This is a genomic window from Roseburia hominis A2-183 (assembly GCF_000225345.1).
Lineage (GTDB): Bacteria > Bacillota > Clostridia > Lachnospirales > Lachnospiraceae > Roseburia > Roseburia hominis.
Window position 1 is genome coordinate 687672 of record NC_015977.1, and the last position, 57671, is coordinate 745342.

A 57671-nucleotide genomic window follows, 5' to 3' on the forward strand; every position below is an offset into this window, starting at 1 on the left:
GAGGCAGCGGGAACCTGGGAAGCTGTTGACGGAACGTACTATATGCACATTACGATTGACGGAGAGGACTACAGCGGCGTGTTCTGCCAGATGAAAGACGAGGCAGGCACCGATGTGATGACATTTTCTGCCGTGGGCGGAAACCAGAGTGTCTGGGGCGTAAAATATATCGCGGAATAAAACAGAATAAAAAGCAAAGCGTCCGGCAAGGGCTCAGCCGGATCTTTATAAGGAGAAAAAGATGGAGAAACAGTTGAAATATAATGAGCCGTGGATTCTGCAGAGAGCAGATCCTTATGTGTACTGTCACACGGACGGAACCTACTATTTTACCGCATCGGTGCCGGAATACGACAGGATTGTTCTGCGCCGTGCCGCGCATCTTGCGGATCTGGCGGATGCCGAAGAGCATGAGGTATGGCACAAGCACGAGAGCGGACCGCAGAGCATCCATATCTGGGCGCCGGAATTGCATTATCTCTTTGGAAAATGGTATCTCTACTATGCCGGCGGCGATAAGGACGACATCTGGGCGATCCGCCCGTATGTGCTGGAATGCCAGGGTGATGATCCGGTACATGATCCGTGGGTGGAAAAAGGCAAGATGACCCGTGCAGATGGAGACGAATTCTCGTTTGAGGCATTTTCCCTGGATGCGACCGTCTTCGAGGTAAAAGGAAGCTGGTATTACATCTGGGCGGAAAAAGTGGGAGTCGGCAGGCAGATATCCAATCTTTACATCGCCAGAATGAAGAACGGCTACACGCTGGATTCCGTGCAGGTTCTTCTGACAACGCCGGATTACGACTGGGAGCGCCACGGCTTCTGGGTAAATGAGGGACCGGCGGTCATTCAGAAGGACGGCAAAGTATTTATGACGTATTCCGCCAGCGATACCGGCGTGCATTACTGCATGGGTATGATGACGGCGGATGCAGACGCAGATCTGTTAGATCCGCTCTCCTGGAAAAAAGAGCGCTATCCGGTACTTACATCCAGTGAAAAAGCGGGAATCTACGGCCCGGGACATAATTCCTTCACGAAGGATGAGGCAGGAGATGACATTATGGTCTACCATGCGAGAACGGAGACGGAGATTGTGGGCAACCCGCTGTACAATCCGAACCGTCACGCAATGCTTATGAAGATCAGATGGCAGGACGGCCGACCGGTGTTCGGGTTCGACGAGTAGGATTGCCGGTAAAAATTCAGAAATGTGGGCATGAGATGATGGAGAAGAGAGTGTGTACGCGCTGTCTGCTTCGGGATATGATCGAGGCGGGGGACAGTATGGAAATGATTGAAAAATACCGCGCTGCGATCAAAGAGGCGGACCGGGTCACAGAGGAAGTCTATGAGAGCAGACTCTCGGTCTGCCGGGAATGCGGGAAGCTGAATGCCGGAACCTGCATGGCGTGCGGCTGCTATGTGGAGCTGCGCGCAGTGGCAGCCGTGTCACGGTGCCCGAAGAAGAAGTGGTAGTGCCGCAGCTGTATCCGCAGCCCGAAGAAGCGGTAGTCGACGCACAGCCGTAGTGGGAGAGACATGATCCCGGACAGTTGTATGGAGAACAAAAGAACGAAAGAGGCTGCGGATGCAGCTGCGTGAGGTATTCTTTAAAGCAAAATGCGAGTATTTCTTCCGTGCCGCGTCCGGCATCAAATTCCGTGTCTTTGCCACGCTTTGACAATCCACAGGTGTGTCCGGCAACCCGCAGACAATGAGCGGACTTTTTAGTGGCGCTAATGCCACTTCTTCACAAACAATATAAAACCGCGCGAACCGAAACTCGTTGGCATCTGCTATTGAAAATAAGGCAGATGCCAATTCAAACATCGGCTTCGCGCGGTTATGTTTTGTTCATCAGTGGCAATAAGCGCCACACAAAAGTCCTAAAATTGTCTGCCGGCTTGCGGACACATCCTGCGGAGTGTTCAAAGCTTGGAAAGACACAGATCATCAAGGATGCCGGACGCGGTATGGTTAGAAATACCGGATTTTGCGATCAGAATACCTCCCGCAGCTGCACCCACAACCGTTTCAGAGCTAATGTCTATCTATACAACTGCCCGGAAGAAATCCCCCGCTACGGCTGCGCAGCGACAAGCGGCGCATAATTGATGGCGACACGGATGTCCTGATCGTAGTTTCCGAAAGATTTCCCATAGAGCGTGATGCCGCCGACATGCTCGGAGTCATTCTCGACCGCGAGACGCAGGCGGATGTCGCTGTTGTAGTCCAGGTGAAGCGAGAGCGTGCTGACATCGGAGATCTTAAGACCGTCGATGTAGGTGCCGTAATCATTGATGACTAACAGCTTTAACAGACCGTACTGATTCCAGTTCTGCGGCCACCACTGCGGGGTGAACATACCGTGCACATCGCCGAAGTCACCAGGGGACGTCCACATGCCGATTTTGGTGTCGTTGATGTAAAAACTGATATCCGACGGCCAGTTGTTGTCGATGCCGGGAGCCTCCGAACTCAGCTCTGCCGAGATGGAAAGCTGCGTGATCCGCTGGTTGGAGGGGATCAGGTTCGGTATGGTATACTCGACATAGCCCTTAGTGAACCAGAGAATGTTGGCGGTAAAACGATCCGGATGATTAAAGTACCGGATATCGTCGAACTCGCCGATCACGGATTCGCTGGTGGCGATGCCGCAGGTCGGCCACACCTGATGTCTGGAAAACTGTCCGACCTTGATCTCAGTCTCGAATACATTCTTATAATCAATCGGTTTCTTGATGTCCACAATGATGCGGTCCTGCGTCACGGAACACATTTTCTGATTGCCGTGTCCGGCAGATTCATTGGAGATATTGATCAGACCGCACTCTTCGAGCTTCTTGACGTGACCTGTGAGAGCTCCGTTGCTGATGTTTAGCTCTGTCGCAAGCTGGTTCATGCTCATCTGCTCGTTTTCAAGTAAAATATTAAGAATCTGGATACGTGTGTCAGACCCGAGAGCCTTAAATGTCTCCAGACCATCGTCTAAGGAAGTAATATGAATCATTTCCTGAGTATCCTCCTGTAAAAACGGAACTAGTTAAGGTGTTCTTTATTAGTTTCCTATTATAGAATTGTTATAGAAAAGTGTCAACTATTAAGGATGAAATTAAAAATATTTAAATAAAAACAAAACAATATGTCAAGTTGCACAAAACAAGAACGCTATCACATGACATGTCGGTCATAATTTTGTATAATTTAGCGAAAAGCAAAAATACTTTGGAAAAATATAAAATAAATATTGACACCACAGGAAATGCATTGTATATTATCTACATAAGATAAATGAAATCGAACAAAGAAATTGTCGAAATAGCTAATGAGCCCAGCTTATGACAAGATCTTATGTGAATTTCAGATCATCTTAGCAACTTATTTTATTATCCTATAATTCAAGGAGGAGGGCAAGAATTATATGAGAAGGAAAGTATTCAGTGCACTGATGTGCGCAGCAATGGTCACATCCCTGTTTGCAGGATGTGGAAGCTCTGATGCTTCTACCACTGCTTCAAATTCAGGAAGCACAACAGGGGATGGCACAGAGGCAGCAGCAGAGGACGCTGTAGAGGATGCAACAGAATCCGCAGAGTCAGAGGTTGTTACCAACACATTCGGTGATCCGAACGGAACACATCTTGAGATGTGGACATTCGTAGAGCTTCACGGACAGCATTACGGCAAGATGGCTGAGGTTTGGAACGAGGAGCATCCGGATCAGACGATCGAGATCACATGTACGACATATCCGTACAGCGATATGCACACAAAGCTTCTTACCGCACTTCAGGCAGGAACCGGTGCACCGGACATCTGTGATGTAGAGGTTGGACAGTTCCCGAACGTGGTTGCAGGTCTTGACCAGTGGCTGGTTCCGCTGGATGACTACGCAGCTCCGTACATGGAGACTATGGTTAAAGCACGTATGGATACCTACGCAGGGGAGGACGGACATTATTATGGAGCTCCGTACCATGTAGGTGCAACCGTAATGTACTATAACGTGGCAGCTATGGCAGAGGCTATGGGAATTTCTGAGGATGAGGTAACTGCTAAGATTGATTCCGTTGTTACATGGGATGATTATCAGGCACTCGGTGATGAGTATGTGGCAGCAATCGGTGAGGAAGGCAAATACTTCACATCCGTAGATACAGGCGGTACAGACTGGTTATGGCTGGCAATGGCTGAGTACGGCGATGACTGGACCGGCGGATTCGATGATCCGGCAAACGTTCAGCTTGATTCCGTTCAGAAAATGTTAGAGATGCAGCAGTCCTGGTTAGACAGCGGCTTCGCAGAGGTTTCTCCGGATGGACATGTAGACCTTGAGGCTGGTTTCCAGAACATTCTGGATCACAACATCGTATCTTTCCCGAAGGCATTATGGTACATGAGCCGTTTCACAAACTATATGCCTGAGGAGAGCGGTAACTGGTACATTGCTAAGTGCCCGGTATTTGAGGCAGGTCAGAAGTGCTCCGTTGGTATCGGTGGTACAGGTACCGTTGTGACACAGCAGTCTGCGAGCGCAGATCTTGCAGCTGAGTTCCTTTGCTGGGCAAAGATGTCTGACGAGGGTGAGAAGAACATCTGGGATACATTAGGATTCGACGTATGCAACACCGCATGCTGGACAGATGATGCTTTCGCACATGACGACAGCAACCAGTACAACGCATACTTCAGAAACTATCCGTACGATGTATTGAATTCCATCGGTATGGACAACATCGGTAAGATCTCTGTTGTAGCGATCAGCCCGACAATCAACGAGTATGTATGCAACACAACATTAAATGAGGTACTTGAGGACGGCATGGATGTATCTGATGCTCTCCAGGAGTTACAGGATGCAGTCGATCTTGAGCAGTAGGACATAAGTTTTGGGAATGGGGATGTCTGGAGGGTTCTCCTCTGGCATCCCTGTTTTCATAAGAAGGAGAGGGTGTTGAGTTGAAGTTAAAAAAGTTCTTGTATTCGGAAAAAGTAGCGCCATATATTTTTGTCATACCTTTTATTTTAAGCTTTGCGTTTTTCTGGATCTATCCGTTGATCACATCCGTGACAATGAGTTTTCAGGACATCGGAGCAATCAAATCAGAGTGGGTGGGTCTTGCCAATTACCAGAAGTTGTTGAAGGATAATGTATTCCACACGGCAATCTGGAACAGTACAAAATACATGCTGTTTACGTTGGTGCTTTTGATTCCTTTCCCGATGCTTTTTGCAGTGCTGATGGACAGCCGTCTGGTAAAAGCAAAAGGTGTGTGGAAGGCAATTCTCTATATGCCGGCATTGACCTCCGTGGTTATTTCCGGTACATTATTTCGACTGATGTTCACGGAATATTCGACAGGACAGATGAATATTATTACCGCAGCACTGGGCCTTGGCACCTATAAATGGCTGAAAATGGGATGGTCAGGTATGACGGCTCTTCTGGTAGTCGCATGTTGGAGATGGACGGGTGTTAATATGCTCTACTTCCTTTCAGGACTGAAGGCGATCGACTCCTCCCTCTATGAGGCATCTGAGATTGACGGTGCATCTGCATGGCAGAAGTTCCGCTATGTGACGCTTCCTCTTTTGAAGCCGACGACGGTCTACGTGCTCACGATTTCCATCTATGCCGGACTGGCAATGTTCCTGGAATCCTACATGTTATGGGCGGGCAACAACTCACCGAACAACATCGGACTCACCATCGTTGGATACCTGTATAAGCGTGGAATCGAGAAAAATGATATGGGTTATGCATGCGCGGTCGGCGTGGTGCTGTTAGTGATCGCACTTGCTATCAATATCGTTCAGTTGATTGCAAATGGAACATTTAAGAATGAGGAGAAATAACATGGCAGATGAGAAGAACAGAAAGGGCGATAAGGGCCCGAAGAGCGGCAAGACAAAACGGACAGTGGGAACAGTTCTCGGCACAGGATTTTTCGCAGTCTTAAGCCTGATTATTATCTTCCCGGTATTCGCAGGTCTGCTTGCCTCTTTCAGACCAGGAACAGAGCTGATCCGCCGTGGATTGTCGATCGATCTCGATATCCGTACGATGAATCTGGATAACTATAAGTACCTGTTTTCCGGAAATGCGGACAGTCAGAAATATTTTATGTGGTATAAGAACTCTCTGGTTATTACGATCGTGTCGGTCGTTCTGACATTGTTCATCTGCTACTTTGTGGCATATGGACTGACAATGTACAATTTCAAGCTGAAGAATTTCCTCTTCTTCCTTGTAATTGCGACAATGATGGTACCGTTTGAGATTCTGATGCTTCCTTTATATAAGGAAATTATTGCACTGCATCTGATCGATACCTACACCGGAGTAATTATCATCGGACTATGTAACGCATCGACGATTTTCTTCTTCCGGCAGTATCTGTCGGGACTTCCGAGAGAACTTCTGGATGCGGCGCGTATTGACGGTGCGACAGAGTACGGTATTGCGACAAAAATCATTCTTCCGCTGACGAAGCCGGCATTCGCCTCCATGGGAATTCTGCAGGCAATGGGAAGCTGGAATGCGATCCTGTGGCCGCTTCTGGTACTGAAGGGAGCAGAAAAGTTCACCCTTCCGATCGGATTAAATACATTGCTGACGCCGTACGGAAACAACTATGATGTGCTGATCGCCGGTTCCATGTTCGGAATCCTGCCGATCCTGGTGATTTTCCTGATCTTCCAGAAGTACATCATCGAAGGAATGACAGCCGGAGCTGTAAAGGGCTGATGTGAATCAATGACAGCAAAAACTCGAAAGGGACTGATACATAACGGGAGGTTACTATGGCAAAATTAGTCATCAATAACGACAAGAAAATGAGCACGATTGCTCCGGAAATCTATGGACATTTCTCGGAGCATCTGGGAAGATGTATTTATGAGGGACTTTATGTCGGAGAGGATTCCGATATCCCGAATGTCAACGGAATGCGCACCGATGTGGTGGAAGCATTAAAAGAAATGAAGATTCCGGTGCTGCGCTGGCCGGGCGGATGCTTTGCAGACGAATATCACTGGATGGACGGTATCGGACCGAAAGCATCCAGAAAGAAAATGATCAATACACACTGGGGCGGCGTTGTCGAGGACAACAGCTTCGGAACACACGAGTTCTTTGAACTGTGCCGTCAGCTTGGTTGCAAGACCTATGTCAACGGCAACCTCGGAAGCGGTACGGTTCGTGAGATGAGCGAGTGGGTAGAGTACATTACGTTCAACGGCGTATCCCCGATGGCAGACCTGCGCAAGCAGAACGGTCATGAGGAGCCGTGGAAGATCGATTACTTCGGTGTCGGCAATGAGAACTGGGGATGCGGCGGAAATATGCGCCCGCAGCATTATGCAGATGAGTACCGCAGATACCAGACATATGTGAGAAACTATGCTGGAAATGACCCGATCGCAAAGATCTGCTGCGGACCGAACGTGGATGATTACGAGTGGACGAAAAAGGTGATGGAGACCTGCTTTGATCACTGCGAGCCGCGTTTCCATGGAATGATGGATGGTCTTTCCCTTCATTATTATACACTTCCTGAGGTGGAGGATGACTGGAATAAGAAGGGAAGCGCAACAGACTTCACGGAGGAGATTTTCTACCAGACCTTAAAGAGAGGTTATTTCATGGACGAACTCATCAACCGCCACGGTGCGATTATGGATGAGTACGATCCGGACAAGAAGATCGGTCTGATCGTTGACGAGTGGGGAATCTGGACGGACGTAGAGCCGGGAACCAACCCGGGATTTTTGTATCAGCAGAACACCATGCGTGATGCACTTGTGGCAGGTATGACACTCAACATCTTCAACAAACATTCCGACCGTGTGAAGATGGCATGCATCGCACAGCTCATCAATGTACTCCAGTCTGTCATGCTGACCGACGGCGAGAAGATGATCAAGACACCGACCTATCATGTATTCCATATGTATCGTCATCATCAGGGAGCAACTCTTCTCAGAAGCGATCTGATCGGTGCTGGAACCGTAGGAGCAGGCAAGAACGAACTGCCGAAGGTGATTGAGTCTGTATCGGAGAACGCGGACGGCGTGATCACGGTGACACTGACCAACAATTCACTGGAAGCTGCGGAGAATGTGACCATCCAGCTGACGGACGACGGCGCTGCATACGGCGTATGCGAGGCGAGTGTTGTGGCAGGAACGATGAATGCACACAACACGTTTGAGGCACCGGAAGTGGTGACGGAGCAGGCATTTGCAGATTACGAGAAGACGGCGGACGGCATACGGGTACAGATTCCGGCATGCAGCGTGGTAAGCATCCGTCTGAAAAAATAACCGAATGGCTTAGACCGGAATGGAGGGCATATGAATCAGTTTTTTGATTACAACAACAACGTTTTCCGCATACTGGGAGGACTGGCGGACTGCCTGATTCTCGGCGCGCTGTGGATTGTATGCAGCATTCCGGTCGTTACCATGGGAGCCGCCACAGCGGCGGTGTACCATGCGGTCAATAAAAGCATTGTACATGGACAGGGCTATGCATTCCGGGAATATTGCACGGCTCTGAAAACGGATTTGAAACAGACCACAGGAGCATGGCTGCTGTGGGGAATACTGGCAGCGTTTCTTGCGGCGGACCTTGTGGTGACCAGACAGTTTCTGGCACAGGGCTCGGCGCTTGGTGCGCTGTATTATTTTTTTATTGTACTTTCTGCCATGGCGCTGGCGTGGGAGTTTTACCTGACGGCGTATATGGCGAGGTTTGAGGGAACCATACGGGAGTCCATGAAGAAGACGCTTGTGATGGTGGTGGCAAATCTGGGATGGTCGGCGCTTTTAGTAGCTGTGTTTGTGCTGTTTGTTCTGATGTGCAACGATACACAGTGCCTGATTGTACTGTTTCCGGGAGTGTTTGCACTGGTGAAAAACTATGTGCTCGAGAAGGTATTCCGCAAGTACAGGACGCCGGAGGATCTCGCCAGAGAATTGGAAATGACCCGTGAATATCGGAACTGATGGGGGAAAAGAGATGAGCAAAGAGATTGCATTACAGCAAATTCGGATCAAAGACCCGTTCTGGAGCGGTATGCAGGAAAAGATCACAGATACTGTGATACCGTTTCAGGAGAGGGTATTAAACGATAAAGAAGAAGGCGTGGAGAAGAGCCATGCGCTGGATAATTTCCGCATTGCGGCAGGACTGATGGAAGGTGAGTTCTACGGGATGGTATTCCAGGACAGCGATGTGGCAAAATGGCTGGAAGGTGTGGCGTACTCGCTCGTGATCAAGCCGGATGCGGCGTTGGAACAGCGCGCGGACGACATCATTGACATTATCGCAAAGGCACAGCAGCCGGACGGTTATCTGAATACATTTTTCACGATCAAGGAGCCGGAGCACCGCTGGCAGAATCTGTTAGAGTGCCATGAACTCTACTGCGCAGGCCATATGATGGAGGCGGCAGTGGCGTATTACGAGGCGACCGGAAAAGACAAGCTGCTCGGCGTGATGGAGCGGATGGCGCAGCATATCATGAACCGGTTCGGAGAGGATAAGATTCCGGGCATTCCGGGACACCAGGAGGTGGAGATCGGTCTGATGCGCATGTACCATGCGACCGGAAAGGAAGCCTACAAGGACATGGCGCGCTATTTCCTCGAGGAGCGTGGAAAGAATCCGAACTTCTTTAAGGAGGAGACCGAGCGCAGGGGCTGGACGCATTTTGGCAATATGATCCCGGACGACACAAAGTACAACCAGAGCCATGCGACAATCTACGAGCAGGATGAGGCTGTGGGACACAGTGTGCGCGCCGTATATATGTACACGGCGATGGCAGATCTTGCGGCGGAGGATCACGATGAGAAGTTGTTTGCAGCGTGCAGACGGCTCTGGGAGAATATGACGCAGAAAAAGATGTTCATCACCGGAGGCATCGGCTCGACCGTGGAGGGCGAGGCATTCACAAAAGAGTATGAACTGCCGAACGATATGAACTATGCGGAGACCTGTGCGTCGATCGGTCTGGTCTTTTTTGCGAGAAATATGTTAAAGACGGAGAAGAACGGAAGATATGCCGATGTGATGGAGCGGGCGCTCTACAATGGCATCATCAGCGGTATGCAGCTCGACGGAAAGCGGTTTTTCTACGTCAATCCGCTGGAGGTCAATCCGGGTGTGTCCGGCGAGATTTTCGGTTACAAACATGTGATTCCGGAGCGTCCGGGCTGGTATGCGTGCGCATGCTGCCCGCCGAACCTGGTCCGCATGGTGACCTCCCTTGGAAAATATGCGTGGGATGAGGACGAGACGGCGGTGTATTCCCATCTGTTTCTGGGACAGGAGGCGGCGCTCGGCAAGGCGGACATCCGCGTGGAGAGCGCATACCCGTGGGAGGGAAGCGTGACTTACCATGTGTCCGCGAAGATCGACGAACTCTTTACACTTGCCATTCATATCCCGGCTTATGTGAAAGACCTGCGCGTGACGGTCAACGGGGAGGCGTTTGATACTGCCGGAGAAATCCGTGATGGCTATTTGTACATCAGCAGAAAATGGGGAAGCGACGATCAGGTGGAACTTCATTTTCCACTGCCGGTGCGCAAAATTTATGCGAGTACGCATGTACGCGAGGACGTCGGATGCGTGGCGCTGATGCGCGGACCTGTGGTCTACTGCTTTGAGGGCGCTGACAACGGAGCCAATCTGCAGGCGCTTGCGGTAAAAAAAGAACTGGATGCAAAGGCTCTCGTATGCACGGAAGGCAGGCTTTCCGGTCTCACACTGCTCGATGTGGCGGGGATCCGGCTTGTGCCGTCGGAGGAACTCTACACCGAGGAACCGCCGAAGGAAGAAACGGTTACGCTTCGCGCAATCCCTTATTTTGCATGGGGAAACCGCGGTTTAAACCAGATGCGCGTCTGGATGCACGAAAAATAAAAGAGCACAAAAAAGGGGCTGCCGCGTGAAACGGGCAGTCCCCTTTTGGCGTGACACGTAATGGAATGATAAGTAATAGGACAAGAAGATCATGCCTCACGATTTCAGATGGAAATGCAGATGGAAATTCTGTTCAAAAATGCGGCATTTCTAACCAGCCGGATATTTGCATCCGCGATGATCCGTGTCTTTCCAAGTTTGGAACACTCCACGGGTCATGTCCGCACCCCGAAGACAATTTGTAGGACTTTTGTGCCGCCCTTACCAGTACCAAACACCGGATGGCATAAATCAGCCATCCTTATGTCGCAATAAAACATAACCGCGCGAAGCCGATGTCTGAATTGTCATCTGCCTTGTTTTTAATAGCAGATGGCAACGAGTTTCGGTTCGCGCGGTTTTATATTGTCTATGAGGGAGTACAGTTAGGGCGGCTAGAAAGTCCGCCCATTGTCTTTGGTGTGCCGGACATGTCCCCGTCGGATTGTCCAAACGTGGAAGAGACACGGAATCCGATGCAAATATCCGGCAGAAAGAAATGCTCTCATTTTTTCACAAAAAATATTCCATCTGCATTCCATCTGAAATCGAAGGGCATGATTCTCTTGTCCTATTTCTTCTCATGCCAAACGGGACTGCCTGCTTAAAGCGACAGCCCCGTTTTTGGTGCAATGGGCAGAAGAAGCCGGTTTATTTGCCGGACATCTGCTCTTCCTGCTTCATGATCATTTTCTTGACCATCTCGCCGCCGATGCTTCCGGCCTGTGCGGAAGTCAAGTCGCCGTTGTAGCCGTCCTTTAACGGTACACCGATCTCACTTGCAACTTCCTGCTTAAAACGGTTCATTGCCTCTTTTGCCTGCGGCACTGCCATCTGGTTTGTGCCGGAATTAGAATTGCTAGATCCACTCATGGTTTTTCCCTCCATATTGTCGTCTGTTTTCCCGGAACATCTTCCGGTGTGATTTAGGAGTACAATAATGAATTACTGTAATTCCTAATCCTATTATTTGCACGAAATCAAATATTATAATGGTAAATTATGAGAATTTTCTTGACATTTAAAAAGAGGTATGCGTATACTGGTTTTTGTAAGACAACATGTAATCTAAATTTTAAGGAAAGAGAGGTAAGCATTATGAGTAGAATTACAAGTAACGTCGTGGAAGTGAAAAAGCAGAATCATATGATTGCCTCGGTGGGGAGTAACGGTCAGAAGTAATGCACATGCCGTATGAGAAGATGCGGATGGCGTGAAAATGTGACAATACCATTCCTGATGATAGACCGTGGTGATCGAAAGATGCCACGGATTTTTTTACGCAAAAAGCGAGGAGAATCCGTAACGGGATGCCCCCTCGCTTTTTTGTTTTGCAGGAAGGTGACACCGGGGAACTGACAAGAAGGAGGAGATTAGGGAATGAAAAAGTTATACACCTATATCGGACGCTATTGGTATGGGTATCTGTTTGCGGTATTTTCGATGGTGACGGCGATCGTTCTGGATATGCTGTATCCGAAGATCACACAGCAGATTGTGGATGATGTCATCATAGGCGGAAAACTGGAGCTTTTGACGAAACTTCTGGTTGGAATCGTGATCGTGGGAATCGGCAGGAGTATTTTCGGCTACTGCAAGGAGTTCACGTTCGACGTGCTGGCATCCAAGATCGGATCGGCAATGCGCAAGGATCTGTTCGACCATATCCAGTCGCTGTCCATGGGATATTTTGAGGACACGAACACGGGAGAACTGATGGCGCGTGTCAAGGATGACGTGGATAAAATCTGGAATGCGATGGGCTATGTGGGCATGCTTGTCATCGAGGTTATCATTCATGTGTCCATGGTACTGTACTGCATGTTTTCGCTCAACTGGAAGCTGGCGTTCGTGCCGCTTGCCACAATGATCCTGTGCGGTACGGTCGCGATCATCATGGAGCGCAAGCTCGACAAGATTTACGAGGACATCAGTGAGGAAAATGCCGTGCTGACAACTGTGGCGGAGGAGAATCTTGCAGGCGTGCGCACAGTCAAGGCGTTTGCAAGGGAAAAGCATGAGATTGAAAAATTTTTATCCCACAACAACCGGTATTACGAACTGAATGTTTCACAGGCAAAGGTACTGACAAAGTATTACCCGCTGTTTTCGTTTGTGGGAAAGGTGCTTCCGGTTTGTTCGACGATCCTGGGCGGTATTTTTGTCATGAACGGTGAGATGACACTGGGTGCGCTGGTGGCGTTTGTGGAGTACAGCAGGAACTGTACCTGGCCGATGGAGATGCTGGGCTGGCTGACGAACGATGTGTCGTCCGCGGTGGCATCTTATAAGAAGATCCGCAAGATTTATGCGGAGCAGCCGAAGATCAAAAACGACGAGCATCCAAAGGTGCTTGACGAAATCCGGGGAGAGATCTGTTTTGACCACGCGGGCTTTGTCATGGACGGGCAGAAGATTCTGCAGGACATCAATGTTACCGTTCCGGCAGGAAAGACGCTCGGTATCATGGGGGCGACCGGTTCCGGCAAATCCTCCATCGTCAATCTGCTCCAGCGGTTTTACGATGTGACGGACGGCGCGGTGAAGATTGACGGTGTGGATGTGCGAAATATGGATGTGCATCAGCTCCGCAGCAACATCGCGGTTGTTTTGCAGGATGTGTTCCTTTTCTCGGATACGATCGAGGAGAACATCAAGATGGGACAGCGCAAGGAACTTCAGATGGAGGCGGTGCGCCTCGCGGCAGAGGATGCCAAAGCACGCGGGTTCATTGAGAAGATGGATGAACAGTACGAGACTGTCATCGGGGAGCGCGGTGTCGGACTTTCGGGCGGACAGAAGCAGCGGATCAGCATTGCGCGCGCGCTGGCAAAGCACGGCCCGATTCTGGTGCTTGACGACTCGACCTCGGCGCTTGATATGGAGACGGAGCATGAGATCCAGCAGACGTTAAACGCTCTGCGCGATACGACAAAGATTATCATTGCACACCGCATCTCGGCGGTGCGTCATGCGGATGAGATTATTTATCTTGCAGACGGAAAGATTGCGGAGCGCGGGACACACGAGGAGCTTCTCGCAAAGAAAGGCTTGTACTACGACACCTACATGGCACAGTATGGTGCGTTAGCAATGAGCAGCGCCTCTGCAGGAGAGCCGGCACCAGCAGCGTGCTGCTGAGAGCAGGCGAACGGCAGGGATGCGGCGAATGCCGTACAGCGAGGGAGGCGAAGCCGCCCGAGCGGGCGCAGCGAATGAAAATGTTTATTATAGAGGAAAAGGGGATGAGAGTTCATGGCAGTTAATTCCTATCGTGAAGATGAATTTATGGAGAACACTGACAAAAAGAAGATTTTCCGAAGGTTGTTCTCCTACTTACTGGAATATAAAGCAATCCTGATCGGCGTGCTGCTCTGCATGGCTGTGACGGTTGCCATTTCACTGGTCAATCCGCTTCTGATTGAGGAGGCGATCGACCATTATATTGCAAATAAAGATATGAAAGGTCTGATGGGACTCGGTCTGTTTGCGCTGGGACTGAATATTATTTTTATCATTATGGTGAAGATCCGTATGTACGTGATGGCGGTGGTATCGAACAAGATTCTGCTGCGCATCCGTCAGGATCTGTACGAACACATTCAGACGCTGTCGTTTTCTTTTTTTGACAGCAGACCGACCGGAAAGATTCTGGCGAGAATCATCGGCGATGTGAATTCGCTGCGGGATGTTCTGGTAAATGTAGTGACAACATTGATTCCGGAACTGATCACGGTCATCGGTGTTGTGGTGATCATGCTGATAAAGGACTGGCGTCTGGCACTTGCATCACTCAGCACGATTCCGCTGATGATCGGCGGCATTTGGTTTGTGCAGACTGCCTCGCATAAGCGCTGGCAGATTTTCCGCAAAAAATCATCCAACCTCAATGCCTATGTGCATGAGGACATTGCGGGAATGAATGTGGTGCAGAGTTTTGGCGCCGAGGAGGAGACAAGAGAGATTTTCGGAAATCTGACAGATGAGCATCAGCAGTCGTTCGTGGACGCGGTGCGCTATGCGGATATGTTCGGACCGGTGATTGATTTCTGTTGGGGAATCGGCGCGATGATGCTCTATCTGGTCGGCGTCCGCTTTCTCGGTTTTGAAAAGGTTTCAGTCGGACTTCTGGTTGCATTCGGCACGTACATCAATATGTTCTGGAACCCAATTATGAATCTGAGTAATTTTTATAATAATCTGGTGACAAACTTAACGGCGGCGGAGCGAATTTTTGATATTCTGGATACAAAGGCAGATATCGTGGATGCGGCGGACGTGACGGAACTGCCGGAAGTACAGGGAAGAGTGGAATTTTCCCATGTCAGCTTCACATACGATAAGGGAACGCCGGCGGAGACAAAGGTGCTTTCCGATGTGAGTTTTGTGGTGGAGCCGGGAGAGACGATTGCGCTTGTCGGACCGACAGGCGCGGGCAAGACGACGATCGTGAATCTGATCAGTCGATTCTATGACATTGAGGATGGTGTCATTTCGGTGGATGGCTACGATCTCACGAAGATTTCCATCGAAAGCCTGCGGCGGCAGATGGGTGTCATGACACAGGACAATTTTATTTTCCACGGCACTGTGCGTGAAAATATTTTATATGGAAAGCTTGACGCTACGGATGAGGAGATGATCGCTGCGGCGAAGGCCGTCAATGCGCACGAGTTCATTATGAAAATGGAAAAAGGGTATGACACGGAGTTGAAGGAACATGGAGCAGGACTTTCGATCGGACAGCGCCAGCTGATTGCGTTTGCGCGGACGATGATCTCGATGCCGAAGATTCTGATTCTGGATGAGGCAACGTCCAGTATTGATACACACACCGAGATTCTTGTGCAAAAGGGAATTGAGGCACTGCTGTCCGGCAGAACCAGTTTCGTGATTGCACACCGCCTTTCGACCATCCAGAATGCAGACCGCATTTTTGTCATCGACCAGGGCTGCATCTTAGAGCAGGGAAGTCCGGCAGAGCTGATGAAGAAAAAAGGTGCTTATTACGATCTTTACATGGCGCAGTTCGCGGGGCTGGAATAAAAAATTGGAAGATGAGGCGTTGCGGCTGCGGTTGGGCTGGAACGGTAGACTTGGTCTGCAACTGAGTTGGAAGGGTGGACCTGGTCTGCAGCCGAGTTAGAAAGGTTCACCCTGCGGGTCTGAGAGAGGAAAAAGAGCCCGTGAGACCCGCGAAGAGCGAAAAAACAGAGGAAATTTGTGAAAAAGAGGTGCCCTGCGGGTCTGAGAGGGGAAAAAGAGACCGTGAGACCCGAAAAAAGAGAAAAAACGGGTCTAGGAAAGAAAAAAGAGCTCGTGAGACCCGCGGAGAGCGAAAAACAGAAGAAATTCGTGAAAAAGAGGTGCCCTGCGGGTCTGAGAGAGGAAAAAGAGACCGTGAGACCCGCGAAGTTTCAGAAGGAGGAGAAAAGATGCAGAAAATATTGATTGTGGTGGACATGCAGAATGATTTTATCAATGGAGCGCTTGGAACACCGGAGGCGGTCGCCATTGTCCCACGGGTGGAGCAGAAAATCCGCGAGTTTCCGGGAAAAGTGATTTTCACGCGGGATACACATGGAGAGCGGTATTTAGAGACACAGGAGGGAAAACATCTTCCGGTGCCGCACTGCATCAAGGGCACGAAAGGCTGGGAGATCTGTCCGCAGCTAGAGGCGCTCCGGGAGGCGGAGGCGATTGATAAGGTGACATTCGGTTCGGAGAAGCTTGGCGAGTTGCTGCAGGAGGAGAATAGAAAAGAGCAGATCGAGGACATTACGCTGGTTGGACTCTGCACGGACATTTGTGTGATCTCAAATGCATTGTTATTGAAAGCATTTTTGCCGGAGACACCGATTATCGTGGATGCATCCTGCTGTGCAGGGGTAACGCCGAAAAGCCACGAGATAGCGCTTGATGCAATGCGCATGTGCCAGATCAATATAGAAAGATAAGAGTGCGCGCATGCGCCGGATCGACATAGAAAGATAAGAGTACGCGCATGCGCCGGAACAATGTGACGCAGCAGGTCAACGGAATATGGAGATAAAATGAAAAATATCGTATTTGATATGGGAAATGTTCTGACAAAATATAAGCTGAGCGATTACATCGGGACATATACAGAGGATGAAGCGCAGGCAGCATTGTTGAAAAATCAGGTTTGTGCATCGGTGGAGTGGATTTGCATGGACAGAGGAACAATGACCGATGAGGAAGCGGTACGTTCCATTTGCAAGAGAATTCTGCAGAGTGAGTGGGAGCTTGTGGAGCGTTTCGTGAGGGAGTTTCGGATGAAGCAGGAGCCGAATCCGCCGATGGAGGCGCTTCTGGGAGAGTTGAAGGAACAGGGGTACCATTTGTTTTTGATGTCAAATACATCACACCGTTTCCGGGCATTTTCAAAAAATATTCCGTCTGTAGGGTATATGGACGGCATCTGGATTTCGTGTGAGTGTGGATATCTGAAGCCGGAACGCGAAGCGTATGTGGATTTCTTCCGGAAAATGAAGATTGAGCCGCAGGAAAGCTATTTTGTGGACGACTCGCCGGCAAACATTGAAGCGGGGATACGCCTGGGAATGCGGGGATGCGTTTATCATCAGGATATGCCGGAACTGCGAAGAAATCTGCGGGAAGCAGGAATCGATCTAAAGGATGCGTAATACATGCAAACGCATCCAGGTAAGGTCTGACACCGGAAAAGCATGTTCCGGTGGATGCATAAAAGAGGAAAAGCATGTTCCGGTGGATGCACAAAAAGAGGAAAAGCATGTTCCGGTGGATGCATAAAAGAGGAAAAACCGATTCCGGTGGATGCACAAAAAGCGGAAAAGCCGGGACTATCATGACGCATCGTGTCAGAGAAACCTGTTTTTGCCGGGATTTGCGGCGGCAGCGATACCGTGCAGATCGACTTTTTGACGATCACGGAAGAAAATGTGGAAAAAATAAAGTGCCGGAGTGATACAGATCACAGGGAGGAGACCCAATTATGATTTATGAACCAAGAGAAATTACCTGTCGGGACGGGCGAAGCTGTATTCTGCGCAGTGCAGCAGTGACGGATGCAAATGATCTGATCCGGTATCTGAAAGTGACTGCCGGGGAGACGCCATTTCTGATACGTGAGCCGGATGAGATCAGTCTTACACCGGAGCAGGAGGAACATTTTATAGAAGGAATCGTAAAAGAACCGCGGGAACTGATGTTGATCGGAACCGTTGCTGGAGAACATGTCGGAAACTGTTCCCTGATGTCTCTGGGAAATTATGAGCGCTATGCGCATCGCTGCAGTGTTGCGATTGCCCTCTATCAGAAATACTGCGGGCTCGGAATCGGCAGGGAAATGCTAAAGACGGTGCTTACGGTGGCGAAGCAGTGCGGATATGAGCAGGCAGAACTTGAAGTGGTGAGCACAAACACACCTGCCATCCGACTGTACGAGAGCCTCGGGTTTGAGATCTGGGGAACGCAGCCGCACAGTGTCCGGTATCGGGACGGCAGCTATGCGGACGATCACTTTATGGTGAAGCGCCTGGTATAAATCTGCGATTATGTTGGAAAACCCGGAGACTGGAAGCCGGCAATGCTTGTTGAAAAATGGATGTTGCAAGCCGGCAATGCTTATTGAAAAATGGGTGTTGCAAGCCGTCGATTGCTTTTTACAATCTGGAAACGGCAATCCGGCACAAAAAACAGAATGAATGAAGGCAGAAGCATTGCGGTGCAGGAATGTGGCAGGAATGCTTTTTAATTTCATAGGAAATACCGTGATACATTCATGTGTGAAAGTGGAACTTTCCTATGAAATAAAAAACGCTCCGCGAGGATGCGCAGCTCGCGGTAAGGAAAATATCGCTTTGCGAACCGCTCGCGTGCGGAGAATCTCGCAAGCGAGATTCTTTTTAATAAAGGAGGAATGTAAAAATGGAGAAAAACAGAATGGAGATTGTAGGAATGGAAAGAAACAGTGAATGGAAAATTGAGAGGAAAGAGGAAAACGGATGGAACATACAGGAAATAAAACAGAAAATACGAAAGCGACGGCACTGATCACAGCGGTACACAGAGAACGTTATGAGATTCTTGTGGAACAGGAAACGTCAGATACAAAGCTTAATGCCAGGTTAAAGACCGGTGTGTATTATCAGGACAAGGGCGGGGAGGCATTTCCGACAGTGGGTGACCGGGTGCGTATTCAGACAAACCGGTGCGGGGATGCACTGATCCTTGAGACGCTTCCCAGAACGAGCGTGTTTTACCGGGAAAATCCGACGCCCGGCATGGAGCGCCAGGCGGTGGCGGCAAACTTTGACTATGTGTTTCTGGTCATGTCGATGAATCATGATTTTAACCAGAACCGGCTGGACCGTTATCTGACAGCCGCGTGGGAGAGCGGGGCGACGCCGGTTGTCATACTGACGAAAAAAGATCTCTGCGAGGAACCGGAATATTATGTAAATCTTGTGGAGAGGCAGGCGCCGGGAGTTGCAGTGTGTGCGGTAAGTGCGGTAACGGGCGAAGGGATGGAACACGTGCAACGCTATCTGGGTGCGGGAAAAACGGTAGTGCTGCTGGGATCATCCGGTGTCGGCAAATCCACGTTTGTGAATGCGCTGTGTGGGGAGACGGTTATGGATACCGGCGCGATCCGGGAGGATGATTCCAAAGGACGCCATACGACGACTTACCGGCAGATGATCCTTCTGCCGGATGGCTCCCGTGTCATAGATACACCGGGAATGCGCGTACTTGGCGTAGGGGATGCAAAATGCGGGATGGATACGACATTTTCGGATATTGAGGAATTGGCGCAGCATTGCAGATTCAGAGACTGCAGACATGAAAAAGAGACGGGGTGTGCGGTGCAGGAGGCAGTGCGGGACGGAAGACTGCCGGAACGCCGGCTGCTTAACTATAAGAAGCTTCTGGCGGAGGCGGCGCATGCGAAGCGACGGGAAGAGACCGCGCGGAAGAAGCAGCTGCGGAGCGTGGAGCGGAAAAAGAACCCCGTGAGAAAAAAGCAGTACGAAGCCGAATGAGAGAGGCGGAAGGGTGTACCGTGAAAAAAACCCGTGAGAAAAAAGCAGTACGAAGCCGGGTGAGAGAGTAAGAAAGCCGCGCAGCGAAAAGCGGATGCGGCTTGACAGAACCTCCATCATTCGCTATATAAAAAAGTGCAAAAACGTGATTGAGTGTAACTGTGTGACCGGCGACTATTCCATGCTGTTAGAGGTTTTGTTTGAAAATACGATGGAACTCGACCGTTTTATCGGGGAATTACAGTATTTTGGACGGACAAAGACGCTGATTGTGTTCTCTACCTCTGTAGAACATCGCGGTGTGGAGCTCTAGGGCGTGTTTTTGGCGGAAAAACCGCAAAGAAATCAAAAAAAAGCTAGTATTTTCCGGTCTTGTATGTTATAATCCTTAAATGACTGTGATAGTCGTAGTACGCCCTTTTTTCCGAAAGACAGGCAGGAACCCTTAAAAAAGGGCTGCAGGCGACTGGCGTGACGAATGTCATGCGATGGACGGAAGATGTACATGATATTTCATATATATTAAGGAGGAAGATAGTTACAATGAGTGTACAGGTAGAAAACTTAGAAAAGAATATGGCAAAGCTTACCATTGAAGTGGCTGCCGAAGAAGTAGAGAAAGCAATCCAGGCTGCTTACCTGAAAGAAAAAGGCAAGATCAGCATGCCTGGTTTCCGTAAAGGTAAAGTTCCGAGAAAGATGATCGAGAAGATGTACGGCGAGGCAGTGTTCTATGAGGACGCAGCAAACACCCTGATCCAGGAGAACTATCCTGCAGCAGTAGAGGAGAGCGGTATTGACATCGTATCCAGACCGACCATCGACGTGGTACAGATCGAGTCCGGCAAGCCTTTCATCTTCACAGCAGAGGTTGCTGTAAGACCGGAAGTAAAGCTTGGCAAGTATCTTGGTGTTCAGGTAACCAAGATCGATACCTCCGTATCTGACGAAGAGGTAGAGGCAGCAGTAGAGAAAGAGAGAAATAACAACGCAAGAACTGTTACCGTTACAGACAGACCGATCGCAAACGGCGATACCGCAGTGATCGACTTCGAGGGATTTGTTGATGGCGTTGCATTTGAGGGCGGCAAGGGTGAGAATCATCCGCTTGAGATCGGTTCCCATTCCTTCATCGATACGTTCGAGGATCAGCTCGTAGGCAAGAATGCCGGCGACGAAGTAGAAGTAAACGTAACCTTCCCTGAGAAGTATCAGGCAGCAGATCTTGCCGGAAAGCCTGCAATGTTCAAGGTTAAGATCCACGAAGTAAAGTGCAAGGAGCTTCCGGAACTGAACGATGAGTTCGCACAGGATGTATCCGAGTTCGATACCTTAGAGGAGTACAAGGCTGACGTTAAGAAGCACCTTGAGGTAGAGAAGGAGAACGAGGCTAAGAAGACCAAGGAGGACGAGGCAATCCAGAAGATCATTGACAAGTCCACCATGGAGATCCCGGAGGCAATGATCGAGACACAGTGTGAGAACATGGTCAATGAATTTGCTCAGAGACTGGCACAGAGCGGTCTTTCCATGGAGCAGTACATGCAGTTCTCCGGTCTGACACTCGACAAGTTAAAAGAGCAGGTTCGCCCGGAAGCTGAGACACGCATCAAGAGCAGCCTGGTATTAGAGCAGATTGCAAAGGATGAGAAGATCGAGATCACCGATGAAGAGCTTGATGCTGAGATTGAGAAGATGGCAGCACAGTACGGTATGGAAGCTGACAAGCTCAAAGAGTACATCGGCGACAACGAGAAGGAATCCATGAAGAGAGACCTTGCAGTGACCAAGGCAGTAGACCTGATCATGGAGAACGTGAAGGAGAGAGCGAAAGCAAAATCCAAGAAAGAAAAAGAAGCAGAAGAGAAAGAGGGAACAGAGGAGTAATTCCCCTGTCAGTTCTTATTGCAAAACAGACAGACTGGCTCTATTGGGCCGGTCTGTTTAAGCTTATAAGTAATTATTAAAAAAGTATAAAATGGAGGATCGAATATGAGTTTAGTACCTTACGTCGTAGAGCAGACCAGCCGCGGAGAACGCAATTATGATATTTATTCCCGCCTGTTAAAAGATCGTATTATTTTCCTTGGAGAGGAAGTCAATGAGACAACGGCAAGCCTTGTTGTGGCACAGCTGCTGTTTTTGGAGTCCGAAGATCCGAACAAGGACATCCAGCTTTACATCAACTCCCCGGGCGGTATGGTGACAGCGGGTATGGCGATTTACGATACAATGCAGTACATCAAGTGTGATGTGTCCACCATCTGCATCGGACTTGCAGCAAGCATGGGTGCATTCCTGCTCGCGGGAGGAACAAAGGGCAAGCGCTATGCGCTTCCGAATGCGGAGGTCATGATCCATCAGCCGTCCGGCGGAGCCAAAGGACAGGCGACAGAGATCCAGATCGCAGCGGAGAACATTTTAAAGACCAAGAAAAAGTTAAATGAGATTCTCGCTGCCAACACCGGCAAGCCGTACGATGTGGTTGCTGCCGATACCGAGCGCGATTACTACATGTCTGCCGAGGAGGCAAAGGCGTACGGACTGATCGACGATGTCATCATCCGCAAGGACACCAAGAAGGAAGAAAGCAAATAAGACCTGATTTTGGCAGGAAGTAAGATAGAACATGGAGAATAGTTAAAAATGGCAGGAAGAAGTGATGATGAGATCCGCTGCTCCTTTTGCGGAAAATCTCAGGGACAGGTGCGCAAGCTGATCGCAGGACCGAAAGGGGCATATATCTGTGATGAGTGTGTGGACATCTGTGCAGAGATTATTGAGGAAGAGTTTGAGAACGAGGAAGAGACCGGCACCGCAGAAGAGACGGAGCAGATCAACCTTTTAAAACCGGAAGAATTAAAAGCCTTTCTGGACGATTATGTGATCGGACAGGATCAGGCGAAAAAGGTTCTTTCCGTTGCAGTATATAACCATTACAAGAGAATTATGGCAGGGGACGATCTGGGCGTGGAACTGCAGAAGAGCAACATCCTGATGCTTGGCCCGACCGGTTCCGGTAAGACGCTGCTGGCGCAGACGCTGGCGCGTGTCTTAAATGTGCCGTTTGCGATTGCAGATGCCACGACGTTGACAGAGGCAGGTTATGTCGGTGAGGATGTAGAGAATATCCTCTTGAAGATTATTCAGGCGGCAGATTACAACATTGAGCGTGCCCAGCACGGTATCATCTATATCGATGAGATCGATAAGATCTCCAAGAAGTCCGAGAACGTGTCTATCACGAGAGATGTATCCGGCGAGGGTGTACAGCAGGCGCTGCTTAAGATCCTTGAGGGAACGATTGCATCGGTACCGCCGCAGGGAGGCAGAAAGCATCCGCAACAGGAACTGATCCAGATCGATACGACGAACATTCTGTTCATCTGCGGAGGAGCATTTGACGGACTTGAGAAGATCATTGAGACGCGTATGGATCAGAAGGCAATCGGTTTCAACGCGGACATCAAGTCAAAGAATGAGTACAATATCGGCGATGTGTTGAAGCATGCGCTGCCGCAGGATTTTGTGAAGTTCGGTCTGATCCCGGAGTTCATAGGCCGTGTGCCGGTGACGGTATCTTTGGATATGTTAGACCGCGACGCCCTGATCCGCATCTTAAAAGAGCCGAAGAATGCGCTGACCAGACAGTACGAGAAGCTGTTTGAGCTGGATGGCGTGAAGCTTGCATTTGACGCGGACGCACTGGAGGCGATCGCTGACAAGGCGCTCGAGCGCAAGACGGGAGCGAGAGGACTGCGCGCGATTATGGAGGCTGTGACGCTGGATCTGATGTACCATATTCCGTCGGATGAGAGCATCACCGAGTGTGAGATCACCAAGGATCTGGTGGAGGAGAAGCTTTCCATTGAGGAGCAGAAATTAAAGACCATAGAAGAAAAATAGAGGATATGTTGGATACAGAAATCTTAAAAATACCTGCGGTTGCGCTTCGCGGGATGGTCATTCTTCCGGGAATGATTGCGCATTTTGACATCAGCCGTGACCGGTCCATCCGTGCGATCGAACAGTGCATGATGGATTCCCAGAAGATTTTCCTGTCGGCGCAGAAGAATGTCGAACAGGAAGAACCGGGAGCGGACGATGTATACCATATCGGTGTGATCGCTGAAGTAAAGCAGGTAATCAAATTACAAAACAATATCGTAAGAATTCTGGTTGAGGGTATCGAGCGAGCCGAACTTTCGGCTTTTGCACAGACGGATCCGTATCTTCTGGCAGAGGTGGTGCCGTGCGTGCTGCCGGAGGAGGGGCTTTCGGAAGAGACCAAAGCTGCGATGGTGCGCAGTGTACAGGAGACATACAGCCGGTATCAGACAGTAAATCCGCGTGCCGGAAAAGAATTGCTGCGCCAGATCGGTACCATACAGGATCTGCCGAAGCTGATGGATCAGGTTGCGAACAATCTGCCGGTTTCTTACGAAGAAAAGCAGAAGATTCTGGAGGCAATGACACTTACGGAGCGCTATGAGGTATTGATGGCGCTCCTTTTAAAAGAGATTGAAATCACTGCCATCCAGAATGAATTCCAGAGCAAAGTCAAAGAGCGCGTGGATAAGAACCAGAAGGAATACATACTGCGCGAGCAGATGAAGCTCATCCGGGAGGAACTCGGCGAGGACAATACGGAATCGGATGCGGACGAGTACCAGAAAGCACTGGATGCGCTGGATGCCGACCAGGAAGTGAAAAACCGCATCAAGAAGGAGATTGACCGCTTCAAGAGCATCAGCGCGAATTCATCGGAGAGCGCGGTGACCCGCGGTTATATCGAGACGCTGCTGGAGCTTCCGTGGAATAAAGCGTCCGAGGACAACAAAGACCTTGCAAACGCAGAGCGGATTCTGGAGGAAGATCACTACGGTCTGGAGAAAGTCAAGGAGCGTATGTTGGAGTTTCTCGCGGTACGCAATCTGACGAGCAAGGGAGAAAGCCCGATCATCTGTCTGGTGGGACCTCCGGGAACCGGCAAGACAAGCATTGCGCGCTCTGTGGCACGTGCGCTGGATAAGAAATACGTGCGGATCTGCCTCGGCGGTGTGCGCGATGAGGCGGAGATCCGGGGACACCGGAAGACTTACGTCGGAGCCATGCCAGGACGCCTTGTGAACGGTCTGCGCAGCGCCGGTGTGAAGAATCCGCTGATGCTTCTGGACGAGATCGACAAGATGAGCAGTGACTATAAGGGAGACACTGCCTCGGCGCTGCTTGAGGTGCTGGATTCGGAACAGAATCATAAGTTCCGGGATCACTATGTGGAGCTCCCGATCGACCTTTCGGAGGTGCTTTTTATTGCGACGGCGAACTCCATGCAGGGGATTCCGAGACCGCTATTGGATCGTATGGAGCTCATTGAGGTAACTAGCTACACGGAGAACGAAAAGCTTCACATTGCGAGAGAACATCTGCTGGCAAAGCAGACGGAGCGCAACGGCTTAAAGGAAGATCAGTTCAAAGTCAGCGACGGAGCCCTCGCGAAGATCATAAGCGGTTATACCAGAGAGGCGGGAGTCCGCGGGTTAGAGCGCAGGATCGGGGAGATTGCGCGCAAGGCGGCGCGCGAGATCTACGAAGGAAAAAGCAGCACGGTCGATGTGACGGTGCGCAATCTTGAGAAGTATCTCGGCAAGGAAAAATACAGCCAGGATATGCGCGGTGAGACCGATGAGGTCGGGATCGTGCGCGGACTTGCATGGACGAGCGTGGGCGGAGATACGCTGGAGATCGAGGTCAACGTGATGCCGGGCAAGGGGGAATTCCAGCTGACCGGTCAGCTGGGCGATGTCATGAAAGAGTCGGCACAGACAGGAATCAGCTATATCCGGTCGGTCGGCGGACAGTATGACATTCCGGCGGAATTTTTCCAGAAAAATGATATTCACATCCACATCCCGGAAGGTGCGGTTCCGAAGGATGGACCGTCTGCCGGCATTACGATGGCGACGGCGATGCTCTCGGCAATTACCGGGACACCGGTGCGGGCGGATGTTGCGATGACGGGAGAGATTACGCTCCGCGGCAGGGTGCTGCCGATCGGCGGCTTGAAGGAAAAGCTGCTCGCAGCCAAAAACGCCGGCGTCCGTACGGTCTGTGTGCCGAAGAAGAACGAGAAGGATGTCGAGGAAATATCAGGTGAGATCAAAAAGGGACTGGAGATCGTCTATGTAGAGACGATGGAGCAGGTGCTTCGCGTCGCTTTTTGCGAAAAGAAGGAGTAGAACATGGTCATCAAAAATGTAAATCTTGAAATTGTCTGCGGAATTACGAGCAAGATACCGGATACGGCCTACAACGAAGTGGCATTTGCGGGAAAGTCAAACGTCGGGAAATCATCATTGATCAATGCGCTGATGAACCGGAAGGCGCTGGCGCGTACCTCCGCACAGCCGGGCAAGACGCAGACGATCAATTTCTACAACATCAATGACGCCATGTATCTGGTGGATCTTCCGGGTTATGGCTATGCCAAGGCGTCCGAGGAAGTGAAGGCAAAGTGGGGGAAAATGATCGAGAACTATCTTCACACCTCCAAGCGTCTGAAGGCGGTCTTTCTCCTGATCGATATCCGGCATGATCCGTCTGCCAACGACCGGATGATGTACGAGTGGATGGTGTATCAGGGATTTGCCCCGATCATCATTGCAACGAAGCTGGACAAGATCAAGCGAAGCCAGATTCAGAAAAATGTCAAGGCAATCCGGGAGGGACTCGGCGTGCAGCCGGGAACGATGATCATACCGTTTTCGGCGGAGACCAAGCAGGGTAGAGAGGAGATCTGGGAACTGATCGATTCGCTTGTCCTGCCGCAGGACGAATAGGAGCCGGGCAGAAGTTTGGGCAAGACGAAGCCGGTAAATTCCGGCCGGAAAAACGGGAGATTAGAAAACACAGGGCGGGAATCGCACATACGAAAAACGTGTGTGCGGTTCCCGCTTTTTGCGTTCTGGTGCGGCAAACTTTAACGCTTCCGTGACAAGTTGCCCATTGCGCATGACAGAGGGTTCGTGATAAAATAAAACTGGTAAAATTTTTTGGTGTATACAGGGAAAAGGGATTACAAATGCGCGCATAAAAGCGTTGGAGGATGATAAAAATGAAGAAAAAGAAGATCGTTATCGCACTGGGACATGACGCACTGGGAACGACACTGCCGGAGCAGAAGGAAGCTACGAAGCGCACGGCAAAAGCGGTCGCTGATTTTATCCGCGAGGACTATCAGGTGGTCATCACGCACAGCAACGGCCCGCAGGTCGGCATGATTCACACGGCGATGAATGAGTTCTGCCGTCTGTATCCGGAATATACGGCGACGCCGATGTCTGTCTGCTCGGCGATGAGCCAGGGATATATCGGATATGATCTGCAGAATGCGATTCGTGCAGAGCTTCTGAACAGAGGTATCTACAAGACGGTATCCACGATCCTGACACAGGTGGTGGTTGACCCGTACGATGAGGCATTTTACAAGCCGAGCAAGATCATCGGCCGTGTGATGACGGAGGAAGAGGCAGAGGCAGAGGAGAAAAAAGGCAACCATGTGACGAAGGTGGCAGACGGCTACCGCCGTATCGTGGCAGCGCCGAAGCCGGTCGATATTGTGGAGATGGATGCGATCCGCGCACTGACAGATGCGGATCAGATCGTTGTTGCCTGCGGAGGAGGCGGTATACCGGTTCTTTCCCAGGACAATAACTTAAAGGGAGCAAGTGCAGTGATCGAGAAGGACCTGGCAGCCGGAAAGCTCGCAGAGCTTCTGGAGGCAGATATGCTCGTGATCTTGACAAGCGTAGACAATGTGTGCCTAGATTACGGCACAGAGAATGAACGCCCGCTGAATTCCATGACAGTGGCGGAAGCAAAGAAATATATGGAGCAGGGACAGTTCGGCGAAGGGGATATGCAGCCGAAGATTCAGGCTGCGATCGACTTTATCGGTGATTCGGCGATCCGCTCCGTATTGATTACAAAGCTTCATGTGGATGGAAGCCAGGTAACTCCGGGCATGGGCACCATGATTACAAAATAAAGTGACAGAATAAAGAGAGGAATATTATGTTAAGAAAGACAAAAATTGTATGTACGTTAGGACCGTCGACGGATGATGAGAATGTGATGCGCAGCCTGATCGAGGAAGGCATGAATGTGGCGCGCTTTAACTTTTCACATGGAGGACACGAGGAGCAGTTTGGAAGACTTACGATGCTTCGCAAGCTGCGAGAGGAAATGAAGCGTCCGGTGGCGGCTCTACTGGATACAAAGGGGCCGGAGATCCGTCTGAAAGAGTTCGCAAGCGGCAAGGTGGAGCTGAAGAACGGACAGACATTTACTCTGACGACGGAGGATATCGTGGGCGATGAGAGCCGTGTGGCGATCACGTACAAGGATCTGCCGGACGATGTGAAGCCGGGAGATACCATTCTGATCGATGACGGACTGATCGGTCTGGAAGTCAAGAAGATCCAGAAAGTATCGGGCACAAAGGCGGATGCAGAGGGCAAAATGCCGATGGATATTGTCTGTACCGTTATGAACGGCGGTATGGTTTCCAATAAAAAGGGCGTGAATGTTCCGAACGTGGAGCTTTCCATGCCGTACATCAGCGAGAAAGACTACGGCGATATTGTATTTGCGGTGGAGAACGACTATGATTTCATTGCGGCATCCTTCGTGCGCTGCGCGGATGACGTGCTTGCAATCCGCAAGATTCTTGAGGAAAAAGGCGGCGAGGACATTCATATCATCGCGAAGATCGAGAACATGCAGGGTGTGCAGAACATCGATGAGATCATCCGCGTCTCCGACGGTATCATGGTTGCCCGTGGCGACATGGGTGTAGAGATTCCGCTTGAGGACGTTCCTGTCATTCAGAAGATGATTATCAAGAAAGTCAGCGGTGCCGGAAAAGTGGTTATCACGGCGACCCAGATGTTGGATTCCATGATGAAACATCCGCGTCCGACCCGCGCGGAGGCGACAGACGTTGCCAACGCAATCTATGACGGAACAAGTGCGATCATGCTTTCCGGTGAGACGGCTGCCGGCCAGTATCCGATCGAGGCATTGAAGACGATGGTCCGCATTGCGGTTCGCACCGAGTGCGATATCAACTATCTGCAGCGTTTCAAGGACCGTAAGAATATGAGCAGCCCGGATGTGACGAACGCGATTTCCCATGCAACCTGTACGATGGCGGGAGACCTCAATGCGGCGGCGATTCTGGCAGTATCCAAGTCCGGACGCACAGCGCGCATGATCTCCAAGTACCGCCCGTACTCTCCGATCATCGGCGCGTGCCTGACGGAGAAAGTATACCGTCAGCTCGGACTTTCCTGGGGCGTTGCACCGCTGCTTCTTGAGCAGAAGAATAAGGCGGAAGAACTGTTTGACTATGCGGTTGACACTGCAGAGACGGCAGGTCTGATCAGCAAGGGCGATGTGGTTGTTCTGACTGCCGGCGTACCGCTTGGCGTATCCGGAACGACCAACCTCATCAAGGTGCAGGTGGCAGGACATATCCTGGTAAAAGGAAAAGGAATTGCAGGTAAGAAGATTGCAGCAAACCTGTGCGTCTGCCACAGCGAGGAAGATCTTGCGAACTTCAAAGAGGGAGACATCATCGTTGCTGCAGATACCAACAACTGCATGATGAAGCAGATGCGTCAGGCATCCGGTCTCATCGTGGAGGCGGACAGCGACAGCTGCCATGCAGCGATTGCAGGACTCAGCCTGGATATTCCGGTACTGATCGGCGCGAAGAACGCACTGGAGGTATTAAAGTCCAGCGCTTATGTAGAGCTTGACAGCGAAAACGGAGTTGTGACAGCGATCTAAGCGATAGCGAATATGTGAAAAAGCCTCACGCGGTTCTTCCATGGGAAGACCGCATGAGGCTTTTTTTAAAGGAACTGTCACAATAAGCATAGTCACTTTTGTGTGATAAGTAATATTATAAGATCACACCGTGGGATTTCAGATGGAAATGCAGGTGGAAATTCGGATCAAAAAATGTGGCATTTCTAACCAGCCGGATGTTTGCATCTTCGATGATCCGTGTCTTTCCAAGTTTGGAGCACTCCGCGGGTCATGTCCGCATCCCGGAAGACAATTTGTAGGACTTTTGTGTGTGTCCCTTATGGGCACCTCTGAACAAAACATAACCGCGCGAAGCCGCTGTCTGAGTCGGCATCTGCCCTATTTTCAATAGCAGATGCCGGCGAGTTCGGTTCGCGCGGTTTTATATTGTCTGTGAAGAGGTGCCATTAGGGACACCAGAAAGTCCGCCCATTGTCTCCGGTGTGTCGGACATGCACCCGTCGGATTGTCCAAACGTGGAAGAGACACGGAATCTGATGCAAACATTCGACCGGAAGAAATACTCACATTTTTCTCTAACGAATATTCCATCTGCATTTCCACACGAAATCCGCAAGTGTGTTTCTTATAATATTACTTATCACTCCCAAAGCGGTCTATGTTTATTGCGACAATTCTTTGTGACAAAAGCCTCAGCGGGTTATCCCATTACAACCTCGACATTCACGTCTTTCTTTCCGTCCGCGAGTGCGATCGGAATCATGCCGCCGGAGATGCCGGATACATCGACATCCTTGCCGTCGACGGTCATGGAAATGACGCCCTTCTCCACATGGTTCGGGTTCTTGACAGTCACATGGTAAGTCGTACCGCGGAAATCTCTTCTGGCGGTAAAGTCGTCGAGAGAGGACGGAATACACGGATCGATCACCAGTCCGTCATAATCCGGGCGGATACCCAGAATATACTGGGAGACGTCAAGGAATGTCCATGCAGCTGTTCCGGTCAGCCAGCTGTTCTTGGCCTCCCCGAAATTCCTGGCATCCTTGCCCGCGATCATCTGTGAGTAGACATACGGCTCGGTGCGGTGGATTTCGCTGATGTCCTCGATGTAGGCGGGACAGGTTCTGGTGTATACCTGCCATGCACGGCTGCCGCGTCCGACGACCGTCTCAGCGATTGAGATCCACGGATTGTTGTGGCAGAAGATACCTGCATTTTCCTTGTATCCCGGCGGATAGGAAGAAATCTCGCCAAGTTCTACGTGATATCTGTGGTAAGCCGGCTGCAGCAGGACAATGCCATACTTGGTGTCGAGATACTTCTCGACAGACTGCATTGCCTTTAAGCAGTTGCCCTCCTTGAGACCGATCTCCGCCATGACGCAGAAGCCCTGTGGCTCGATGAAAATCTTGCCTTCTTCACACTCCTTGGAACCGACTTTGTTCTTGTAGTGGTCATAGGCGCGCAGGAACCATTCACCGTCCCAGCCGGCGTCAAGAACCGTTTTCTCCATATCGGCGATCGCTTTCTCTGCAACCGCTGCCTCGTCATCCATGCCTCTGTGACGGCAGATTGCCGCATAGTCTTTTCCGTAGCGCACGAACATGCCGGCGATAAAGACGGACTCGGCATTCGGACCTTCGGACGGACCGAACGTCTGGAACGATTCTCCCGGTTCGGTGGAGAAGCAGTTCAGATTCAGACAGTCATTCCAGTCAGCGCGGCCGATTAACGGCAGACCGTGCGGACCGAGGTGCTCCATCGTGTAGTGGAAGGAGCGGCGCAGGTGCTCCATGAAGTCTGTTGCCTTGGAAGGATCACTGTCGTATGGCGTCATCTCATCTAAGATCGTGTAGTCGCCGGTCTCCTTGATGTAGGCGGCAGCACCCGCAATCAGCCACAGCGGATCATCGTTGAAACCGCTTCCGATGTCGGAGTTGCCCTTCTTGGTGAGCGGCTGGTACTGATGGTATGCGCTTCCGTCCTCAAACTGTGTTGCGGCGATGTCGAGGATGCGCTCCCTGGCACGATCCGGGATCAGATGAACGAAACCGAGCAGATCCTGACAGGAATCACGAAATCCCATGCCGCGTCCGATGCCGGACTCAAAATAGGAAGCGGAACGGCTCATGTTGAAGGTAACCATACACTGATACTGGTGCCATACGTTCACCATGCGGTCGAGCTTCTCCTCGGAGGAAGAGATGGTGAAGTGGGAGAGCAGTTTGTCCCAGTATTCCTTTAATGCGGCAAGTGCGGCATCCGCCTTCTCGGTGGTGTCGTAGCGCGCCATCAGGGCTTCTGCCGGTGCGCGGTTGATCACGCCGTCCTCCGGGCGTCCGACCCATTTTTGGTCGATGGGGTTCTCAATGTAGGCGAGAACGAACACGAAAGTTTTAGATTCGCCCGGTGCCAGCGACACGGAAAGGTGATGCGAGCCGACCGGAGCCCAGCCGCTTGCCATGGAATCCTTGGAAGCACCGGTGACAACCACCTCGGGAGCGGAATTCTCTCCGTATGCGCCGAGGAAGGAATCACGGTCGGTGTCAAAACCTGCGATCGGAGCGTTGACCGCATAGAGCGCGTAGTGATTGCGGCGCTCGCGGTATTCCGTCTTGTGGTAAATTGCGGAACCGTGAACCTCTACCTCACCGGTGGAAAAATTACGCTGGAAGTTCGTCATGTCATCCATGGCGTTCCAGAGGCAGAATTCCACGTAGGAGAAAACGGAGAACGTCTTTGGCGCGCTGCCGTTGTTGGTGAGTGTGAGCTTGTTGATCTCGCAGCTGTCGTCGACCGGAACAAAAGCGGTCAGCTCTGCGGAGAGATCATTCTTGGAACTGCGGAAGGTGGAATATCCCATGCCGTGATGGCACTCATAGGAATCCAGCTCGGTCTTTGTGGGCATCCATCCAGGATTCCAGATTGTATCGCCTTCCTTAATATAGTAGTAATGACCGTTGCTGTCGAACGGGACGTTGTTATAGCGGTATCTGGTCAGACGCAGGAGCTTTGCGTCTTTATAAAAACTGTATCCGCCGCAGGTGTTGGAGATCAGGGAAAAGAAATCCTTTGATCCCAGATAGTTGATCCACGGAAGCGGTGTCCGCGGAGACGTGATGACGTATTCTTTCTTCGCATCATCAAAATAGCCGAATTTCATGGGCTTACCTCCATTCATATCATGTAAGCATACGCATTTCCGAAACGTCCGTTACGAAAATAGGTAAGTGAATTGTTCAGATTGAAATAATTGCGAAAACGATTAAGTAAACAATTTCTACCTAAAAGTATAAACTGTAAAAATAAAAAAATCAATTAAAATACTCTTAAATGCAAGGAAAATGGCAGATTGAACAAAAAAGCGGGCAAAATATGGAAGAAAGATACAAAGCCGTTAAAACTGGAAATATAGACATAAAAAGCGAAAACGTGTAAGAATGATAGGGAAAATACAACTTATAATAGAAGCAAAAGAAACAGAACAAGCAAATATGCACAAAAAATCAGCAAAAAAAGTGTTAAACTCGCCGAAATGACAAATATGTATTGCATTTTTGCAAAAGATAGCATATAGTAAAAGTACGAAAACGATTAAGTGATGTTTCGAAAGTGTGGAGGACGCAATGGTATCATTAAAAACGATAGCTGAGAAATGCGGTGTCTCCACTGCAACGGTAAGCAAGGCACTCAACGACCAGAAGGATGTCAGCGAAGAGACGAAGCATCGGATCAAGAAGACAGCAGAAGCACTCGGGTATTTTCCCAATGCGGCAGCGAGAGCACTCAAGACCAACCGTTCCTATAATATAGGAGTCCTCTTTGAGGAAGAGGCGGGCAGCGGTCTTACCCATGAATATTTCTCGGGCGTGCTCAACGGTCTTAAAGTTCAGGCAGAGAAGCAGGGGTACGATATCACATTTATCAATACCTGTTTTGAGAACCGCAAGATGTCCTATTATGAACACTGCAGATACCGGAACTTTGAAGGAGTCGCAATCGTCTGTGCCGATTACAATGATCCGGACGTCCTGGAACTGATGAACAGTGATCTGCCGGTAGTAACGATCGACTATGTACATCATAACTGTACGGCGGTAAGCTCCAACAACATTCAGGGCATAGAAGACCTTGTGAAGTATATTTACCAGCAGGGGCACCGGAAAATTGCATATATCCACGGTCAGGAGAATTCCTATGTTACCAAGGACCGGCTGGCAAGCTTTTACCGGACGATGGATGAACTGGGACTGGAGGTGCCGGATGAATATATCCGGACTGCCGATTATCTTGAGACGAAGGAAGCAGCAAGGCAGACCAGAGAGCTTTTAAATCTCGCTGATGTGCCGACCTGCATCATCTACCCGGATGACACCGCCCTGATCGGCGGAAGGAATGTCATCATTGAGATGGGACTTCGGATTCCGAGAGATATCTCCGTGGCAGGTTACGATGGAACGCGCATCTCACAGCTGCTACATCCCAAACTTACCACAATCCGTCAGAACACAGAGCTGATTGGAAGCGAAGCAGCCAAGCGATTGATTGGCACAATTGAAAAACCGCGAACAACTCTCGTTGAGAGAGTCGTTATAGAAGGAAGCTTAGTACCAGGGCAATCCGTAGGAAAATTTTTGCAGAAATAACAGCGGGGCGCAGGAAAAGGTTTCCCAAACCAATGGCGAAAGCCAGACATCTTAAGGAGGAGGGTTTTCTATGAAGAAGAAAATCATTAGCGCACTCTTATGTGCATCCATGGTAGCATCCATGGCAGCAGGATGTGGATCATCCGACACAGCAGACACGACGACAACAGACAACACAGCATCAACTCCTGCAACAGAGGCAGCACCTGCAGCAGATGCAGGCACAGAGGCAGCTACAGATGCAACAGCATCCGATGAAGGCAAAGTCCTCAACATCTACTGCTGGAATGAGGAGTTTAAGTCCAGACTGGAAGATCATTATCCGGGCTACACCATCGTAGACGGAACCACAGGAACCATCGGTGATGTAACCGTAAAATGGAACATCACACCGAACGATGACAACGCATACCAGAATAACCTGGATGCTACCTTATTAAAGCAGGCAGATGCAGCAGCTGATGACAAGATCGATCTGTTCCTTGTAGAGGCTGATTACGCATTGAAATATGTAGATACCGATTACACGATGGCTGTGAAGGATCTCGGCATCACAGATGCAGATCTGGCAGATCAGTATCAGTACACCAAGGATATCGTTACCGATTCCAACGGCGTATTAAAGGGTGTATCGTGGCAGGGCTGCCCGGGCGTATTATTCTACAACCGCGAAGCAGCAAAGGAAGTTCTCGGATCTGATGATCCTGCAGATGTACAGGAATATGTAAAAGACTGGGATACTTTCAATGACACAGCAGCAAAATTAAAAGATGCCGGTTACAAGATCACATCTTCCGCAAACGATTCTTACCGTGTATACTCTAACAACGTATCTTCCAAGTGGGTTACAGACGGCAAGATCACGATCGATGACAACATCATGAAATGGGTTGACGATTCCAAGGAGCTTGTAGATGCAGGCGAGACCAGCACAGCAGAGCTTTGGAGCGATGACTGGAAGAAAGGCTTCTATCCGGAAGGAAAGGTATTCTGCTACTTTGGACCGGCCTGGTTAGTAAACTTCTCCATGGCAGCTGAGGACGAAGGCAGTATCGCAAACCTCGGCGGATGGGGCGCAACACAGGGACCGCAGGGATTCTTCTGGGGTGGTACATGGATCTGTGCAGCAAACGGAACAGATAACCCAAGCCTTGTAAAAGATATCATGCTTCAGATGACAACCAACGCTGATATCATGAAGGATATCGTTGTTGCAGATGATGACTTTGTAAACAACAAGACCACAATGGAAGCTATGGCAGAAGACACCAGCTACTCCAGCAAGGTATTAGGCGGACAGAATCCGTTAGCTATGTACTGCGCAGGTGTTGACGGTCTTGACTTAAGCAACCTTTCCGCATATGACCAGGGCTGCAACGAGGAGTTCCAGAACGCAATGAAGAACTACTTCGAGGGCAACGCAACGAAGGATGAGGCACTGGATCTGTTCTACAAGGCAGTAGAGGAGAAATATCCGGAACTGACACACTAATCGTGGAACTGTAATCTCAGCAACTGAGAGAATGAGCATCACTAGCTGACGCATCGATGGATGCCAGAAAAAGATGCGAAGGATAGAATGACAGGAGCCACGCCTGCCGGCCATCAGGAAGGCGGGTGTGGCTCATTCTATGTCAAAATACAGGTAATCTGTGTAGAAATGCAGAGCTGACAGCAGGTCTGCAAAAAAAAGGAAGGGCTGCTGTGAGCTCTGTATACAAAGGATAGGGGTTCCGATGGATCTCCGGGAGCGGAAGACCAGCCGGAACGCGTATCCGGCAATTATAAAAGAAGGGGGCAAATGCTATGAAAAAGAAGTCAAAAGCCGTTCGGTATAATAAATGGGGCTATATCTTTTTACTTCCATTTATTATCGTGTATGTGATTTTTCAGTTGATTCCGATGGTAACAACCATTTACAACAGTTTCTTTGAGAATTATCTGTCGGGCCTGACACAGATCGGACCGAATTTTGTCGGACTTGCAAACTATAAAAAGCTGTTTTCAGACGGTGACATCTGGGTTTATGCCAAGAATACCATGGTGATGTGGATTATGTGTTTTATTCCGCAGATCTTCCTGTCACTGCTTTTGGGCGCATGGTTCTCGGATGTGAGCCTGAAATTAAAAGGACAGCGGTTCTTTAAGACAGTGATGTATCTGCCGAACCTGATTATGGCATCTGCATTTGCCATGTTGTTCTTCACATTGTTTTCTGACAGCGGTCCTATCAACTCACTGCTCATGCAGATTGGCTTTATCGATACACCTTACAAATTCCTTTCCAATGTTGGAAGCACAAGAGGACTGGTTGCATTCATGAATTGCCTGATGTGGTTCGGCAATACGACAATCCTTCTCATGGCAGGAATGATGGGAATTGATACCTCCCTCTTTGAGGCTGCCGAGGTAGACGGGGCGACTTCCATGCAGGTATTTTTCAAGATTACACTGCCGCTGCTGCGCCCGATCCTTGTATATGTACTTGTAACTTCCTTGATCGGTGGTCTCCAGCTGTTCGATGTGCCGCAGATTTTGACAAACGGAACCGGAGATCCGATGCGTTCCTCCATGACGCTGATTATGTTCTTGAATAAGCATCTGTACAGTAAGAACTATGGTATGGCGGGTGCGTTGTCAGTTGTATTGTTCTTCATCACCGGTGTATTAAGTCTTGTAGTATTTAAGATTACCGGCAATGACAAGAGAAAGGGGTGAGCTGTATGGAAACAAGAGAAGTACATAAAGGAATGAATATTCATACAAGAAGAGCCATTGCATATGTGGTATTGACGATTATTTCGTTTTTCTGTCTGTTCTGGTTCTACATCCTGTTTGTGAATGCAACGAGATCAAACGGACAGCTGCAGTCCGGATTCACACTGGCACCGAGCTCGCATCTTCTGGAGAACTGGAAGAATCTGCTCGCGGGAACACTTCCGGTATGGAACGGTATGTTAAACAGTATTATCGTAGCAGGCTTAAGCGCACTGGTTTCGGTCTACTTTTCAACCATGACGGCTTACGCGATTCATGCATATGATTTCGGACTGAAAAAGTTCATCTATCCGTTCATCCTGATGATCATGATGATCCCGACACAGGTAACGGCACTTGGATTCGTACAGCTGGTTGGAAAGATGCATCTGGAGGATTCCTTTATTCCTCTGATTGTGCCGACGATCGCAGCACCGGTTACATTTTTCTACATGAAACAGTACATGGAAAGCGCTCTGCCGCTGTCCCTCATCGAGGCGGCGCGTATCGACGGCTCCGGCGAGTTCCATACCTTTAATCAGATCGTACTTCCGCTGATGAAACCGGCGATTGCGGTTCAGGCGATCTTCACATTCGTAAGCAGCTGGAACAATTACTTTACACCGGCATTGATTTTACACGATGACAAGAAGAAAACCCTCCCAATCCTGATCGCGCAGCTTCGTGCGGCAGACTGGCTGAAGTTCGATATGGGGCAGGTGTACGTCATGATCGCGTTCTCCATATTCCCGGTTATCGTTGTATATCTGATCCTCTCCAAACACATTGTGCAGGGTGTTGCCCTCGGAAGTGTGAAGGGTTAAAAAATGTGGCTGTCACACGGAACGATGGCATTGTGATAAGCTGCAACTGTTAAAAGACGGGAAGGCTCAAGTTCCGGATGAACCCGGGCGTGAACATTCGTTGGAGCAAAATACGTGAAATTCTTTTCTGCCGTGTTTTTCATCTCATTCTGTGTCTTTGCCACGTTTTGACAATCCACAGGAGGTGTCCGACAAGCTGCAGACAATGAGCGAACTTCCTAGCGTGCCACAAGGCACACACGAAAGTTCTAAAATTGTCTGCGGCTTGCGAACATCTCCTCGTGGAGTGTTCAAAACTTGGAAAGACACGGATCATCGCAGATGGCAAACACGGCAGAATTAGAAATTCCGTATTTTGCGCTCCGAATGTCCACGCTCCGGGTTTGATCTGGAACGTTGTCCTTTCCGATTTTTTCAGTGTAATATATGACATAGCCGTCCGTTCGCGTGACAGCCTTATTTTGTGGAGACATCGTCAACATCCCGGTATCTGTTGTGCAGATATTCTGCCCTGTGATTGACTTTTTTCAGAAAATTATGTAGTATGGAGTAAGACTAAAGTACGATAGATGCGGGATCTGGGGGTGCTAAGATGAAGGCGGAAGTGGCGCATTTTACGACGGAACAAATGGTTGATATGGTAGGGCTTTTAAGCCCTTGTATGGATGATTACTTGTATGTGTGTGATTTTAAGGAAGATTATTACCAGATTTCACCGAATGCGGTGAAGCGTTTTTGTCTGCCGGCAGATCATTTTCACAATGTAGTGGAAATGCACAGACAGGTTGTATATCCGGATGATCTTGATTTGCTGCTGGTAGAGCTGGAGCTTCTCTCCACGGGCAGGAAAGTATTCCACAATCTGCACTATCGCTGGATGGGGAAGAATCATGAAACGATCTGGATCAACTGCAGGGGCAGAGTATTGAGCGATCCGGAGGATGGATCACCCAGATACCTTGTGGGCTGCATCAATGAGATCGGGGCAAAACAGAAGGCGGACAATGTCAGCGGCCTGTTGGGAGAATATAGTCTGAAGATTTTTTATGAGAGCCGCAGTCCAAAGCTGCCACAGGGATTTTTGCTCAGAATCGGCATCGATGATTTCAAGAACATCAACGAGAGCCACGGCAACGAATACGGAGATTATATTTTAAGAAGAACGGCACAGTGTATTGAGGAAAATATAGGCCCGGAACAGAGCCTGTTCCATATTGTGGCGGATGAGTTCGCAGTTGTGGATTTTTCCGGCGGCAGTGTGCAGCAGGCCGAAGATCTTTTCCATGAGATCAAGAAATCCATCTACGCATTTATTGAGCAGAACCAGTACAAAGCGGTGTATACGGTGTCCGGAGGTATCGTGAAGAACGGCGATGTGGACAATTCCTTTGAAAATGCCATGAAGCTTTCGGAGTTTGCACTCAGCGAGGCGAAGGAGCGCGGAAAAAACAGCTGCTATGTATTTGAGGAGGAGGAATACGAAGATTATCTGAAAAGCCGCACACTGCTGCGGCAGCTGCATCATGCGGTAAATAATGGATTTGAGGGATTTGAGGCATATTTCCAGCCGTTGGTAAATGCTGCAAACGGTGAACTGACCGGGGCGGAGACGCTGCTCCGCTTCCATTCACCGGAGGGTGGGATGGTATCGCCCGGCGAATTTATCCCGATTCTCGAAGAATCCGGTCTGATTATTCCGGTCGGCAGGTGGGTGCTGCGCCAGGCGCTGGATGCATGCAGGGAATGGCAGAAGATTCTTCCGGAGTTCAAGGTGAATGTTAACCTGTCCTATGTGCAGGTGTTAAAGAGCCGTGTTCTCACGGATGTGCGCAGGATTGTTGATGAGTTCGGAGTCAAGCCGTCGAGTGTCTGCATCGAGCTGACAGAGAGCGGTTATCTGGAGGAGAATGAGCGCTTTGACAAAGTCTGGAACGGACTCAAAGAATACGGTGTATTGCTGGCACTGGATGATTTTGGCACAGGATATTCCAACCTGCGTTGTTTAAGCGATTTAAAGCCTGCATATATTAAGATTGACCGGTCGTTCACATTAAAAGCGCTGAACCGTGAATATGAGTACCGGCTTTTAAATCATATCGTGGAGATGTCCCACAGCCTGGGGCTTCACGTATGCGTTGAGGGAATCGAGACAGAGGGCGAACTTACAAAGGCAAAACAGACAGAGCCGGATTATATACAGGGGTTTCTGTTCGGAAAACCTTGCAGCAGGGCGGAATTCACACAGAAGTTCTTCACAAAACAGGCCGGATAAAGGACTTTTCATGCGGGTGTAAATATGCTATACTTGCATCAGGAGTGAGATTATGCCGGAAGAGGTGCGGCGGGATGTGCGGCATCTGCTGACAGAAAGACGAGGAGAAGGAGAATGACAGAGACGGGTTTTTTGATCTTTATGGGGATCTTATTGCTGCTGGTTGTAATTGTGGTCGTGGTTGTGGTGGCTTCTTCGGTAGCCGGAACAGCGGCGGCAATTGCGGATGACGACGATGAGGAAGAATAAGTATCGTAAGACAGCAGAATAGACAAACGCAGATATGCTGCGGAGAATCGAAAGATTCTCGCGCAGCATAAAAAATGTCAAAAGCCGACCGACTGGTCGGACGGAATACAAAGTCAAAGAGAGGATACAGATGTGATTTCAAAATTTAGTGTAAAAAGACCGTACACTGTCATTGTGGGTGTAATCCTGGTGATCGTTCTGGGAGTGGTGTCATTTACCAGAATGACGACTGATCTGCTGCCGGATATGAACCTGCCCTATGCGCTGGTAATTACAACGGATGTGGGCGCGAGCCCGGAGGAGGTTGAGACGGATGTGACGGCACCGGTTGAAGCCTCCATGGCGACGACATCCAGCATCAAAAACGTGAGCTCCGTATCGTACGACAACTATTCCATGGTTATTCTGGAATACGAGCAGAGCGCCAACATGGATTCCATTCTGATTGAGATCCAGCAGAAGCTGGACCAGCTGGAGGGAAGTTTTTCAGACAGCGTCGGAAAGCCGATGATTATGCAGATCGACCCGGATATGATGCCGGTCATGGTGGCGTCGGCGGATGTGGAAGGCATGGATGAGTCAGAGGTGTCTTCCTATGTGGAAAATGAATTTTCACCGGCACTCGAGAGCGTGGAGGGTGTGGCTTCGGTAAGCGCTACCGGCGTGCTTGAGGAATCCGTGCAGGTGACCATGGATCAGGACAAAATCGATGCTCTGAATGATAAGATTCAGGAAAAGATCGAGGAACAGTTTGCAGATGCGCAGAAGGAACTGGATGATGCATCCGCAGAGCTGGAAAATGGCGAGAAAAAGCTGGAGAGTGGCAAGAGCGAACTGGCAAACCAGGTCAGTGCCGCAGCCAATCAGATTGAAAATGGAAAGATTCAGGCGTATGTCGGCGCATCAGAATTAAAGACGAATATGACCATGATGACTGAGGCAAAAAAGATCATGGAGAAGGCAATTCCGGCACTGCAGCAGCTTTATAATGATGGAATTGCAGCCAGACAGCAGCTGGAAGCGCTGAAGAATATGCTGACACCGGAACAGCAGGAGGCGATTGCGGCAGGCAGCGCACAGATCGAGCAGCAGGCAAATGCACAGCTTGCAACAATCAATGAATCGATCGCCGCATGGGGACAGCAGCTGGAGAGCCTTGGCATCAAAGTACAGACACTCGATGATCTGCCCTATGCAATCGCAGATATGACGCAGAAGCTTGCCGAGATCAATACGGGAATTGCGACCATGCAGGAGGCGCAAAAACAGGTGGACGCAGGTAAAATTGCGCTGGATGAAGCCTCCGCGCAGCTGACGAAGAACCAGATTGAGGGAATCCTGCAGCTGAGCGAGGCGACAGCGCAGCTTGCCGATGCAAAGAATCAGCTGGCGCAGGGACAGAGCCAGCTGGATGCGGCAAAGGATAGCGCAAAGGAATCTGCGGATCTGGATCAGATTCTCACGGTCGACATGCTCGGTAACCTGCTCGCGGCACAGAATTTTTCCATGCCGGCAGGCTATGTCGGGGAAGGCGAGAACCGCTACATGGTGCGTGTGGGCGATAAGCTGGATTCCGTGGACGAATTAAAGCAGGTGGTTTTGATTGATCTTGGTCTGGACGGAATCGGGCCAGTCTGCCTTAGCGATGTGGCGGCAGTGGAACTGGTGAACAACGCCGGTGAGTCTTATTCCAAGGTAAACGGAAACCCCGCAATCATGCTTTCCATTGAAAAGCAGACCGGGTACTCGACCGGGGATGTGACAAAGCGGATCCAGCAGAAATTAAAGGCGATGGAGGCAGATAATCCCGCACTTCACACGGCGATCTTGATGAATCAGGGAATTTATATCGATATCATTGTGCAGTCGGTATTGGAAAATATGATCGTGGGCGCGCTGCTGTCCGTCATCGTGCTGATTCTGTTTTTAAAAGACATCCGGCCGACGCTCGTGATTGCATGCTCCATCCCGCTCAGTGTTATTTTTGCGGTGGTGTTGATGTATTTTTCAAATATTTCCTTAAACATTATCTCGTTGTCGGGACTGGCGCTTGGCATCGGTATGCTTGTGGATAACTCTATCGTGGTCATTGAGAACATCTATCGCCTGCGGAGCGAGGGATATTCCATCAAAAAGGCGGCGGTTGAGGGAGCCGGCGGCGTGACCGGAGCCATTATTGCATCGACCTTAACGACGGTGTGTGTGTTCGTTCCGATTGTGTTCACAGAGGGAATCACGAGGCAGCTGTTTGTGGACATCGCACTCACAATTACGTTTACATTGACAGCCAGCCTCATCGTGGCGCTGACGTTCGTGCCGATGATGGCGGCGGGACTACTTAAAAATCCCAAAGAGGTGCGGCACGCCTTCTTTGAAAAAGTGCAGCAGGGATATGCGAAGCTTTTGGAACTGGCACTCAGGTTCAAACCGGTCGTGTTCATCGGTGTGACTGTCCTGCTTGTGACGAGTGCGCTTGCCGCGTATTCCAGAGGATTTTCCTTTATGGATATGAATATGGAAACCGATCAGTTGACCGTGACAGTGGCGGCGAAGGAGGACGAAAAACTGACGTTTGAGGAACTCTGCGAGCGCGCGGATGAGGTGACGGAGAAGATTGCGGGCATTGACGGCGTGGAGACGATCGGAGCGATCGCCGGAGGAGACAGCGCCCTGATGTCCATGGGCGGCAGCAGTGACAGTGTGACGATGTATCTGCTTCTGGATGAGAATTCCTCCGTCACGGCGGGAGAGATCACGGCGCAGATTGCGGAGCTGACCAAAGATATGGACTGTCAGGTTGACACGGACAATTCGGCGTCGGATATGAGTTCCTTCCTCGGAAGCGGTATTACGGTGCAGATCAAGGGAAGTGACCTTGGCACCCTCCAGGAACTGGCAGGGAAAGTGGCCGGTGTGGTGGAAGCACAGGAAGGAACGGTGGATGTGGATGACGGGCTGGATAATACGACGCAGTCCTACACGATTCATGTCGACAAGGAAAAGGCAGCGGAATACGGCATGACAACAGCGCAGGTATTCCAGCTGGTCTATGCAAAATTGGCGTCCCAGACCGCGGTGACGGCGATCTCTGCCGGCGTGCAGGATTACGAGGTGTATGTAAGGAGCGAGGAGCAGGCGAATGTGACGCTCGACGATATTAAGAACCTCACGTTTTCCTACGAGGATAAGATGGCGCAGTTAAGCAGTACGGGTAGCAACGGGGAGAAAGAGACGGACGAAAAACTGTCGGAGGATACCAAGGATACAGGGGATGCCAAGGATATCGAAGACACAGAAGATACCGGGGATACCGGGGATACGGTAAAGGAGATTCCACTTACCGAGATTGCGACGTTTGAGGCTGGCAGCAGCTTAAACGCAGTGTCCAGGGATTCCCAGACGCGCTATATCAGCGTCACAGCAGGTGTGGATGACACACACAACGTCACGCTTGTCGCAAACGCACTGATGAAAGAACTGAATAAAATAGATCTGCCGGAAGGATACTCAATTGAGATGACGGGTGAGGATGAGATGATAGCAGATGCCATGCAGCAGTTGTACCTGATGCTGATTCTGGCGGTCGTATTTATCTATCTGATCATGGTGGCACAGTTCCAGTCATTCCTGTCTCCGTTCATCATCATGTTCACGATTCCGCTGGCGTTTACCGGAGGTCTGTTTGCCCTGTTTTTCACCGGAAATGAGATCAGTGTTGTCGCAATGATCGGATTCGTCATGCTTGCAGGAATTATCGTCAACAACGGTATCGTTATGGTGGATTACATCAACCAGCTCCGCAGGGGCGGCATGACGAAAAAAGAGGCGATCTTAAATTCAGCAAAGACGCGTCTGCGCCCGATCTTAATGACAGCGCTCACGACGATCCTGTCGATGTCCACGATGGCGCTCGGACTCGGTGACGGTTCGGAAATGATGCAGCCGATGGCAATTGTGACCGAGGGAGGCCTGATTTACGGTACGCTTCTGACCCTGTTTGTGGTTCCGTGTATCTATGACGCGTTCAACAGGGAGAAAAATATGGTGGAGGAAGAATTATAATGAATGGGAGATATGAAAACGGGGCACTGCCGGAGAAAGTGCGGCTGCTGTACGAGGCGGTGCTTGCCATGGTAACCGACGGCTGGGATATCAACCGCATGAAGGTGTCGGACATCACGGCGCAGGCGGGGATCGGCAAAGGAACAGCGTACGAGTATTTTTCCTCCAAGGAGGAGATCATTGCGAATGCGGTCCTCTACGATGTGGAGATGCGGCTTGCGCACGTACTGGAAATCACCAAAGGTGAGGGAGATTTTGCAGGAAAATTTGTACAGATTCTTACTTATATGGAAGAGGTGTTCGCGAAGCGACAGGCGTTCTGTCTTCTGGTACGGATCGGAACTGGTTCGTATGAGGTCTCTGAGTCCATGCGCAGGGAATGTGAAAAGAGACAGCAGGCTCTGGGCTGCCATCTGGCGGATAGGATTGTGGAGTCCCTGATGTGCCAGGGCGTGTCGGAAGGCACGATCGGGGAGACGAATCCGTACTTGCAGAAGCTGGCGTTCGTGGCGCAGATGACAGCGTTTGCAGGATACCTGGTCGATCTGGAAAAAGGAGAGAAGATGGCGGTAAGCAGGGAAGAGGCGAAGCGCTTTGTCTATGAGGCGCTGGTGAAGAGTCTGAACTAAAAATTTCTTGACAAAACGGGACGCTGCACGTATCATTAACAGTATGTAAAAGGTAGAGAGAAAGAGGAGTACATGCAGACTCGCCGCAGAGAGAGAGACCCATCGGCTGCAAGGTTTCTTGGAAGGAGATGCGTGGAAGGTAGCTTTTGAACCGGAACACCCAGAAAGCGGTACAGAAGATGTACGGCAGCAAGTGTTCACGCCCGGTTCCCGTTAACGAACCGCTGGTTAGAGAGCATCTGACCGGAGCGAAGACCGGCTGTATACAGCTGGTGAACAAAGGTGGTACCGCGATAAGTCGCCCTTTGTATCCTTACGGATACAAAGGGCGTTTTTATGTAATTAGGAAAGAAAAGGAGAGAGGACAATGTGCCAGAATTGCAGCAAAGAACTTGCCAAGACATATGATCCGAAGGGGATCGAGGGAAGACTTTACAAAAAATGGGAGGACAACGGCTATTTCCATGCGGAAGTTGACCGTAGCAAGAAACCGTTTACCATCGTGATGCCTCCGCCAAATATTACCGGACAGCTTCATATGGGACATGCGCTCGACAACACCATGCAGGATATTTTGATCCGTTACAAGAGAATGCAGGGGTACAATGCACTGTGGCAGCCGGGAACCGACCACGCCTCCATTGCGACTGAGGTAAAGGTTATTGAGAACCTGAAAAAGCAGGGAATTGACAAGCACGATCTGGGACGCGAAGGGTTTCTCGAGAAATGCTATGAGTGGAAGGACGAGTACGGCAGCCGCATCATCAACCAGTTAAAGAAGATGGGTTCCTCCGCAGACTGGCAGAGAGAGCGTTTTACCATGGACAAGGGCTGCTCTGACGCAGTGCTTGAGGTATTTGTGAAGTTATATGAAAAAGGACTGATCTACAAGGGCTCCCGCATTGTCAACTGGTGCCCGGTCTGCAAGACCTCCATTTCCGATGCCGAGGTAGAGCATGAGGAGCAGGACGGATTTTTCTGGCACATCAACTATCCGGTAGTCGGCGAGGAAGGCAGATTCGTTGAGATCGCAACAACCAGACCGGAGACGCTGTTCGGTGATACCGCAGTCGCTGTCAATCCGGACGATGAGCGCTACAAGGACATCGTTGGAAAAATGTTAAAGCTTCCGATGACAGACCGTGAGATTCCGGTCATCGCAGACCCATATGTCGACAAGGAGTTCGGAACCGGCTGCGTGAAGATCACACCGGCACATGACCCGAACGACTTTGAGGTTGGAAAGCGCCACAACTTAGAGGAGATCACCGTCATTAACGACGATGCGACGATGAACCATTTCGCAGGAAAATACGAGGGGATGGACCGCTACGAGTGCAGAAAGGCACTGGTGGACGACTTGAAGGAGCAGGGACTTCTGGTAAAGGTGGAGCCGCACTCTCATAATGTAGGAACACACGACCGCTGCGGTACGACGGTAGAGCCGATGGTGAAGCAGCAGTGGTTTGTAAAGATGGATGAGCTGATCAAACCGGCAGTGGAGGCAGTGAAGAACGGAGATATCCAGCTGCTGCCGAAGCGCATGGAGAAGACCTATTTTAACTGGACGGACAACATCCGCGACTGGTGCATCTCCAGACAGCTCTGGTGGGGACACCGCATTCCGGCTTACTACTGTCCGGACTGTGGTGAGATGGTTGTGGCAAAGAGTGCGCCCCAGAAGTGCCCGAAGTGCGGATGCGGCCACATGGAGCAGGATCCGGATACGCTCGACACCTGGTTCTCCTCCGCACTGTGGCCGTTCTCGACACTGGGCTGGCCCAAGAAGACCGAGGATCTGGACTACTTCTTCCCGACCGATGTGCTGGTAACAGGTTACGACATTATTTTCTTCTGGGTCATCCGCATGATCTTCTCGGGTTACGAGCAGATGGGAAAAGCGCCGTTCCACACGGTACTGTTCCACGGACTGGTGCGCGATTCCCAGGGACGCAAGATGAGCAAATCGCTCGGCAATGGTATCGATCCGCTTGAGGTCATCGACAAGTACGGCGCAGATGCGCTCCGTCTGACGTTAATTACCGGAAATGCACCGGGCAACGACATGCGTTTCTACTGGGAGAGAGTCGAGTCATCCAGAAACTTTGCCAACAAAGTCTGGAATGCATCCCGTTTTATCATGATGAATCTGGAGGGGGCTGCGATAACCGAGCCGTCCGCGGATGAGTTACAGCCGGCGGACAAGTGGATTCTCTCAAAGGTGAATACACTTGCCAAGGACGTGACCGAGAACATGGACAAGTACGAGATGGGAATCGCAGTGCAGAAGGTTTACGACTTCATCTGGGATGAGTTCTGTGACTGGTACATTGAGATTACCAAGACGCGCACCTACAACAAAGAGCAGGATCCGGTTTCAGCAAATGCGGCGTTCTGGACATTAAAGACGGTGCTCACAGAGGCGTTAAAGCTGCTGCATCCGTTTATGCCGTTTATCACGGAGGAGATTTTCTGCACACTGCATCCCAAAGAGGAGACGATCATGCTGGCAAAATGGCCGGAGTACCGCGCAGACTGGAATTTCCCGGCAGAGGAAGAGATGTTAGAGCACTGCAAGGATCTGGTAAAAGGTGTCCGCAACGTGCGTACGGAGATGGATGTGCCGCCTTCAAGAAAAGCAAAGATTTTCATTGTGGCAGACGATGCCGCACTGCGTGAGACATTTGAGAAGACAAGAGAGGCATATCAGAATCTGGCAGGCGCAAGCGATGTGAGTGTACAGGCAGACAAGAACGGAATCGAGGATGATGCGGTATCTGTCGTAATTCCGGGAGCAACACTGTATCTGCCGCTTGAGGATCTGGTCGATTTTGAGAAGGAGAAGGAACGCCTCTTAAAAGAAAAAGAGCGTCTGACCAAAGAACTCGCCCGTTCCAGAGGAATGCTTTCCAATGAAAAATTCTTAAGCAAGGCTCCGGAGGCAAAGGTTCAGGAGGAAAAAGAGAAACTCGCAGGGTACGAGCAGATGATGGCACAGGTCGAGGAACGGCTCGCACAGATGAACCGCTAGAAAAGAGTTAGAGAAACCCTGCGTATTGTACCGGAAACGCAAAAAGATGTACTTGAAAAAGTACCATCGGACTAGTATGATAGAATGTAGATGGATTGACAGTAGCAGGTGGGATTTACACAGATTGGGGAGCGGCAGACTATGGCGGAACTTACACAACAGAAACCTATTATACGCATAACATTTGATGAGATGGAGGCCTATATGCTGCTCCCGGAGCCGGAACAGGGAACAGGGTATACGGACTCCCAGATCCGGCAGGAGATGGCAGCGAGAGGAATCACCACAGGCATAGATGAGCAGCGGATTTCCGATATGCTGGAGGGGCATACATACAATGCAGAGCTTCTGGTCGCGCAGGGGAAGAAGCCGGTGGATGGAACGGACGGTTACTACGAATACAAGTTCGACACGAACTTTGACGGCAAGCCGAAGCTTCTGCCGGACGGTTCTGTGGATTACTGGTCGGTACATTCGATCGAGTCTGTGACTGCCGGTCAGGTGATTGCCGTGTATCACCCTGCTGTGTCTGGCGAGGATGGAATGTCGGTCAAGGGCAGGCTGGTGCCTGCCAAGCACGGAAGAGAACAGATGCCGTTAAAGGGCAAAGGTTTCGATCGTATGGACGATGAGGTAACTTATACGGCTTCCATGGACGGTAAGATCGAGATGCAGAATGACCGGATTGTGGTTCTTCCGGTACATGAAGTCTCGGGGAATGCAGAGCTAGCAGAGGGTAATATCGACTTCCGCGGAGATATTGTCATTCACGGGAATGTGGAGAGCGGCGTCAACATCCGGGCAACCGGATCAATCACGATCGACGGTGTCGCCGAAGCGTGCATGCTGGAAGCCGGCAAGGACATCATCCTAAGAGGCGGTATGCTCGGCGGCAACAAGGCGTCTGTGAAGACGAAGGGCGCGATTACTGCGAAGTTTTTTGAGTTCACGAACATTCTGTGTGAGGGTGATCTGCAGGCGGATGTGCTGATGGATTGTTCGGTGATCTGCCATGGGCAGATACGTCTGACCGGAAGAAAGGGCAGTATTATCGGCGGTAAGGTACAGGCGATCCGCGGACTGATTGCAACCTCGCTTGGCAATGATGCCGAGAAGCGCACCGAGATCTTTGTCGGTGCCGGAATTGATGTGTACAGCCGCCTGCGTGTCATGGAGAAGAAGATCGAGATGACGAGGGAGGAACTGGCGAAGATCGAGGAAGGATTGGAGAAGTTCGAGATTCTCTCCAAGGAGCGTGGCGTCAGCTACACGAACGATCCGCGCCGGACGTCGCTGCTTCGGATTAAGATCAAGGATTCTGCAATGCTTGCCAGCGACGAGGAGGAAGTGCGGAAGCTCCGTATTCTTGCAGAGAGTTCAAAAGGGGCTTGTGTCTCGGTGCTCCAGGAGATTTATCCCGGTGTGGTCATCAATATGGACGAGTTGAAGCTTGCCTTGAAAAATATGGCAACCGGAGTGGAATTTTACAAATTACCGGACAAGATCGGAACAAGACCGTGCAGCGCCGGTGTCGAATAGCAGAAGTTTCTGCGTCAAAAATAGCTTGATTATTAGCACCACTATATTATAATGAGAAAGTGAATAATATAGTGGTGTTTTTATATTGATGACAGAGGTGATAACAGTGATCAATTTTGAAGAAGAATTAAAGAATTTTAAGCCGAGCCTGGAAGTGGAAGAGGCGGAGCAGGCTATCTATAATCATGAACTCACGGATATGACGGACGTATTGCAGGAGATCCTGCAGGATATGAAGCGCGGCATGTAGAAGCAGGCAGGGTCAGGATTGATAAAGTGAGGTTTTCCATGGAATGTTATAATTGCGGGGCGAAGCTGGGCAAGGGCGATATCTGCCAGAACTGCGGAGCCAATGTTAAAATATACAAAAAGATCATTATGGCGTCCAATGCCTACTATAATGATGCGTTAGAGAAGGCGGCAGTGCGGGACCTGTCCGGCGCGATAGAGAGTCTTAGGACCAGCCTTCGTTTTTATAAGATGAATATCGATGCGCGCAACCTGCTCGGACTGGTCTACTTCGAGACGGGCGAGGTGGTCGAAGCGTTGACGGAGTGGGTCATCAGCAAGAATTACCAGCCGAGGGACAACGCCGCAAGCCGGTATTTAAATGAGATCCAGAACAATCCGTCAAGGCTGGATACGATCAACCAGACGATCAAAAAATACAACCAGGCGCTGCTGTACTGCAGACAGGACAGCCGGGATCTGGCGATCATCCAGCTCAAGAAAGTGCTGTCCTTAAATCCGAAGCTGGTAAGCGGTCATCAGTTGCTGGCGCTCCTCTACATTCAGGAGAAGAAGTACGACCTTGCCAAGAAGTCGCTTCGGAATGCGGGAAAAATTGACGCCAACAACACCACGACGCTGCGCTATTTAAAAGAAGTCAACGCCGGATTGCGTGAGAATAACCCGAAAAAGCAGAAGAACGAGGATCTGATCTCCTATCAGAGCGGCAATGAGACCATCATCCAGCCGCGCTATCTCAAGGACAATTCCGCAATCGGAACGATCATCAATATGGTGATCGGAATTGCAATCGGTGCGGCGATCACCTGCTTTCTGATTGTGCCGGGAGTGCGCAGGGAGATCCAGAATCAGGCGAAAGCGGAGGTTCTTGACGCCAACAATGCCGTGGCATCCAAGAATCAGAGCATCAGTTCCTTAGAAGCGCAGATTGAAGATCTCACATCACAGATCACGGATGCGAAGAACGAGGAGGAGAGCAGCGCCGGAAAGGTCAACACTTACGAGCAGCTTCTGCAGGCGTATGTGGCGTACACCGACGGTGACATCGAGAAGGCGGGGACGGCACTCGGCAACGTCAATACCGATTATCTTTCGGATGACTCCATGACTGTGTACGATACGATCAATGCACAGGTAAACGCGGAGTATATCAGCGCCGTATATAAGGAAGCAACAGATGCTTACAATGCGCAGGAGTTTACACAGGCAATCGAGGATTACCTCAAGGTGATCGAACTCGATGAAACCTACGACAACGGCAATGCGCTGTACTACCTTGCGCAGTCTTACCGCAGGAATGACGACATGGACAATGCCAAGACCTATTATCAGAAGTTTGCGGATCTGTATCCGGGAACCGAGCGCGCTGCCAATGCACAGAGGTATCTGAACACCGAAGAATAAGCGGGGACAGGAAGAAGCAGGGTACTGCGCAAACAGACACAACAGTGATAAGACAAAAGAATTATGATACAAAAGACGTCGAACGGAGCAGTCCGTACCGGCGTCTTTTTTGTTTCATAGGAAACTTTGTTCCTATTATACAAAAATGCCATAAAGAAAAGAAAGGGAGGAAAAAGGATGGAAAGATATTGCGAACAGGAAAAAAACTGCCTGCGGGTGTATGTCCCGAGGGAACTCGATCATCATGAGGCAGACCGCCTGAAACAGGAGGCGGATTTCTTTATTGAGACCGGTCAGGTGAAGACGCTCGTGTTTGATTTTGCGGGAACGGAGTTCATGGACAGCTCCGGAATCGGGGTGATTATCGGGCGGAGCCGGAAGATGGGATATTTTGGCGGTGAGGTGTATGCGGAACATTTAAGCGGCAGAATCCTTAAGATTTTTAAGGTGTCCGGACTTCACACGCTGATACGGACAAGCGTACCTAAGCAGCAGAAAGAGCGGGAAGGGGAGAATCACAATGCATAGTAAGAATGAAGTGGAATTAAGTTTTGATGCGCGTTCCGTCAATGAGGGATTTGCCAGAATGGCGGTGGCTGCGTTTATCACAGAGCTGAATCCGACGATGGATGAACTCTCGGATGTCAAGACGGCCGTGTCGGAGGCGGTGACCAATGCAATCATTCACGGGTATGACAATCCGGGGGAAAAGGTACATATGACATGCAGGATCATGGGACGGGAAGTGGAGATCATCGTCTGTGATACGGGCAGGGGGATTGAGGATGTGGCGCGGGCAATGGAACCGTTCTACACCACAAAGCCGGAACTGGAGCGCTCCGGGATGGGATTTGCGTTCATGGAAGCGTTTATGGATGAAGTTCAGGTTCAGTCTGCGCCCGGAAAAGGAACCAGCGTGCGCATGAAAAAATACATTGGCGTGCAGGAAGGCTGAACGTTATGGAGCTTTGGACGGAACAGATCAGACAGGCTCACGCGGGGGACAAGGACGCAAGGAACCGGCTGGTGGCAGAAAACTTGGGACTGGTGCACGCGGTGACGAGGCGTTTTGAACACAGAGGACATGACAGGGAGGAACTGTTCCAGATCGGCTGCATCGGGCTGATGAAGGCTATCGACAAATTTGACGTATCGCTGCAGCTTGCCTTTTCCACCTACGCGGTACCGATGATTACCGGGGAGATCAGGCGTTTTCTGCGGGATGACGGTATGGTAAAAGTCAGCAGAACCTTAAAGGAGAACGGCTATAAAATCCGCAGGGCGGGAGAAATGCTTACCAGGGAACTGGGGAGAGAGCCGACGATGGAGGAACTGGCGGAAGCCGCCGGGCTGGAGCACGAGGAGATCGTGCTGGCACTTGAGGCAAACCGGGAGGTGGCGTCCATTTATCAGCCGGTCTATGAGCGCGACGGGGAGGAGCTGCTGCTGATCGATCAGATGGAGGGAAGCGGAGGGCAGAGCGCGGAGCGGGAGGAGCCGGAGAAGGAAGCGGTCCTAAACCACATTCTGGTGGAACAGCTGTTGGAGACCGTCGGCGAGCGTGAGCGCCGTCTGCTGCAACTCAGATACTACGAGGGAAAGACACAGTGCGAGGTGGCAGAACTGCTGTCGATGAGTCAGGTGCAGGTAAGCCGCCTGGAAAAAAAGCTGCTGCTGCAGCTGCGTGAGCGCGTCCGCATGTGACAGAAAAGAAAGTTGGATTTGTCCAATTTTCAAAAAATGTTAAAAATTGGACGAGTTTTTATTACAAATATTGCGACAGGGCGAAAAAAATGATACTTTAGAGTAAAAGAATGGTGTCAAGGTGTACGGAGGAATGACAAATGGACAAAAGAACGTTATCTGATATGGCGCGCTGCAACCGGACGGCTATGATCTGCCATCTGGTGGAGGCGTCGATGATTACAATTACGTTTATCGCACAGCTTCTGGTGGGCAGCAGGGGACTGCTGTACTCTCTGCTGGTTGTTGTGCTGGCGATGGGACCGCCTCTGATGGAGCTTTTTTTCTGGAGCAGGGACAAGGAAAGCCCGGCGATCAAGCACCTGGTGGCGCAGGGATTCGCTGTGATGTACACGGTCATTTTGTTTACGACGACCAACAACATGCTGTTTTTGTATGTATTTCCGATGATTGTTGTGATTTCCGTATACAATGACAAGGCGTATGCCCTCAAGGTCAATATCGGGGTTGTGATAGAGAATCTTCTGGTTGTGATTCTTGGAGCGACAACCGGCAGATTCGGTTTCCGTGATATGAGTTCCGGCGTGATCCAGATTCTGGCGGTACTTTTGTTCTGCGCGTATTCCTATATCGCAGCGGCGACTTCCGAGACGAACAGCAGGGAGAAGCTGCAGCAGGTAAAGGATGCGCAGGGCGAGACCGAAAAGGTTCTCGGGGATGTCTCCCGGAATGCGGATGTGATGAGACGCGGAATCAATGAGATCCATGCAAAAGTGGAGCAGCTGCAGTCGGCATCGGAGACGACCAAGGACGCGATGGGACAGGTAACCATCGGCGCGACGGACACGGCGGAGGCAGTGCAGAGACAGCTGGCACAGACGGAGACAATCGGAGAGAAAGTAGGGCTTGTCAGTACGGTTGCATCGGATATTACCGAGCGCATGGAAAAGACGCTTTCTGTGCTGGAAAAGGGAAAAGCGGATATGGATACCCTGGTGGGAGAGGTTGAAGTATCTGTGCGAAACAGTGCCAATGCCGCGGATAAGCTCGAGACGCTGAATCAGTATATCAGTGAGATGAATACAATTGTAGAACTTATCAACGGTGTGACTTCCCAGACCAGCCTGCTGGCGTTAAATGCAAGTATTGAGGCGGCACGCGCAGGAGAGGCAGGAAAAGGGTTTGCGGTCGTGGCATCCGAGATCTCGGAGCTTGCAACCCAGACCAAGAGCGCAACGACCAACATCACACAGCTGATCGGCAATGTGTCCGGTTCTATCACGGAGGTTGTGACAGTCATCCGTGAGATGATTGACGGAATCAATGAGGAAAAGGAAATGTCCGGAAATGCGTCGGCAAGCTTTGGTACGATTGAGGAACATACCTATGCGATCCGCGATAATGTGGCGAGACTGACGGAGAGCGTTTCACAGCTTGAGGCGGCAAATCAGGAGATTGCTGATTCCGTGCAGACGATCTCGGCAGTGTCGGAGGAGGTATCGGCACATGCGAACGAGACGCTTGCGGCGGAGCAAGAAAATATGCAGCATCTTTTAACGATCGCCGGACGCTCACAGGAGCTGATCGCGCTGACACAGACGGAGGAGCAGCAGTAACACACGGAGACGTATTCTGGTTTGATACGGGGGGAAAATGAGTATGAAACTGACAGTTAATGCGGCAGGTTTTAACAACAGTGTCCATATGGGAACAAAGGATGGACAGAGCGTACGGACAGTAAAAAACGCAGCGTTCGGCGGCGCGACAAAGCTCGGGGAAGATCCAGTGGCAAAGCGCAGGGAGGAAGCGAGACGGCAGGCGTGGAAGGTTGTGGAAAATGCGTGGAAAAATGACCGGTCGGTAGATGACACCATACAGAGCCACCGGGACAGCTACGCGGAGCTGGAGAACCGCAAAAAGGGAGCACTGGCTGCAATCGATAAGACGAACCGGCAGAAGGAAACATTGCGGGAGCAGTGCGGCGTGGACGCGGATTCCCAGGAGCAGCAGGATCTGCTCCTTCTGGAAAAAGAACAGGATTATAAGAACGGCGTTCTGGATGAAGGGCTGACGGACGAAGAATACGACAGACTGGCGGAGATCCACAAAAAGCCGCTGACTGAGTATCAGAAGCAGGCGCTGGAGCTGAACAATTATGCGGCGGATCACAAGAGGGAGATCCGGAGAGCTGATTACGGTATGACTGCGGAGAAACAGAACGTCTCCCGTATCAAGCTGGAGCGCTTGAAGACGCATGCGATGGTTGACGCGCAGGGAGCTGCGGATGACATCATGGATGCGGCAAACGACGAGATTATCGGAATGCTTGTGCAGGAGGTAAAAGACCAGCAGGATGAGAAGATGGACGAGGCGAAGGAAAAAGCCGACGAAGCCATGAAGGAGAGGGAAAAGCGCGAGGAAAAGCTGGATGAGATGAAGCTGGAGCGCGCGATTGAGCGCGCGATGATCGAGGGAACCGATGAAGCAGTGGAAGAGGCGGAGCGCATCAAGCGCCAGAATGACAGCCCGGACATTCAGATGACGGACATGGTGGATCTGGCGGACAGCGCAGATCTGAAGAAGAGTGTGGATCAGAACCTGGGCGACATCAAGAGCAGCATGAAAGTGCTTGAAGCGGATCTGAAGGGAATCAAGGTGGATGAGAAGGCGTAAGATAGCATGAACCGGCAGAAAATGCGTGCCGGCAGGGGATAACAGGCAATTCTGAACAGTGGTCATACCAGATTTTGTTAATAATTGTAAAAATACTTGTAATTTTCTAAAAAAAGTATTAAAATTCATTTGTGGACTGGTCATACCAGATACCTGGCATGACGGTTCGAGGGAGTATCATATTTTTAATAAGACAAAGGAGGAAAAAGTTATGTTATTCCAGATTAACAGCATGTGGCAGCTCCTGGGATGGGTTCTCGTATTTGCAGGACTTGTAATCTTAAATGAGATTGAGCGCCGCACAAAACTTGGCGGTTATGGTATTTTCGTAGGAGTTCTTGCAATTCTTACTGTATACTTTATCGCTATTCAGATCAGCGCCGCAAATGGTGGCTGGGGTGCAACCAATGATACCTATGTATATATGGGTGGCTGGTTCCATTATGCAAAGTTATATGCAGCAGCATTTGGATGCATCGGTTTCATGTTCTTAAAGTACAAGCAGTGGATCGGTAAGACCAATTGGTTCAAGGTTTGGCCGTTTGTAATCGTTGCAATCAACATCATGATTGCAGTTGCTTCTGATTTTGAGTCCGCAATCAAAGGCGCACAGGCAGTCAATGGCTGGTGGTATTCCATCGAGGATGTATGGCTGAACGGTGGCTGGTGGAACTGGGTTAATGGTATCGCAGGTATCCTCAACATCTTCTGTATGACAGGCTGGTGGGGAATTTATGCATCCAAGGACAAGAATCATCAGGATATGTTATGGCCGGATATGACGGTATGGTTTATCGTGGCATATGATCTTTGGAACTTTACCTATACATACAATAACCTGCCGACGCATTCCTGGTATTGCGGTCTGGCTCTGCTTCTTGCACCGACATTCGCAAATGCACTTTGGAACAAGGGTGGCTGGATTCAGAACCGTGCCAATACGCTGGCAACCTGGTGTATGTTCGCACAGGTGGTTCCGATGTTCCAGATCAAGGGACGTTTCTCTGTACTTCCGGTACTCTACTCTAACGTAGAGGGCTTTGAGTCTCTGGATGCGTTCTCCTTAACGACAATGGATCTGACCAGCGTAGCACCGAACACCAAGGTACAGGGATTCATGGCAATCATTGCATTGGTTGCAAATGTCATCTGCTTAAGCGTAATCATCAAGCGCGCAATCGAGCAGAAGAAGAATCCTTACAAGAACGAGATCTTTGCAGATACCAAGGATTTCAAGGTTGCAATCGCACGTGCTGAGAAATAAAACACAGATCAGAAATGAAAACTCCGTCCCGGAAGGGACGGAGTTTGATAAGAACATAAAATAAAGTGTGTAAGTTGTTGGTGTTAACAAAACTTACACACTTTATTTTTTTGACTGAGAAATATATGTTTGGCAGTCTGTTTATTTCCAGATTAGAGGACAGATAAAAATTAGGATCAGGAGGTCAGTATGTCAATAAAATTATGAAAATCTGATGCGTGGATAAGCTTTTCTACGGTAGTGCTGTTCTCAAAATGCTCCAGTAAATTAGAATAGACATATTTAAAATCCATACGCTGCTGATGGTTGACGCCGATCATCATAATAATTTGAACATCAAAGGTTCCCCAGCGAAGAGGTTTTTCGTTAACGATTACAAATCCAATATTTTTTTGGGTAGAGCAGACGATGGAATGTGGGATTGCCACTTTGTTGTCAAAACTGGTGGGGGTAACAGCCTCCCGTTCCAGAACAGAGTCAGTAAAAGCTTCCGGAGCAATACCCAG

The 57671-nt window shown here is 50.2% G+C and carries 48 protein-coding genes (2 of these 48 cut by a window edge); 44 read left to right on the plus strand and 4 right to left on the minus strand.

The genetic code is table 11. The features are described from left to right. The 4 genes from RHOM_RS03140 to RHOM_RS17815 all read left to right on the plus strand — a co-directional run. A protein-coding gene (locus tag RHOM_RS03140; protein WP_014078798.1) for a glycoside hydrolase family 43 protein crosses the window boundary here: on the plus strand, window positions 1-180 show its end. 1404 nt of this gene lie to the left of the window's left edge; only the last 180 of its 1584 coding nucleotides appear in the window; its start codon lies beyond the left edge, outside the window; its stop codon occupies window positions 178-180. Between the two features lie 61 nt (window positions 181-241). Continuing rightward, entirely contained in the window at window positions 242-1192 is a 951-nt protein-coding gene (locus RHOM_RS03145; RefSeq protein ID WP_014078799.1) for a glycoside hydrolase family 43 protein, read from the plus strand. A 35-nt stretch (window positions 1193-1227) separates the two neighbouring features. Further along, window positions 1228-1482 (plus strand): DUF6171 family protein, encoded by a 255-nt coding sequence (locus RHOM_RS03150; protein WP_014078800.1) that lies wholly within the window; start codon window positions 1228-1230, stop codon window positions 1480-1482. Between the two features lie 338 nt (window positions 1483-1820). Further along, a complete protein-coding gene (locus tag RHOM_RS17815) occupies window positions 1821-2117 on the plus strand; it encodes a hypothetical protein (RefSeq protein ID WP_143761662.1) in 297 nt (98 codons plus the stop codon). Here RHOM_RS17815 and RHOM_RS03155 read toward each other — a convergent pair. Then, on the minus strand, window positions 2087-3016 hold the full coding sequence (locus RHOM_RS03155) for an ArsR/SmtB family transcription factor (RefSeq protein WP_014078802.1): 930 nt from the start codon (window positions 3014-3016) through the stop codon (window positions 2087-2089). The two genes, RHOM_RS17815 and RHOM_RS03155, sit on opposite strands and share 31 nt — an antisense overlap. A 411-nt stretch (window positions 3017-3427) precedes the next feature. On the opposite strand from RHOM_RS03155, the gene RHOM_RS03160 reads away from it, so the two are divergent. The 6 genes from RHOM_RS03160 to RHOM_RS03185 all read left to right on the plus strand — a co-directional run bounded on the left by RHOM_RS03160 (window position 3428) and on the right by RHOM_RS03185 (window position 10939). Next, window positions 3428-4885, plus strand: coding sequence for an ABC transporter substrate-binding protein (locus RHOM_RS03160; RefSeq protein WP_014078803.1), 1458 nt, complete (start codon window positions 3428-3430; stop codon window positions 4883-4885). Between the two features lie 80 nt (window positions 4886-4965). After that, the gene (locus RHOM_RS03165) at window positions 4966-5862 is read left to right on the plus strand and encodes a carbohydrate ABC transporter permease (protein ID WP_014078804.1); all 897 of its coding nucleotides are present in this window, start codon (window positions 4966-4968) and stop codon (window positions 5860-5862) included. Window position 5863: 1 nt separating this feature from the next. Next, a complete protein-coding gene (locus tag RHOM_RS03170; protein ID WP_014078805.1) occupies window positions 5864-6754 on the plus strand; it encodes a carbohydrate ABC transporter permease in 891 nt (296 codons plus the stop codon). 56 nt (window positions 6755-6810) lie between these two features. Next, the gene (locus RHOM_RS03175; protein ID WP_014078806.1) at window positions 6811-8331 is read left to right on the plus strand and encodes an alpha-N-arabinofuranosidase; all 1521 of its coding nucleotides are present in this window, start codon (window positions 6811-6813) and stop codon (window positions 8329-8331) included. Window positions 8332-8361: 30 nt separating this feature from the next. After that, window positions 8362-9015 carry a DUF624 domain-containing protein gene (locus RHOM_RS03180; protein WP_014078807.1) on the plus strand — a complete coding sequence of 218 codons (654 nt, stop codon included), beginning with the start codon at window positions 8362-8364 and terminating at the stop codon, window positions 9013-9015. 13 nt (window positions 9016-9028) lie between these two features. Then, entirely contained in the window at window positions 9029-10939 is a 1911-nt protein-coding gene (locus RHOM_RS03185) for a glycoside hydrolase family 127 protein (protein ID WP_044024804.1), read from the plus strand. A gap of 690 nt (window positions 10940-11629) precedes the next feature. Here RHOM_RS03185 and RHOM_RS03190 read toward each other — a convergent pair. After that, window positions 11630-11851 carry an alpha/beta-type small acid-soluble spore protein gene (locus RHOM_RS03190; RefSeq protein ID WP_014078810.1) on the minus strand — a complete coding sequence of 74 codons (222 nt, stop codon included), beginning with the start codon at window positions 11849-11851 and terminating at the stop codon, window positions 11630-11632. Between the two features lie 507 nt (window positions 11852-12358). Between RHOM_RS03190 and RHOM_RS03195 the strand changes: the two genes are divergently transcribed. The 16 genes from RHOM_RS03195 (at window position 12359) to pyk (ending at window position 29877) form a co-directional block, all read left to right on the plus strand. Then, complete coding sequence (locus tag RHOM_RS03195; protein WP_014078811.1) at window positions 12359-14119, plus strand: ABC transporter ATP-binding protein; 1761 nt, start codon at window positions 12359-12361, stop codon at window positions 14117-14119. 114 nt (window positions 14120-14233) lie between these two features. After that, window positions 14234-16024 (plus strand): ABC transporter ATP-binding protein, encoded by a 1791-nt coding sequence (locus tag RHOM_RS03200; RefSeq protein ID WP_014078813.1) that lies wholly within the window; start codon window positions 14234-14236, stop codon window positions 16022-16024. A 177-nt stretch (window positions 16025-16201) separates the two neighbouring features. Then, a complete protein-coding gene (locus tag RHOM_RS03205) occupies window positions 16202-16429 on the plus strand; it encodes a hypothetical protein (protein ID WP_014078814.1) in 228 nt (75 codons plus the stop codon). Beyond that, window positions 16414-16935: a cysteine hydrolase family protein gene (locus RHOM_RS03210; RefSeq protein WP_014078815.1), complete on the plus strand. Its 522-nt coding sequence runs from the start codon at window positions 16414-16416 to the stop codon at window positions 16933-16935. Before RHOM_RS03205 ends, RHOM_RS03210 begins: the two co-directional genes overlap by 16 nt. Before the next feature lie 96 nt (window positions 16936-17031). After that, window positions 17032-17646 (plus strand): HAD family hydrolase, encoded by a 615-nt coding sequence (locus tag RHOM_RS03215; protein WP_014078816.1) that lies wholly within the window; start codon window positions 17032-17034, stop codon window positions 17644-17646. A gap of 329 nt (window positions 17647-17975) precedes the next feature. Beyond that, on the plus strand, window positions 17976-18527 hold the full coding sequence (locus RHOM_RS03225; RefSeq protein WP_014078820.1) for a GNAT family N-acetyltransferase: 552 nt from the start codon (window positions 17976-17978) through the stop codon (window positions 18525-18527). A gap of 383 nt (window positions 18528-18910) precedes the next feature. After that, complete coding sequence (locus RHOM_RS18105) at window positions 18911-19036, plus strand: hypothetical protein (protein ID WP_270853155.1); 126 nt, start codon at window positions 18911-18913, stop codon at window positions 19034-19036. Next, entirely contained in the window at window positions 18988-20025 is a 1038-nt protein-coding gene (gene rsgA, locus RHOM_RS03235; protein WP_014078822.1) for a ribosome small subunit-dependent GTPase A, read from the plus strand. The genes RHOM_RS18105 and rsgA overlap by 49 nt, the downstream gene beginning before the upstream one ends. Before the next feature lie 94 nt (window positions 20026-20119). Continuing rightward, window positions 20120-20338: an Lrp/AsnC ligand binding domain-containing protein gene (locus RHOM_RS03240; RefSeq protein ID WP_014078823.1), complete on the plus strand. Its 219-nt coding sequence runs from the start codon at window positions 20120-20122 to the stop codon at window positions 20336-20338. 230 nt (window positions 20339-20568) lie between these two features. Beyond that, entirely contained in the window at window positions 20569-21912 is a 1344-nt protein-coding gene (gene tig, locus RHOM_RS03245; protein ID WP_014078824.1) for a trigger factor, read from the plus strand. A gap of 105 nt (window positions 21913-22017) precedes the next feature. Next, a complete protein-coding gene (gene clpP, locus RHOM_RS03250) occupies window positions 22018-22623 on the plus strand; it encodes an ATP-dependent Clp endopeptidase proteolytic subunit ClpP (protein WP_014078825.1) in 606 nt (201 codons plus the stop codon). A gap of 48 nt (window positions 22624-22671) precedes the next feature. Further along, entirely contained in the window at window positions 22672-23931 is a 1260-nt protein-coding gene (gene clpX / locus RHOM_RS03255) for an ATP-dependent Clp protease ATP-binding subunit ClpX (protein ID WP_014078826.1), read from the plus strand. A 5-nt stretch (window positions 23932-23936) separates the two neighbouring features. Next, window positions 23937-26264 (plus strand): endopeptidase La, encoded by a 2328-nt coding sequence (gene lon / locus RHOM_RS03260; RefSeq protein ID WP_014078827.1) that lies wholly within the window; start codon window positions 23937-23939, stop codon window positions 26262-26264. Window positions 26265-26267: 3 nt separating this feature from the next. Beyond that, window positions 26268-26864, plus strand: a complete 597-nt coding sequence (gene yihA / locus RHOM_RS03265) for a ribosome biogenesis GTP-binding protein YihA/YsxC (protein ID WP_014078828.1) — start codon at window positions 26268-26270, stop codon at window positions 26862-26864. Between the two features lie 275 nt (window positions 26865-27139). Continuing rightward, window positions 27140-28072 (plus strand): carbamate kinase, encoded by a 933-nt coding sequence (arcC, locus tag RHOM_RS03270; RefSeq protein WP_014078829.1) that lies wholly within the window; start codon window positions 27140-27142, stop codon window positions 28070-28072. A gap of 26 nt (window positions 28073-28098) precedes the next feature. Further along, window positions 28099-29877, plus strand: a complete 1779-nt coding sequence (gene pyk, locus RHOM_RS03275) for a pyruvate kinase (RefSeq protein ID WP_014078830.1) — start codon at window positions 28099-28101, stop codon at window positions 29875-29877. Window positions 29878-30559: 682 nt separating this feature from the next. Here the strand turns inward: pyk and RHOM_RS03280 are convergent. Then, window positions 30560-33025 (minus strand): GH36-type glycosyl hydrolase domain-containing protein, encoded by a 2466-nt coding sequence (locus RHOM_RS03280; protein ID WP_014078831.1) that lies wholly within the window; start codon window positions 33023-33025, stop codon window positions 30560-30562. A gap of 463 nt (window positions 33026-33488) precedes the next feature. Here RHOM_RS03280 and RHOM_RS03285 point away from each other — a divergent pair, with 463 nt between their 5' ends. The 18 genes from RHOM_RS03285 to RHOM_RS03365 all read left to right on the plus strand — a co-directional run bounded on the left by RHOM_RS03285 (window position 33489) and on the right by RHOM_RS03365 (window position 57165). Continuing rightward, window positions 33489-34508, plus strand: coding sequence for a LacI family DNA-binding transcriptional regulator (locus RHOM_RS03285; RefSeq protein ID WP_014078832.1), 1020 nt, complete (start codon window positions 33489-33491; stop codon window positions 34506-34508). Between the two features lie 70 nt (window positions 34509-34578). Further along, window positions 34579-36000, plus strand: a complete 1422-nt coding sequence (locus RHOM_RS03290; protein ID WP_014078833.1) for a type 2 periplasmic-binding domain-containing protein — start codon at window positions 34579-34581, stop codon at window positions 35998-36000. A 314-nt stretch (window positions 36001-36314) separates the two neighbouring features. Further along, window positions 36315-37226 carry a carbohydrate ABC transporter permease gene (locus RHOM_RS03295; RefSeq protein WP_014078834.1) on the plus strand — a complete coding sequence of 304 codons (912 nt, stop codon included), beginning with the start codon at window positions 36315-36317 and terminating at the stop codon, window positions 37224-37226. Window positions 37227-37231: 5 nt separating this feature from the next. Beyond that, window positions 37232-38089: a carbohydrate ABC transporter permease gene (locus tag RHOM_RS03300; RefSeq protein WP_014078835.1), complete on the plus strand. Its 858-nt coding sequence runs from the start codon at window positions 37232-37234 to the stop codon at window positions 38087-38089. A gap of 592 nt (window positions 38090-38681) precedes the next feature. After that, window positions 38682-40361: a putative bifunctional diguanylate cyclase/phosphodiesterase gene (locus RHOM_RS03305; RefSeq protein ID WP_014078837.1), complete on the plus strand. Its 1680-nt coding sequence runs from the start codon at window positions 38682-38684 to the stop codon at window positions 40359-40361. Window positions 40362-40475: 114 nt separating this feature from the next. Further along, window positions 40476-40610 carry a hypothetical protein gene (locus RHOM_RS18110; RefSeq protein ID WP_014078838.1) on the plus strand — a complete coding sequence of 45 codons (135 nt, stop codon included), beginning with the start codon at window positions 40476-40478 and terminating at the stop codon, window positions 40608-40610. Between the two features lie 132 nt (window positions 40611-40742). Beyond that, a complete protein-coding gene (locus tag RHOM_RS03310; protein WP_014078839.1) occupies window positions 40743-44672 on the plus strand; it encodes an efflux RND transporter permease subunit in 3930 nt (1309 codons plus the stop codon). After that, complete coding sequence (locus RHOM_RS03315; RefSeq protein WP_014078840.1) at window positions 44672-45301, plus strand: TetR/AcrR family transcriptional regulator; 630 nt, start codon at window positions 44672-44674, stop codon at window positions 45299-45301. The genes RHOM_RS03310 and RHOM_RS03315 overlap by 1 nt, the downstream gene beginning before the upstream one ends. Before the next feature lie 367 nt (window positions 45302-45668). Beyond that, window positions 45669-48332 (plus strand): valine--tRNA ligase, encoded by a 2664-nt coding sequence (locus RHOM_RS03320; protein ID WP_014078841.1) that lies wholly within the window; start codon window positions 45669-45671, stop codon window positions 48330-48332. A 141-nt stretch (window positions 48333-48473) separates the two neighbouring features. Beyond that, a complete protein-coding gene (locus RHOM_RS03325) occupies window positions 48474-49871 on the plus strand; it encodes a DUF342 domain-containing protein (protein WP_014078842.1) in 1398 nt (465 codons plus the stop codon). A 106-nt stretch (window positions 49872-49977) separates the two neighbouring features. After that, window positions 49978-50121 carry a hypothetical protein gene (locus RHOM_RS17660; RefSeq protein ID WP_044024806.1) on the plus strand — a complete coding sequence of 48 codons (144 nt, stop codon included), beginning with the start codon at window positions 49978-49980 and terminating at the stop codon, window positions 50119-50121. Window positions 50122-50159: 38 nt separating this feature from the next. Beyond that, window positions 50160-51524: a tetratricopeptide repeat protein gene (locus RHOM_RS03335; RefSeq protein ID WP_014078844.1), complete on the plus strand. Its 1365-nt coding sequence runs from the start codon at window positions 50160-50162 to the stop codon at window positions 51522-51524. Between the two features lie 177 nt (window positions 51525-51701). After that, window positions 51702-52052, plus strand: a complete 351-nt coding sequence (locus tag RHOM_RS03340) for an STAS domain-containing protein (RefSeq protein WP_014078845.1) — start codon at window positions 51702-51704, stop codon at window positions 52050-52052. Next, window positions 52045-52479, plus strand: coding sequence for an anti-sigma F factor (gene spoIIAB / locus RHOM_RS03345; RefSeq protein WP_014078846.1), 435 nt, complete (start codon window positions 52045-52047; stop codon window positions 52477-52479). Before RHOM_RS03340 ends, spoIIAB begins: the two co-directional genes overlap by 8 nt. Window positions 52480-52484: 5 nt before the next feature. Further along, complete coding sequence (locus RHOM_RS03350; RefSeq protein WP_014078847.1) at window positions 52485-53228, plus strand: SigB/SigF/SigG family RNA polymerase sigma factor; 744 nt, start codon at window positions 52485-52487, stop codon at window positions 53226-53228. Window positions 53229-53368: 140 nt separating this feature from the next. Continuing rightward, on the plus strand, window positions 53369-54844 hold the full coding sequence (locus RHOM_RS03355) for a methyl-accepting chemotaxis protein (RefSeq protein ID WP_014078848.1): 1476 nt from the start codon (window positions 53369-53371) through the stop codon (window positions 54842-54844). 43 nt (window positions 54845-54887) lie between these two features. After that, window positions 54888-55901, plus strand: a complete 1014-nt coding sequence (locus RHOM_RS03360) for a hypothetical protein (RefSeq protein WP_014078849.1) — start codon at window positions 54888-54890, stop codon at window positions 55899-55901. Between the two features lie 211 nt (window positions 55902-56112). Next, window positions 56113-57165 (plus strand): DUF5692 family protein, encoded by a 1053-nt coding sequence (locus RHOM_RS03365; protein WP_014078850.1) that lies wholly within the window; start codon window positions 56113-56115, stop codon window positions 57163-57165. 176 nt (window positions 57166-57341) lie between these two features. Here the strand turns inward: RHOM_RS03365 and RHOM_RS03370 are convergent, their stop codons facing one another. After that, window positions 57342-57671, minus strand: partial view of a BglG family transcription antiterminator gene (locus tag RHOM_RS03370; protein WP_014078851.1) — the 3' end only. 1581 nt of this gene lie beyond the right edge of the window; the window shows 330 of its 1911 coding nt (coding positions 1582-1911); its start codon lies beyond the right edge, outside the window; the stop codon is at window positions 57342-57344.

Bases quoted from the DNA above. Each gene is read 5' to 3' on its own strand.
- RHOM_RS03145 (WP_014078799.1), top strand. From the start codon at position 242: ATGGAGAAACAGTTGAAATATAATGAGCCGTGGATTCTGCAGAGAGCA.
- RHOM_RS03150 (WP_014078800.1), top strand. From the start codon at position 1,228: ATGATGGAGAAGAGAGTGTGTACGCGCTGTCTGCTTCGGGATATGATC.
- RHOM_RS17815 (WP_143761662.1), top strand. From the start codon at position 1,821: ATGCCAATTCAAACATCGGCTTCGCGCGGTTATGTTTTGTTCATCAGT.
- RHOM_RS03155 (WP_014078802.1), bottom strand. From the start codon at position 3,016: ATGATTCATATTACTTCCTTAGACGATGGTCTGGAGACATTTAAGGCT.
- RHOM_RS03160 (WP_014078803.1), top strand. From the start codon at position 3,428: ATGAGAAGGAAAGTATTCAGTGCACTGATGTGCGCAGCAATGGTCACA.
- RHOM_RS03170 (WP_014078805.1), top strand. From the start codon at position 5,864: ATGGCAGATGAGAAGAACAGAAAGGGCGATAAGGGCCCGAAGAGCGGC.
- RHOM_RS03175 (WP_014078806.1), top strand. From the start codon at position 6,811: ATGGCAAAATTAGTCATCAATAACGACAAGAAAATGAGCACGATTGCT.
- RHOM_RS03180 (WP_014078807.1), top strand. From the start codon at position 8,362: ATGAATCAGTTTTTTGATTACAACAACAACGTTTTCCGCATACTGGGA.
- RHOM_RS03185 (WP_044024804.1), top strand. From the start codon at position 9,029: ATGAGCAAAGAGATTGCATTACAGCAAATTCGGATCAAAGACCCGTTC.
- RHOM_RS03190 (WP_014078810.1), bottom strand. From the start codon at position 11,851: ATGAGTGGATCTAGCAATTCTAATTCCGGCACAAACCAGATGGCAGTG.
- RHOM_RS03195 (WP_014078811.1), top strand. From the start codon at position 12,359: ATGAAAAAGTTATACACCTATATCGGACGCTATTGGTATGGGTATCTG.
- RHOM_RS03200 (WP_014078813.1), top strand. From the start codon at position 14,234: ATGGCAGTTAATTCCTATCGTGAAGATGAATTTATGGAGAACACTGAC.
- RHOM_RS03210 (WP_014078815.1), top strand. From the start codon at position 16,414: ATGCAGAAAATATTGATTGTGGTGGACATGCAGAATGATTTTATCAAT.
- RHOM_RS03215 (WP_014078816.1), top strand. From the start codon at position 17,032: ATGAAAAATATCGTATTTGATATGGGAAATGTTCTGACAAAATATAAG.
- RHOM_RS03225 (WP_014078820.1), top strand. From the start codon at position 17,976: ATGATTTATGAACCAAGAGAAATTACCTGTCGGGACGGGCGAAGCTGT.
- RHOM_RS18105 (WP_270853155.1), top strand. From the start codon at position 18,911: ATGGAGAAAAACAGAATGGAGATTGTAGGAATGGAAAGAAACAGTGAA.
- rsgA (WP_014078822.1), top strand. From the start codon at position 18,988: ATGGAACATACAGGAAATAAAACAGAAAATACGAAAGCGACGGCACTG.
- RHOM_RS03240 (WP_014078823.1), top strand. From the start codon at position 20,120: ATGCGGCTTGACAGAACCTCCATCATTCGCTATATAAAAAAGTGCAAA.
- tig (WP_014078824.1), top strand. From the start codon at position 20,569: ATGAGTGTACAGGTAGAAAACTTAGAAAAGAATATGGCAAAGCTTACC.
- clpP (WP_014078825.1), top strand. From the start codon at position 22,018: ATGAGTTTAGTACCTTACGTCGTAGAGCAGACCAGCCGCGGAGAACGC.
- clpX (WP_014078826.1), top strand. From the start codon at position 22,672: ATGGCAGGAAGAAGTGATGATGAGATCCGCTGCTCCTTTTGCGGAAAA.
- lon (WP_014078827.1), top strand. From the start codon at position 23,937: ATGTTGGATACAGAAATCTTAAAAATACCTGCGGTTGCGCTTCGCGGG.
- yihA (WP_014078828.1), top strand. From the start codon at position 26,268: ATGGTCATCAAAAATGTAAATCTTGAAATTGTCTGCGGAATTACGAGC.
- arcC (WP_014078829.1), top strand. From the start codon at position 27,140: ATGAAGAAAAAGAAGATCGTTATCGCACTGGGACATGACGCACTGGGA.
- pyk (WP_014078830.1), top strand. From the start codon at position 28,099: ATGTTAAGAAAGACAAAAATTGTATGTACGTTAGGACCGTCGACGGAT.
- RHOM_RS03280 (WP_014078831.1), bottom strand. From the start codon at position 33,025: ATGAAATTCGGCTATTTTGATGATGCGAAGAAAGAATACGTCATCACG.
- RHOM_RS03285 (WP_014078832.1), top strand. From the start codon at position 33,489: ATGGTATCATTAAAAACGATAGCTGAGAAATGCGGTGTCTCCACTGCA.
- RHOM_RS03290 (WP_014078833.1), top strand. From the start codon at position 34,579: ATGAAGAAGAAAATCATTAGCGCACTCTTATGTGCATCCATGGTAGCA.
- RHOM_RS03295 (WP_014078834.1), top strand. From the start codon at position 36,315: ATGAAAAAGAAGTCAAAAGCCGTTCGGTATAATAAATGGGGCTATATC.
- RHOM_RS03300 (WP_014078835.1), top strand. From the start codon at position 37,232: ATGGAAACAAGAGAAGTACATAAAGGAATGAATATTCATACAAGAAGA.
- RHOM_RS03305 (WP_014078837.1), top strand. From the start codon at position 38,682: ATGAAGGCGGAAGTGGCGCATTTTACGACGGAACAAATGGTTGATATG.
- RHOM_RS18110 (WP_014078838.1), top strand. From the start codon at position 40,476: ATGACAGAGACGGGTTTTTTGATCTTTATGGGGATCTTATTGCTGCTG.
- RHOM_RS03315 (WP_014078840.1), top strand. From the start codon at position 44,672: ATGAATGGGAGATATGAAAACGGGGCACTGCCGGAGAAAGTGCGGCTG.
- RHOM_RS03320 (WP_014078841.1), top strand. From the start codon at position 45,669: ATGTGCCAGAATTGCAGCAAAGAACTTGCCAAGACATATGATCCGAAG.
- RHOM_RS03325 (WP_014078842.1), top strand. From the start codon at position 48,474: ATGGCGGAACTTACACAACAGAAACCTATTATACGCATAACATTTGAT.
- RHOM_RS03335 (WP_014078844.1), top strand. From the start codon at position 50,160: ATGGAATGTTATAATTGCGGGGCGAAGCTGGGCAAGGGCGATATCTGC.
- RHOM_RS03340 (WP_014078845.1), top strand. From the start codon at position 51,702: ATGGAAAGATATTGCGAACAGGAAAAAAACTGCCTGCGGGTGTATGTC.
- spoIIAB (WP_014078846.1), top strand. From the start codon at position 52,045: ATGCATAGTAAGAATGAAGTGGAATTAAGTTTTGATGCGCGTTCCGTC.
- RHOM_RS03350 (WP_014078847.1), top strand. From the start codon at position 52,485: ATGGAGCTTTGGACGGAACAGATCAGACAGGCTCACGCGGGGGACAAG.
- RHOM_RS03355 (WP_014078848.1), top strand. From the start codon at position 53,369: ATGGACAAAAGAACGTTATCTGATATGGCGCGCTGCAACCGGACGGCT.
- RHOM_RS03360 (WP_014078849.1), top strand. From the start codon at position 54,888: ATGAAACTGACAGTTAATGCGGCAGGTTTTAACAACAGTGTCCATATG.
- RHOM_RS03365 (WP_014078850.1), top strand. From the start codon at position 56,113: ATGTTATTCCAGATTAACAGCATGTGGCAGCTCCTGGGATGGGTTCTC.